The 56,134-nt window shown below is 58.7% G+C and carries 59 protein-coding genes and 3 pseudogenes (1 of these 62 cut by a window edge); 44 read left to right on the top strand and 18 right to left on the bottom strand.

Features of this window, described 5'->3' with window-relative positions; genetic code table 11:
- From HKD28_RS10595 to HKD28_RS10560, 8 genes are all read left to right on the top strand, one after another.
- On the top strand, nt 1-1,640 hold the 3' portion of the coding sequence (locus HKD28_RS10595; RefSeq protein ID WP_194268090.1) for a virulence factor SrfC family protein. 874 nt of this gene lie to the left of the window's left edge; 1,640 of the gene's 2,514 nt are visible here — the last part of the coding sequence; its start codon lies beyond the left edge, outside the window; the stop codon is at nt 1,638-1,640.
- The gene (locus HKD28_RS10590) at nt 1,637-2,590 is read left to right on the top strand and encodes an SEL1-like repeat protein (protein WP_077804110.1); all 954 of its coding nucleotides are present in this window, start codon (nt 1,637-1,639) and stop codon (nt 2,588-2,590) included. Before HKD28_RS10595 ends, HKD28_RS10590 begins: the two co-directional genes overlap by 4 nt.
- Entirely contained in the window at nt 2,587-4,491 is a 1,905-nt protein-coding gene (locus HKD28_RS10585) for a vWA domain-containing protein (protein ID WP_077804111.1), read from the top strand. The genes HKD28_RS10590 and HKD28_RS10585 overlap by 4 nt, the downstream gene beginning before the upstream one ends.
- Nucleotides 4,488-5,183, top strand: coding sequence for an ABC transporter ATP-binding protein (locus HKD28_RS10580; protein WP_077804112.1), 696 nt, complete (start codon nt 4,488-4,490; stop codon nt 5,181-5,183). Before HKD28_RS10585 ends, HKD28_RS10580 begins: the two co-directional genes overlap by 4 nt.
- Complete coding sequence (locus HKD28_RS10575; protein ID WP_194268089.1) at nt 5,180-6,397, top strand: ABC transporter permease family protein; 1,218 nt, start codon at nt 5,180-5,182, stop codon at nt 6,395-6,397. Before HKD28_RS10580 ends, HKD28_RS10575 begins: the two co-directional genes overlap by 4 nt.
- Nucleotides 6,394-7,929: a formylglycine-generating enzyme family protein gene (locus HKD28_RS10570; protein WP_077804114.1), complete on the top strand. Its 1,536-nt coding sequence runs from the start codon at nt 6,394-6,396 to the stop codon at nt 7,927-7,929. Before HKD28_RS10575 ends, HKD28_RS10570 begins: the two co-directional genes overlap by 4 nt.
- Before the next feature lie 81 nt (nt 7,930-8,010).
- Nucleotides 8,011-8,703, top strand: coding sequence for a GAS domain-containing protein (locus HKD28_RS10565; RefSeq protein ID WP_149026837.1), 693 nt, complete (start codon nt 8,011-8,013; stop codon nt 8,701-8,703).
- 29 nt (nt 8,704-8,732) lie between these two features.
- The gene (locus HKD28_RS10560) at nt 8,733-9,218 is read left to right on the top strand and encodes a hypothetical protein (RefSeq protein WP_149026838.1); all 486 of its coding nucleotides are present in this window, start codon (nt 8,733-8,735) and stop codon (nt 9,216-9,218) included.
- A gap of 21 nt (nt 9,219-9,239) precedes the next feature.
- Here HKD28_RS10560 and HKD28_RS10555 read toward each other — a convergent pair.
- Nucleotides 9,240-9,455, bottom strand: a pseudogene (locus HKD28_RS10555) (IS481 family transposase); the annotation flags it as partial.
- A gap of 50 nt (nt 9,456-9,505) precedes the next feature.
- Here HKD28_RS10555 and HKD28_RS10550 point away from each other — a divergent pair.
- Nucleotides 9,506-9,636 (top strand): annotated as a pseudogene (locus HKD28_RS10550) (transposase); the annotation flags it as partial.
- Between the two features lie 35 nt (nt 9,637-9,671).
- On the opposite strand, the gene vapC reads toward HKD28_RS10550, so the two are convergent.
- From vapC to HKD28_RS10535, 3 genes are all read right to left on the bottom strand, one after another.
- Nucleotides 9,672-10,076, bottom strand: coding sequence for a type II toxin-antitoxin system tRNA(fMet)-specific endonuclease VapC (gene vapC, locus HKD28_RS10545; RefSeq protein ID WP_077804116.1), 405 nt, complete (start codon nt 10,074-10,076; stop codon nt 9,672-9,674).
- Nucleotides 10,076-10,312: a type II toxin-antitoxin system VapB family antitoxin gene (gene vapB, locus HKD28_RS10540; protein ID WP_457851965.1), complete on the bottom strand. Its 237-nt coding sequence runs from the start codon at nt 10,310-10,312 to the stop codon at nt 10,076-10,078. The genes vapC and vapB overlap by 1 nt, the downstream gene beginning before the upstream one ends.
- Nucleotides 10,313-10,494: 182 nt before the next feature.
- On the bottom strand, nt 10,495-10,956 hold the full coding sequence (locus HKD28_RS10535; protein WP_077804117.1) for a hypothetical protein: 462 nt from the start codon (nt 10,954-10,956) through the stop codon (nt 10,495-10,497).
- 137 nt (nt 10,957-11,093) lie between these two features.
- Here HKD28_RS10535 and scpB point away from each other — a divergent pair, with 137 nt between their 5' ends.
- The 5 genes from scpB (at nt 11,094) to HKD28_RS10510 (ending at nt 15,792) form a co-directional block, all read left to right on the top strand.
- Entirely contained in the window at nt 11,094-11,618 is a 525-nt protein-coding gene (gene scpB / locus HKD28_RS10530) for an SMC-Scp complex subunit ScpB (RefSeq protein WP_235993414.1), read from the top strand.
- Between the two features lie 149 nt (nt 11,619-11,767).
- Nucleotides 11,768-12,766, top strand: a complete 999-nt coding sequence (locus HKD28_RS10525; protein ID WP_194268087.1) for a site-specific integrase — start codon at nt 11,768-11,770, stop codon at nt 12,764-12,766.
- A gap of 3 nt (nt 12,767-12,769) precedes the next feature.
- On the top strand, nt 12,770-13,555 hold the full coding sequence (locus HKD28_RS10520) for a hypothetical protein (protein WP_194268086.1): 786 nt from the start codon (nt 12,770-12,772) through the stop codon (nt 13,553-13,555).
- A gap of 49 nt (nt 13,556-13,604) precedes the next feature.
- Complete coding sequence (locus HKD28_RS10515) at nt 13,605-14,306, top strand: segregation and condensation protein A (protein WP_235993413.1); 702 nt, start codon at nt 13,605-13,607, stop codon at nt 14,304-14,306.
- Between the two features lie 562 nt (nt 14,307-14,868).
- Entirely contained in the window at nt 14,869-15,792 is a 924-nt protein-coding gene (locus HKD28_RS10510; protein ID WP_194268084.1) for a replication protein RepA, read from the top strand.
- Nucleotides 15,793-15,993: 201 nt separating this feature from the next.
- On the opposite strand, the gene HKD28_RS15760 is transcribed toward HKD28_RS10510, so the two are convergent.
- Nucleotides 15,994-16,410, bottom strand: a complete 417-nt coding sequence (locus tag HKD28_RS15760) for a hypothetical protein (protein ID WP_235993412.1) — start codon at nt 16,408-16,410, stop codon at nt 15,994-15,996.
- Here HKD28_RS15760 and HKD28_RS10500 point away from each other — a divergent pair.
- Both HKD28_RS10500 and mazF read left to right on the top strand, forming a co-directional pair.
- Entirely contained in the window at nt 16,410-16,652 is a 243-nt protein-coding gene (locus HKD28_RS10500; RefSeq protein ID WP_194268083.1) for an AbrB/MazE/SpoVT family DNA-binding domain-containing protein, read from the top strand. The genes HKD28_RS15760 and HKD28_RS10500 overlap by 1 nt on opposite strands.
- The gene (gene mazF / locus HKD28_RS10495; protein WP_194268082.1) at nt 16,653-16,982 is read left to right on the top strand and encodes an endoribonuclease MazF; all 330 of its coding nucleotides are present in this window, start codon (nt 16,653-16,655) and stop codon (nt 16,980-16,982) included.
- Nucleotides 16,983-17,056: 74 nt separating this feature from the next.
- Here mazF and HKD28_RS10490 read toward each other — a convergent pair whose 3' ends face one another.
- A complete protein-coding gene (locus HKD28_RS10490) occupies nt 17,057-17,929 on the bottom strand; it encodes a PhzF family phenazine biosynthesis protein (protein WP_235993411.1) in 873 nt (290 codons plus the stop codon).
- Nucleotides 17,899-18,333, bottom strand: coding sequence for a UrcA family protein (locus HKD28_RS10485; protein WP_194268081.1), 435 nt, complete (start codon nt 18,331-18,333; stop codon nt 17,899-17,901). Before HKD28_RS10485 ends, HKD28_RS10490 begins: the two co-directional genes overlap by 31 nt.
- A gap of 122 nt (nt 18,334-18,455) precedes the next feature.
- Between HKD28_RS10485 and HKD28_RS10480 the strand changes: the two genes are divergently transcribed.
- The 6 genes from HKD28_RS10480 to HKD28_RS10455 all read left to right on the top strand — a co-directional run bounded on the left by HKD28_RS10480 (nt 18,456) and on the right by HKD28_RS10455 (nt 24,642).
- A complete protein-coding gene (locus tag HKD28_RS10480; protein ID WP_194268080.1) occupies nt 18,456-19,859 on the top strand; it encodes an aminotransferase-like domain-containing protein in 1,404 nt (467 codons plus the stop codon).
- Between the two features lie 1,232 nt (nt 19,860-21,091).
- Entirely contained in the window at nt 21,092-21,424 is a 333-nt protein-coding gene (locus HKD28_RS10475; protein ID WP_194268079.1) for an ArsR/SmtB family transcription factor, read from the top strand.
- A gap of 11 nt (nt 21,425-21,435) precedes the next feature.
- Complete coding sequence (gene arsC, locus HKD28_RS10470; RefSeq protein ID WP_194268078.1) at nt 21,436-21,864, top strand: arsenate reductase (glutaredoxin); 429 nt, start codon at nt 21,436-21,438, stop codon at nt 21,862-21,864.
- 2 nt (nt 21,865-21,866) lie between these two features.
- Nucleotides 21,867-23,147 (top strand): arsenic transporter, encoded by a 1,281-nt coding sequence (locus HKD28_RS10465; RefSeq protein ID WP_457851966.1) that lies wholly within the window; start codon nt 21,867-21,869, stop codon nt 23,145-23,147.
- Complete coding sequence (gene arsH, locus HKD28_RS10460; RefSeq protein ID WP_099287201.1) at nt 23,147-23,884, top strand: arsenical resistance protein ArsH; 738 nt, start codon at nt 23,147-23,149, stop codon at nt 23,882-23,884. Before HKD28_RS10465 ends, arsH begins: the two co-directional genes overlap by 1 nt.
- Before the next feature lie 353 nt (nt 23,885-24,237).
- Entirely contained in the window at nt 24,238-24,642 is a 405-nt protein-coding gene (locus HKD28_RS10455) for a hypothetical protein (RefSeq protein WP_235993410.1), read from the top strand.
- A 191-nt stretch (nt 24,643-24,833) separates the two neighbouring features.
- Here the strand turns inward: HKD28_RS10455 and HKD28_RS10450 are convergent, their stop codons facing one another.
- The 6 genes and pseudogenes from HKD28_RS10450 to HKD28_RS16060 all read right to left on the bottom strand — a co-directional run.
- Nucleotides 24,834-27,974 (bottom strand): error-prone DNA polymerase, encoded by a 3,141-nt coding sequence (locus tag HKD28_RS10450; RefSeq protein WP_194268076.1) that lies wholly within the window; start codon nt 27,972-27,974, stop codon nt 24,834-24,836.
- 3 nt (nt 27,975-27,977) lie between these two features.
- The gene (locus tag HKD28_RS10445) at nt 27,978-28,211 is read right to left on the bottom strand and encodes a PDDEXK family nuclease (protein ID WP_194268075.1); all 234 of its coding nucleotides are present in this window, start codon (nt 28,209-28,211) and stop codon (nt 27,978-27,980) included.
- Nucleotides 28,211-29,740: a Y-family DNA polymerase gene (locus HKD28_RS10440; protein ID WP_235993409.1), complete on the bottom strand. Its 1,530-nt coding sequence runs from the start codon at nt 29,738-29,740 to the stop codon at nt 28,211-28,213. The genes HKD28_RS10445 and HKD28_RS10440 overlap by 1 nt, the downstream gene beginning before the upstream one ends.
- Complete coding sequence (locus HKD28_RS10435; protein ID WP_194268074.1) at nt 29,625-30,416, bottom strand: ImuA family protein; 792 nt, start codon at nt 30,414-30,416, stop codon at nt 29,625-29,627. Before HKD28_RS10435 ends, HKD28_RS10440 begins: the two co-directional genes overlap by 116 nt.
- A 503-nt stretch (nt 30,417-30,919) precedes the next feature.
- A complete protein-coding gene (locus HKD28_RS10430; RefSeq protein ID WP_194268073.1) occupies nt 30,920-31,588 on the bottom strand; it encodes a ParA family protein in 669 nt (222 codons plus the stop codon).
- Nucleotides 31,589-31,697: 109 nt separating this feature from the next.
- Nucleotides 31,698-31,991, bottom strand: a pseudogene (locus tag HKD28_RS16060) (hypothetical protein); the annotation flags it as partial.
- A 168-nt stretch (nt 31,992-32,159) separates the two neighbouring features.
- Between HKD28_RS16060 and HKD28_RS10420 the strand changes: the two are divergent.
- From HKD28_RS10420 to HKD28_RS10400, 5 genes are all read left to right on the top strand, one after another.
- Entirely contained in the window at nt 32,160-32,354 is a 195-nt protein-coding gene (locus HKD28_RS10420; RefSeq protein ID WP_194268071.1) for a hypothetical protein, read from the top strand.
- Between the two features lie 54 nt (nt 32,355-32,408).
- The gene (locus HKD28_RS10415; protein WP_149026842.1) at nt 32,409-32,786 is read left to right on the top strand and encodes a hypothetical protein; all 378 of its coding nucleotides are present in this window, start codon (nt 32,409-32,411) and stop codon (nt 32,784-32,786) included.
- Nucleotides 32,783-33,754 (top strand): phosphoadenosine phosphosulfate reductase domain-containing protein, encoded by a 972-nt coding sequence (locus HKD28_RS10410; protein ID WP_194268070.1) that lies wholly within the window; start codon nt 32,783-32,785, stop codon nt 33,752-33,754. Before HKD28_RS10415 ends, HKD28_RS10410 begins: the two co-directional genes overlap by 4 nt.
- A 198-nt stretch (nt 33,755-33,952) precedes the next feature.
- A complete protein-coding gene (locus tag HKD28_RS10405) occupies nt 33,953-34,213 on the top strand; it encodes a hypothetical protein (protein WP_194268069.1) in 261 nt (86 codons plus the stop codon).
- Nucleotides 34,214-34,327: 114 nt separating this feature from the next.
- Nucleotides 34,328-39,442, top strand: coding sequence for a DEAD/DEAH box helicase family protein (locus HKD28_RS10400; protein ID WP_194268068.1), 5,115 nt, complete (start codon nt 34,328-34,330; stop codon nt 39,440-39,442).
- Between the two features lie 91 nt (nt 39,443-39,533).
- Here the strand turns inward: HKD28_RS10400 and HKD28_RS10395 are convergent, their stop codons facing one another.
- Nucleotides 39,534-40,478, bottom strand: coding sequence for an AraC family transcriptional regulator (locus HKD28_RS10395; RefSeq protein WP_194268067.1), 945 nt, complete (start codon nt 40,476-40,478; stop codon nt 39,534-39,536).
- A gap of 110 nt (nt 40,479-40,588) precedes the next feature.
- Between HKD28_RS10395 and HKD28_RS10390 the strand changes: the two genes are divergently transcribed.
- Nucleotides 40,589-41,812, top strand: a complete 1,224-nt coding sequence (locus HKD28_RS10390; protein WP_211570484.1) for an MFS transporter — start codon at nt 40,589-40,591, stop codon at nt 41,810-41,812.
- 94 nt (nt 41,813-41,906) lie between these two features.
- On the opposite strand, the gene HKD28_RS10385 is transcribed toward HKD28_RS10390, so the two are convergent.
- Together HKD28_RS10385 and HKD28_RS10380 are read right to left on the bottom strand one after the other, a co-directional pair.
- Nucleotides 41,907-42,320: a hypothetical protein gene (locus HKD28_RS10385; RefSeq protein WP_235993408.1), complete on the bottom strand. Its 414-nt coding sequence runs from the start codon at nt 42,318-42,320 to the stop codon at nt 41,907-41,909.
- Nucleotides 42,317-42,571 (bottom strand): type II toxin-antitoxin system prevent-host-death family antitoxin, encoded by a 255-nt coding sequence (locus tag HKD28_RS10380; RefSeq protein ID WP_194268066.1) that lies wholly within the window; start codon nt 42,569-42,571, stop codon nt 42,317-42,319. Before HKD28_RS10380 ends, HKD28_RS10385 begins: the two co-directional genes overlap by 4 nt.
- 221 nt (nt 42,572-42,792) lie before the next feature.
- Here HKD28_RS10380 and HKD28_RS10375 point away from each other — a divergent pair, with 221 nt between their 5' ends.
- From HKD28_RS10375 to HKD28_RS10300, 16 genes are all read left to right on the top strand, one after another.
- Nucleotides 42,793-44,661 (top strand): ParB/RepB/Spo0J family partition protein, encoded by a 1,869-nt coding sequence (locus HKD28_RS10375; RefSeq protein WP_194268065.1) that lies wholly within the window; start codon nt 42,793-42,795, stop codon nt 44,659-44,661.
- A 188-nt stretch (nt 44,662-44,849) separates the two neighbouring features.
- A complete protein-coding gene (locus HKD28_RS10370; protein WP_194268064.1) occupies nt 44,850-45,530 on the top strand; it encodes an LPD29 domain-containing protein in 681 nt (226 codons plus the stop codon).
- 72 nt (nt 45,531-45,602) lie between these two features.
- Nucleotides 45,603-46,010 carry a hypothetical protein gene (locus HKD28_RS10365; protein ID WP_194268063.1) on the top strand — a complete coding sequence of 136 codons (408 nt, stop codon included), beginning with the start codon at nt 45,603-45,605 and terminating at the stop codon, nt 46,008-46,010.
- A gap of 195 nt (nt 46,011-46,205) precedes the next feature.
- Nucleotides 46,206-46,334 carry a hypothetical protein gene (locus HKD28_RS15915; RefSeq protein WP_268898554.1) on the top strand — a complete coding sequence of 43 codons (129 nt, stop codon included), beginning with the start codon at nt 46,206-46,208 and terminating at the stop codon, nt 46,332-46,334.
- A gap of 32 nt (nt 46,335-46,366) precedes the next feature.
- Nucleotides 46,367-46,717: a hypothetical protein gene (locus HKD28_RS10355; RefSeq protein WP_194268061.1), complete on the top strand. Its 351-nt coding sequence runs from the start codon at nt 46,367-46,369 to the stop codon at nt 46,715-46,717.
- Nucleotides 46,714-47,235 (top strand): hypothetical protein, encoded by a 522-nt coding sequence (locus HKD28_RS10350; protein ID WP_194268060.1) that lies wholly within the window; start codon nt 46,714-46,716, stop codon nt 47,233-47,235. Before HKD28_RS10355 ends, HKD28_RS10350 begins: the two co-directional genes overlap by 4 nt.
- A gap of 26 nt (nt 47,236-47,261) precedes the next feature.
- Nucleotides 47,262-47,612, top strand: a complete 351-nt coding sequence (gene ssb / locus HKD28_RS10345; protein WP_194268059.1) for a single-stranded DNA-binding protein — start codon at nt 47,262-47,264, stop codon at nt 47,610-47,612.
- A gap of 92 nt (nt 47,613-47,704) precedes the next feature.
- Entirely contained in the window at nt 47,705-47,926 is a 222-nt protein-coding gene (locus tag HKD28_RS10340) for a hypothetical protein (protein WP_099287185.1), read from the top strand.
- Nucleotides 47,923-48,093, top strand: coding sequence for a hypothetical protein (locus tag HKD28_RS10335; protein ID WP_194268058.1), 171 nt, complete (start codon nt 47,923-47,925; stop codon nt 48,091-48,093). Before HKD28_RS10340 ends, HKD28_RS10335 begins: the two co-directional genes overlap by 4 nt.
- 576 nt (nt 48,094-48,669) lie before the next feature.
- Nucleotides 48,670-49,650 (top strand): DUF3991 and TOPRIM domain-containing protein, encoded by a 981-nt coding sequence (locus tag HKD28_RS10330; RefSeq protein ID WP_194268057.1) that lies wholly within the window; start codon nt 48,670-48,672, stop codon nt 49,648-49,650.
- Nucleotides 49,647-50,318 (top strand): hypothetical protein, encoded by a 672-nt coding sequence (locus HKD28_RS10325; protein ID WP_077804162.1) that lies wholly within the window; start codon nt 49,647-49,649, stop codon nt 50,316-50,318. The genes HKD28_RS10330 and HKD28_RS10325 overlap by 4 nt, the downstream gene beginning before the upstream one ends.
- Nucleotides 50,315-52,363, top strand: coding sequence for an ATP-dependent helicase (locus HKD28_RS10320; RefSeq protein ID WP_077804163.1), 2,049 nt, complete (start codon nt 50,315-50,317; stop codon nt 52,361-52,363). The genes HKD28_RS10325 and HKD28_RS10320 overlap by 4 nt, the downstream gene beginning before the upstream one ends.
- A gap of 282 nt (nt 52,364-52,645) precedes the next feature.
- Nucleotides 52,646-53,143 (top strand): MucR family transcriptional regulator, encoded by a 498-nt coding sequence (locus HKD28_RS10315; protein ID WP_077804164.1) that lies wholly within the window; start codon nt 52,646-52,648, stop codon nt 53,141-53,143.
- 60 nt (nt 53,144-53,203) lie between these two features.
- A complete protein-coding gene (locus HKD28_RS10310) occupies nt 53,204-53,575 on the top strand; it encodes an ABC transporter substrate-binding protein (RefSeq protein ID WP_077804165.1) in 372 nt (123 codons plus the stop codon).
- Entirely contained in the window at nt 53,575-53,970 is a 396-nt protein-coding gene (locus HKD28_RS10305; RefSeq protein WP_077804166.1) for a hypothetical protein, read from the top strand. The genes HKD28_RS10310 and HKD28_RS10305 overlap by 1 nt, the downstream gene beginning before the upstream one ends.
- A gap of 67 nt (nt 53,971-54,037) precedes the next feature.
- Nucleotides 54,038-54,403, top strand: a complete 366-nt coding sequence (locus tag HKD28_RS10300) for a hypothetical protein (RefSeq protein ID WP_077804167.1) — start codon at nt 54,038-54,040, stop codon at nt 54,401-54,403.
- Between the two features lie 12 nt (nt 54,404-54,415).
- Here HKD28_RS10300 and HKD28_RS10295 read toward each other — a convergent pair whose 3' ends face one another.
- Together HKD28_RS10295 and HKD28_RS10290 are read right to left on the bottom strand one after the other, a co-directional pair.
- A complete protein-coding gene (locus tag HKD28_RS10295) occupies nt 54,416-55,009 on the bottom strand; it encodes a nuclease-related domain-containing protein (RefSeq protein WP_077804168.1) in 594 nt (197 codons plus the stop codon).
- 247 nt (nt 55,010-55,256) lie between these two features.
- On the bottom strand, nt 55,257-56,051 hold the full coding sequence (locus tag HKD28_RS10290; RefSeq protein ID WP_194268056.1) for an SDR family NAD(P)-dependent oxidoreductase: 795 nt from the start codon (nt 56,049-56,051) through the stop codon (nt 55,257-55,259).
- Nucleotides 56,052-56,134 lie beyond the last annotated feature (83 nt).

Here is a 56,134-nt window from a genome sequence, read left to right as displayed (position 1 = left end):
AAAATGGCTCCACCGTCACGCTGCCACGCAACATCGTCTCGGCCATCGTTTCCGAACTCGTCGTTCCCATGGCGCAGAGCCGCTGGGAGTTTGTGAAAACGACTGATCTGCTCGACTTTCCCGGAGCCCGGTCCCGCTTGGAAATCCGCGAACTATCGGATGTCGCAGGGGTCTGCGGAAAACTGTTCCTGCGCGGCAAGGTCGATTACCTGTTCGAGCTGTATCAGGCCGATATGGAAGTCACGTCCACCCTACTGTGCGTGGCGGATTCAGCTCAGGAGGTGACCGGGCTTCCCGCCATGATCGAGGGGTGGATCAACGACACGATCGGCAAAACGCCCCGAGAACGTAAAAATCAGGCTGATGCGCTGTTCGTGATCCTGACGAAATTCGACCGGCAGTTCGAGGAAAAGGGCGGGGCAGACGAAAACAGCAGCGATGTCTGGGACAAGCGTCTCGAAGCATCCCTCATCAATTTTTTCGATGCCCCCTGGGTAACGGAATGGAAGCCCGGCCAACCGTTCAATAATGTCCAGTGGCTGCGCGCTTCAACTGTTGGGAGCCTGTATCGCCGCGACGCCCAGAAACGCGAAACCGAAATGCTTCCCGAAAATCACCTGCGGGTTGAGAGGCGCCGCAACTCGTATCTGGCCAGCACGACGGTGGATCGGCATATCCAGCATGCCCCCCGCGCGTTCGATGAGGCGATCCGGCCAAATGACGGTGGCGTCAGCTATCTGGCCGAGCGGCTGAAATCGGTTTGCGAAAGCAAAACCAAGAACGAACAGCTCGCCGCCCGCCTCAAGGCCTGCACCAGCAATCTTCTGTCCCTCATGCGGCCTTTCTATCACGATCCGGCCGGAATAGAGTCCGGCGCAGAAGCCCGCAGAGCCGCGTCTGAAATCGCACAGGCCTTGCTGAGCCTGCACCGCAATCGTCTGTTCGGAGCATTCCTGCTGCGACTGGAACTGGACCGCTCTGCAATCATCGAACAGTGGCGCGATTTCAGCAGCACGATCCATCATACCCCGCCGCCCGTGCCCGTAGATGATCTGCTGGGGGACATTCTGGGCGATGCGATCCCAGTTTCCGCCCCTCAGGAAGACCAGCATGACCGGTTCGCCAGCCTGATTATCGAACATTGGATCAACGACCGCCTATTGAGCCTACTGGCGCATCCCGAACAGCTTGCGGTCTTCAATCTGGACCTGTCTGTTGCCCGGCAGTTCATTGAGCGCCTTCAGAAACTGGCCGAAACCCTGAACCTGCGCGAGGCGATCGCCCAAAGGCTGCGCCTTCAGTGCAACCATGTCAGCACGCTGAACCAGTCCGGTGAAAAACAGGCGCTCATCTGTGCGGAGTTGATAGGCCGATTCGTAACCTATCTCGGTTATGCCAATCTGGCGGCGGAGGCCCGCCCCCGTCAGCGTAACAGCGACATCGCCATTTTCAGTGCTCCGCCCACCCCCCGTGATTATCCTGTCCTGAGCGAACAACCTTCCGTCTATCTCGATACCTTCTTTCGTGACTGGGTACTCGCTCTGCGCTCCCGTTTCGAAGAGGGTGGCCCACAGTTTGATGTGGATGCCAATCATGCCCTTGAAGCGCTGCTTTCCAGACTTGAGACCTCACCGCTATGAACACTGAACTACACGTTTCTGCTAGCCACGAAGTTGAGGAAGCCATCCTTCACCTCCCCGGCCGGGCCGCGGATGCCAGCCGGGAGCACGTGACGATCCGTGCGCCGGATTATTTTCCTGAAAGTCGGGCTACAGGCCGTCTCGAAGCCCAGGGGGCAGATCTTCTGGTGCATATCCCCCGGGAATTCGCGACCATGTTCGAGGCCAATGCGAGCTATCAGCTGGAAATCCCTGAACTCCAAATCGTCGGCGATGTCTTCGACTGGCCTGTACTGCGCGCCCGTCCCATCGTAGTCGAACCTCGTCCCGTCATACTTCCAAAAAAAATTACGACGAAACCCACTTCGGAAGAGGATGAAATGATCCATTCCGAAATACCCGTCGGGCCGCCTGAAAAAAAGACCGAACGCAAACACCTCGTTCCTGTTCTGGGTGGGGGGGTGATCGGGCTAGGCATTCTGGGATTTCTGGCATTTTATCTTCTGCATCACCCCACCCTCCCCGGCCAGGATAAGGTCGCCTCTTCTCGCAGTCCGATCGCCGCGCCCCTGAATGCGACCGCACCGGACAGCGACCCCTTCGCCAACAAATCCGTGCCCGATGTGATCCGAGAGGCAGGAACAGCCGTCCAAATCAGGCAAGAAGGTGAAACCCGCCTGAAAAACGGCAAGACGGATGATGGTGTCCTGCTACTGGAAGCCGCCGCTGATCGCGGAGATACTCCTGCCATGAACCATCTGGGACATCTTTACGATCCGACGACCTTCGATCCGAAAGGGCCTATCCCCAGCCCGGATGTGCGTGAATCCGCCCATTATTATCAATCGGCCGCCAAGGCCGGCGACACGAGCAGCGCACAGGACCGTGCCCGCCTCCATACCGCCCTGCAGCAGCAATCTGCCAACGACGACATGACAGCCCAGCTTGCCCTGAAGGATTTTTGGCCATGATCCCGGACGTTCGCCAGATCGCTAGAGCCACTCTATGCAGCCTTTCGCTGCTTGGACTGGCAACCGCCGTACACGCCGCCACCCCGCTCTTGCAGCCGGGGAAACACACGCTCTATCAGCGGATCATTACCCGCCCCGGCGCATCTCTCTTCAGTGATGCGAGTGGAAAAGACGCAAAACCACTGCCGGGCTTCGAAGTCTTCTATGTATTCGGTCGCGCTCAGGGGCGGGTTCAGATCGGAAGTTCGGCCCAGGGCCCGGTTCAGGGATGGATTGATGATGACCACACAATCCCCTGGGCACACACCATGGTGGCAACCTTCACAAATCCCGCGGGCCGCAACCGCGCGCTTTTCCTCGACACAGCTCAACACGAGGAAGATCTCCTGTCCGCTGCGGACTCTGCGGCGCGCGTCGATGCTCTGACCAAGGGTGTTCAGGCTGGTCATTCAGCGCCGGTCGTCGCTATGGAACCGGAAAATTTCGTCGATCCGTCCAAGAATTTCTATTTGCTTCCCGTGCTGGATGCCACGCAGATCGAGCGGGACAGTGGTCCGGCAATCAGAATGCTACATGTCATTTCCGCCTCCACGACTACGGGCAATACCGCCCGGACAGCATCGCCACAGACCCTGAAGCAGTTCAAGGCCGGGTTGGTCTTCGTCATCGACACAACAGCCAGCATGCAGCCTTATATCGACCAGACGCGAGCTGCGATTTCCAGCATCATTCATTCCGTCCAGAATACGGCGGTCTCGCAGAATTTTCGCTTCGGCCTCGTCGCCTACCGCGACAGTCTCGCAGACACGCCTGGGCTGGAGTACGCGACAAAACTCTACGCGTCGCCAGATTTTTCCCAGTCTCTGGATGCAATCCTTCCGGCCATTTCCACGGTTCACGACGCCAGCGTGTCCTCCAGCAGTTTTGATGAAGATGCGATTGCCGGTGTAAAAACCGCAGTCGATCAGGTTCCATGGCAGACGTTCAACGGCCGTTATATCGTTCTCATCACCGATGCCGGGGCACGAAGCAATGACGACCCCCATAGCCTGACGCATCTCAACATCGAGGATATGAACCACCTTGCCGCGTCAAAAGGCATTGCCTTGTTTGTCATTCATCTGCTGACCCCAGCAGGGAATGCGGCGAATGATCACGGCAAAGCCGCAACGCAGTATCGAAATCTTTCGAAGTTCAACAATGCTGGCAGCCTGTATTATCCTGTCCCGGGAGGTAGCCCGGACGCGTTCCGGCCTGTTATCCAAACCATGTCTACCTCCATGCTCCAGCAAGTGGCGGACATGACCGGCCGCCCCGTCGCCGGACTAACCCCGCAGGATGCGAAAGTCGATACGAAACTCTCAGTCGTCAGTCAGGCCATGCGTCTGGCCTATCTTGGCGACACACAGCACACAGCCGCACCGGATATTATCAACGCGTTCACCTCCGATCGTGATCCAGCCGATACGCTGCATAGAACCCTGAACATCCGTGTGCTCCTGACACGCAACCAGCTCTCCGATCTCGCCAACGCCCTTCAGCATATTCTGGATGCCGGGCTAGCCGGTCGAACCGCACCGGAAAATTTCTTCACCCAGCTTCAATCTGCCTTTGCGGCTTCGGCCCGTGATCCAAATGCTTTCTCGCATATCGACACGATCGGCCCGCTGCTTGGCGAATATCTGGATGGCCTGCCGTATAAGTCCGACGTAACATCTATCACACAGGAATCATGGCTCGCCATGGGCGCCGTCGGACAGCGTACCATCCTAAACAATATCGCAAGTCGTCTGCGTCTTTATCAGGAATATGAGTCCGACCCGTCATTGTGGGGGCAGATCGGGCAGTCTCACGATGATGGAGAGCGCGTCTATCCGGTACCCCTGGAAGCGTTACCTTGAACCCCGACCAATCCCTGCTCTTTGCAGAAAACCTATCTTGGCAGGCACCGGGGCAAAATTTCACGCTTAAAGTACCTCATTTTCGCCTGAACCCAGGTGACCGTTATGCGGTCGTAGGGCCATCGGGCTGTGGCAAAAGCTCGCTTTTGGGCCTGCTCTCCCTTTCACTTCGTCCAGACCGTGTCGACGTGCTGGACATTATGGGCAGTCCCACGGCATCCCTCTGGCGCGTACCCGGACAGGGGCGTCTGACCGCCCTCAGGGCGCGACATATCGGGTTCGTTCCGCAGATGAGCGCATTGCTGCCCTTCCTGAACGTCGAAGCCAACATTCATCTACCACTGGATGTTATGAACATTAAAAATCCTCATCACATCAACGATCTTATCGAATGTCTGGGCCTTGTCTCCTTACGGACAAACAGACCCGCTGCACTGTCGGTCGGGCAGCGCCAGCGTGTCGCCATTGCCCGCGCACTTTCGCATCAGCCTGATATCATTCTTGCCGACGAACCCACTGCGTCCCTGCATCCAGAACAGGCAACACATGTCATGACACTCCTGCATCAGCAGGCTGAGCGGCACGCAGCTGTTGTTATGGTGACGCACGACGCCGAACGCGCGGCGGCAGCCGGGTTCACGCTGCTTCCAGTCTCGATGAACGGTTCTACGACCCAGATCGCTACAGCATGACAGACCGGCGCTTCATATTTCATGACATTCGTCTGGCGGCCCGTCTGGCCTGGTACGATCTTCTATCCGAAAAAATTCTGGCACTGTGCCTTATCATCGGTCTAGCAGCGACGGCAGCCCCCCTGATTATCCTGTCAGGCCTGCGAGGCGGACTTGTTGAAGGATTGAGAACCGTCCTTCTGGAAGACCCGCATGTGCGTGAGATTTCCAGCGCCAGCAACCGGGATTTTACAACAGGCTGGCTGGATAGGCTGCGAAAAGAGCCGGATGTCGTTTTTGTCATGCCCCGAACACGCACTCTTGCGGCCAGTGTTCTGCTCGTTCCGCCCGGCCGCCCCTTTGCGGGTCGACGCATCGAACTGATACCGTCCCACGCGGATGATCCCCTGACCACACCCGCGACGATGCCCGCAGACGAAAGCACCATCCTGCTTTCCGCAAGTGCCGCCGCCTCTCTGCATATTCAGGCGGGTGATCTCCTCGAACTGCATGTCACCCGTCTAGGCCTCGGCCCGGAAACAGTTCGGATTCCCCTGCATGTTCAGGCGATTACCCCGCAACGCGCCCTTAACCGGGATGCAGCTTTCGTATCGCTGCGTCTGGCTCAGACCGTAGAACTATATCGAGAGCACTCTCTTTCATGGTCCGATGCGTGGGCACAGGCGGCCACGCCAGCCCCGTCCTATCCCGGCTTCCGTCTCTATACCCGGCAGATCAACACCATCCCCGCCCTTGACACCAGATTGCGTGCAGCAGGCGTGGATATTTCGGATCGGGCGCAGGATGTCTCGGACCTTCTTCTTCTGGACCAGCGATTGACCGTGCTGTTCCGGCTGACAGCCCTGCTTGGAGTGACCGGTTTTTTCGCCAGTCTCACCGCCGCGCTATGGGCCAATGTGGAACGCAAACAACTTTCTCTCGCAACCCTGCGCTTTCTCGGCGTACAGCGTCTAACGATTTTTCCCGTCATCCAGGCACAAATTCTCGCGCTGACCGGTATTTTTCTGGCTCTGACAGGTGCGCTGATCGTAGGCAGCGCCATCAATCATGTCTTTGCAGAGACCCTGCCGCCCGGACATACGCTGTGCAGAATCGGGGCTGGTCTGTGGCTTGAAACCTGCCTCATAACCGCTCTGGGAGCTTTTCTGGCCGCCCTGGCCGCCGCCCGAAGCCTTCGCCGCATTGATCCCTGGGAGGGAGTCAGCACACCATGAAAACCCATCACACAGCCCTGCTTTTGCTGGGTTTCGCACCCGTGTTGTCTCTACAAACGGCTGCCGCACAGAGTTGGGACAAAAAATTCGTCGACCCACATCCCCTGCCGGATGATCTGGTTCTGCCTATGCCCTGCGGTGGCGCAATGACGTTCCGTCCCGTTGACGTTCCGACAGGAGACAATCTACTCGATGACGATGCCATTATTCTGGGCAGAAGCGATCCACAGGATGGCTACAACGAGTTTATGCGCCACGCCTATGTGGCTGCCCCTTTCGCCGTCAGCCAGCATCCGGAATTGCGCCGGTACTATCTCGGCAAATATGATGTAACCCAAAATCAGGCTGAAAGCCTGAGCGGAACCTGCGCGCCCCCTACCCTGGATGGACAGCATCCCAAGACGCATATTTCGTGGGATGAGGCCATTACCTTCTCCACGAAATATTCAACGTGGCTTCACACCCAAAAGATTCCGCTGCCAAACCATGACGGAGCAACCAGCTTTGTGCGTCTACCCACCGACGACGAATGGTCTTATGCTGCCCGTGGCGGCATGCATGTCAGCCCGACCGATTTCATGGCTCCCACATGGCCCATGCCGGAAGGTGCAGACCAGTATATCGCCGCAGGGCCAGACCTTGGCGGCATGCAGCGCGTCGGGCAGATGAAACCAAACCCGCTGGGTCTGTATGATATGCTTGGGGAAGCCAGCCAGATGATGCTGGAGCCGTACCGCCTCAACCGCGTTGGCCGCCTTCAGGGTCTGGCTGGCGGAATTCTGGTCTGCGGTGGAAATTACCTGTCCAACCCCGATGAGATTACGACCAATTCACGCGCCGAAGTTCCGCTTTATAGCCCGCAGACGGGTGAACCAACCCGATTGCCTGAAATGGGATTCCGCCTTGTTCTGGCGACAGATGCTATCGGCTCCCTTCACGGAACGGAACAGGCCCAGAACGCTTTCAACACCCTGATGAACAAAACCCTGCCTGCAAGTGCAGACGCCCAGACCGCGCTTGCAGGCCTTCAGAAAAACACGACTGACCCGGCCACACTCAACGGTCTGAAGCTGATCCAGACCGCCATGGCCAGCGACTCCCGTGCCCGTTTCGATGCAGATCGTCAGGCGCTGGCCGCACAAATTCAGGCACTAGTTGCCCTGGCAGCGGATATCTGGGAGGTCGACCATGCCATACAGCTTATTCAGAAATCGGCCGATATTCTGAAGTCGCAACCAACGCCTCTAACACCGGCCCAGACCGCACAAATCGCAAATCACCTTCAGGCCAGACAGACGGAGCTTGGAGGCGCCATCAATGGTTACATCAGTCTTCTTCAGGCCGTAACGAACAGTCAGGCCCTGCCCGATCTCTCCGCCATCACAGCACAGCAGGCAGATGCTATCAAAGCACTTCAGGATGATCGGGCAATACAGTTCCTGATGGTTACTGCTCAGAACATTCAAAGCAGTCATTCCGGAAAACTCCCTACAGGGCAGACTATAAAATCGCAGATCGAAGCAATTCATTAATTCTTTTCGTGTAAATTTTCACTTCCCAAGAGAATGCTTTTTTCTTATTCACAATGAAACATTATGTAAAAAGGTTGCTCCGTGTCACTTTCGCCCTTTCGTATCTCCGCTGCTTCTGTTGCTATGTGCGTGTTTGTTTCCGGATGCGCTCCTTCTTATGATTCCTCACTCACACCGGAACAGAACCGTCTGCGCCAACGCTCTGCCCAGCAGAACAATATGATTGGAGAGGGCGCCGCAGTGCTCGGTGGCCTTGCTGCTCTTGGTGTTGGCCTGGGAACGGGAAGTGTCAAAAATGCAGCCCTCGCCGGTGCAGCCGGCGCTCTGGTTGGCGGGGCTGTAGGCGCACTTGTTGCTAATCGTGCCCAAGCTCAAGAGCTGAGTGAAGATCAGGTTAAATCGCAGATCGCCACCGAACAAAAAAATATTGCACAAACTCAGACTGACATTCAGGATGCACAGAAAGAACTTCTGGAAACGCAGAACAATCTGAAACAGCTCCGTCAACAGCTAGCTCAGGGACAGATTTCTGCTGAAGCCTATCAAGCCAAGATTGCCGGTTATCAGAAAGATGTGCAGGCTCTGCAAAATCTTGCCAGTATGCGGCAGAAGCAGGCAGACAGTATGAAGTTGATTGCCGATGCACACGGAAATTCTAGTGCAGCCCTTGCCTCCCAGCAGAGCGCGGCTCAGTCAAAGCAGCTCGCAGAAGTTGCGTCCATTATGGCTCAGGACGTCGGACAGGCTGAGCCAATGCCTGCCGCCAAAGCCTGAATTTTCATTCTCCAAAGGGCTGCCTCGTGATGTCGCATCGGAAATTTACGATTCTTCCCCTTTTTGGCGCACTCTGTTTGAGTGCGTGTTCTGCCCAGCAATGTGACCCGACCACCGCCAATCTTTTCTCAGGTATCGGATGTTCGGTCGGGAATGGCTACCAGCAGCGAAACCAGCAACTGCAAACAGCACGTGATGCCTGGCATGAGCGCGCGCAAGCGACCGCTAACGAGAGCGCGGCCCTCAACCAGTCCTTAGCGGAGACACAGAAAAGCGTTGCTCAAACACGAACTGAGCTACAAGCTATGAACAGTCGCATCGGTGGATACAGGAAGCGTTTAGCCAAAGCTTCCAGTTCGAAATCCTCTGCCTATCTTGCCGCACAGAAGAGTCTTGCAAATCTGGAACAGATTAAAAACCAGGCTGCTGCCAATCCGACAGCAGAACAACTTGCCCGGGTTAAGGCCGCCGAGCAGGAAACACAGGATGCCGTTGATCTTGTCGCCACACGCTAGGTATTTAATTCCCGGATTTGATGGATTGATGATGAATCTTTCTGGCCCTGAAGTCCATATTTTGCAGACATATTCGTAAGGTGTGAGGCCACTGAGGGTCTTGAGCCTTCGCCCGGAGTCATAGGCTGCCATGAAGTCGTTAAGGTGTCTCCTCAGCTGCTCATGGCTGTCGTACTGGAAGCGTTTAACGGTTGCTTCCTTTATTGTCCGGTTCATCCGATAGAGGTTGCCCCCCGTTTTTCAGACAGGGGCATACGCTATAGACCGTTGTGAGAAAAGACAGGTTTATAGGCAAGGTCACGCGGAAGAGGTATTCGGGCGAGTTCAAGTCGCGTGTTGCGCTGGAGGCGAGCAGACGCTTTCCAAACTGGCGTCGAAGCACGGTGTGCATCGGGCAATGATTTCCCAGTGGAAGCGCTAGGCTGTCGCCGGCATGGCGGCGACCTTCTCTCGTTAATCCGGCGTCCAATCTTCAGAACGTAATCCATTTACCCGGGTAAATTCTCGTAGATTTCCGGTTATAACGACCAGTCCTTTGCTCCGGGCGTGCCCCGCAATCATTAAGTCGTACGGTCCGATAACACACCCACGGGCTTCCAGATCAGCCCTGATTTCTGCTGTATGTGCTGCCGCATCATCGTCAAATGGCAAAACAGACAAACGTCCAGAAAAATGCTCTACCTCACGTCGGATTTTTGCCGGATTTTGAGATTTTTCCGCCCCATAAAGGAGTTCGTAAAGCACAATATCTGAAATACAGAGGGCCTCGGCGTTATCGTTGAAACGTTCGCGTAAGCCCTTTGGACGGTCACGCAAGACGCGGATACAAAAATTTGTATCCAGAAGATAACGTAGCATCAAAAGCTTTCGCGTTCCTGCATTGCAGGTTGATTGCGTTCGGGTAACTCAGTGCCGGAGGACGAAAAAAAATCATCCCATGCGGCATGCGCGGGCGCAATAATGCGTCGTACGCCATCGGGAATGATCACGACCTCCTTCAGACTAAGGTCAAAGGCAACAGCTTTGGGAAGCCGTACAGCCTGAGAACGATTGGAAAGAAAGAGAGTTGTGCGGGCAAGCATGGCATCCTCCATATGGGATATCCTGAACGTATATCCATAAATTGATCTGATACCAACAACATTCGTTCAGCTTTAAATTGGACTATTTTCCGTCACTATCCTGAAAGGCAACGTCCATAATAAACATCAAAATATACGACGGCTCTTAATCTTTTTCCGCCGAGATCAGACTTCCCCTCTTCCCTCGAAGAAGATCAGTCATAGTGTATTTCATACTCCTTAAGATTCATTCCAATTCGATAGGGCCCTTCGAACAGATCCCCGAGGGCCAGACGCCGTCGCAACGTCAGACGGCGTTGGGCCAGATGATACATCCGGTCATGCAGCAGATGGCAGCGCTGACAGAGCGCGCGCAGATTGCGCCACCGGTTGCTGGTGGGGTCGTGATTCAGATGAGCCGCGGCTAGGGACACTTTCGTCTGTCGCATTTCCAAATGCTCGATCAAGTCTGGAGGGGACACCCGCCTGCCCCGGCCATTGAACCAGTATCCTGTGTCAGGATGCTTCCACCGGCCACCTGGCAGTACCTGAAGGCGATGGCCATGCGGCCGACCGCAGCGCTGGCACACGCCCCCTGCCCGCTCGAACCTGACCTGTCGGCTCAGTTCAGGCCAGTTGGGAGGGTAAAGCGCTTTCAGTTCCGGTCGGATCGGCATTCCCGTTTCCTATCACACAATCATAGTCCGATAGAGACTTCCTGCAGGTCCTGATCCCCGAGGTCGTGGATCAACTCCACTGACAGCGCGTTCCGAACTCTGGCCGACGACACCGAAGAAGCCTTATGCTCTCGACCATGACATCCTCTTCACTCGATCCCGTCCGTCTGACCGAAGCCCTCCTGTTCCAGAGCTGCGGTCCAGTGTCGCGAGCGATGCTGGCGCGGGCTCTGGGAGAGGAGGAGGAGATCGCTCAAATCGTGAGCGAGGTGTCCAGACGCACCAAGGGGCTTGGATTTGAACTGGTCGCGGCCGGAGACGGCTGGATGTTCCGCACCGCCCCCGATCTCGCGGGGGCCCTGAGGGCGGTATTGAAGCGACCGCCAGAACGTCTGCCCCGGGCCGTGCTCGAAGTGCTCCTGCTGATTGCCGCGCGTCAGCCCGTCACACGACCCGAGATCGAAAGCTTCCGGGATGCCATCCTGCCGCAGAAGACCCTCACCCTGCTGCAAGAGAAAGGCCTCATTCGCAGCGTTGGCCGCAAGCCAGTCCCAGGCCAGCCCCAGCTCTGGGCCACGACCGAGACCTTCCTCGTGACCTATGGTCTACGGTCGCTGTCGGAACTGGATCCGCTCCTTGAAGGCCTGAGAGGCCCGCTTTAGGGCCTTTTGAACTCTTTCTGTGGAATTTTGGAGCTCTTTTTTGTCCTTATAACACGTGGTAATGCTCTCTTACCGCGTGTTATATTAAGGTTGCCTTAATTACCGTCCTGCGGCAGATTCCAAGGGACTTTAGAAGGAAGAATAACGGCATGACCGCTTCGACAGAGCCTGCAGAGCGTCTTTCCGAAGTCCCCTCTCCCGCTCTGCAAAGCGCTCTGGACGCTGCAAAAGGCAGTGCCCGGACCGCGGCTTATGCCCCCGAAACCCTGCGCGCCTATGCTCATGACTGGCAGGCCTTCTGTCACTGGTGCGACGAACACGGAACGCCTCCTCTTCGAGCCGCCCCTCCTGTCGTCGCGGCCTGGCTCCACAGTCTGGCACCGCGTTTCAGCCGCTCGGCCCTCAACCGTCGTCTGGCGGCCATTGGCTATCAGCATCGCATGCGGGGACTGGAGTGGAGTTCGGGTCACGCCGCCATTCGTACCACCCTGCGCGCGGCAGGGCGTCTCTATGGCACGCCGCAGAAACAGGCCGCTGCCCTCACCTCCCAGGAACTCCGCAAACTCGTCGCACCCGAACAGAGCAAAACCGTTGAAACGCTGGCGGATCTGCGCGACCGGACTCTTCTGCTGATCGGCTTTGCGGGTGCGCTGCGCCGTTCAGAGCTGGTTGCCCTCACAACAGAGACAGTCAGGATCGTCGGCACAGGACTGAAGCTCCACATCGCCCGCAGCAAGACCGACCCCGAGCATCGCGGTGAAGAGGTTTTCCTTCCCCGGGGCAAGCATCGCGAAACCTGCCCGGTTCTGGCTCTGGAGCGCTGGCTGAAGAAAGCCGAGATTACGGATGGTCCTCTCTTCCGGTCCATCAACCGCTGGGAGCAGGTGGGACGAGATGCCCTGCATCCGGATGCGGTCCGACAGATCCTGCTGCGCCGTGCCAAGGTGGCGGGGCTCAAGGTTCCTTCCGGAGAACGCCTCAGCCCGCATGGGCTGCGCGCCGGCTTTGTCACCGAAGCTTTCCGGGCCAATGCCCGTGACGAACAGATCATGGCACATACCCGCCACCGCGACCTGCGCAGCATGCGCCGCTATGTCCGTCGGGCCCGCCTTGATCTGGACTCTCCCGCCCATCTTCTGGATCTGTAAGTCGTGCCCCAAACGATTGCTGAGATTATCGCAGATGTTGATGCCACGGTCGCACGCCTGGAAGCTTATCGGCTGGAGCTCGAAGCGCGGCCGATTGCTCACCGCTACAGTGAGCAGACCCTGACGGAGCATGAGGAACCAGATGCCGGGTTTCGTCTTCCCACCCGTCTGCCGTTTCCTCGCCATGCCCCCAGACCACCCGCGAGCGGCACGGCGTTTTCAATCTCGGGGTCAGGGCTCGCAGAACCGCGGGTCCTTCCCTCTCCGCCCCTTTTCAATCCCCAGCCAGACTGGCTGGCGCATGTCTTGACTGTCACAGGACCGGAAGCCGGGTTGGCCCGGTTCCGGGCGGCGGCAGCGGGGACTGGCCGTCTCTCCTGGGGGCCAGATGTCACCAACCCCGAAGATCTGAGAGGGATCTTTCTCGTCGGGGACGTCCGGACGACCGCTTTGATCGATCAGATTGTTCAAAGCCAAAAGGGACTTCTTACCCGGGAAGCAGGAACCGGCGCCGTCCCGTTTGACCTCAACGCCCTCTGCCCGCTGCCTCTGGATCTTCTCTCTCTCGGCCCCACCGCCCCCGCGACACAAGCATGGTTGTGGAAACACTGGGGAACCTCACGACCACTACAGCAGGTTGAAGAAATATCTGGGCATCCGAAGAGAAGCTTCACCCATTGGAGTGTTTCTTTCTGGTCCGCGGACTGGACGCCTTGGCCGGCCCTTCAGGCAATCGCAATCCAATGGCCCGACCTCAGCATTTCCATCCGCCCGCTTTACGATGTCTGATGACATCCTTCTGGAGGTTGGCGTCTGGCAGGGGCCGCTGGACGCGTTGTTGCAGGCCGTACGCCGTCGCGCGCTTGATCTTCGGACCCTGCCGCTGCTTGACCTCATCGACCAGTTTCTGATCTGTGTGGAAGAGCAGTTCGACACCCGTCCGCTTGAGCAGACTGCCAACGATCTTGTTCTCGCAGCGACCCTTCTTCAAATGCGCTCAGCTCTTCTACTTCGAGAGGATACTGAAGAGCACCTTGCCGCCCACTCAGCAGCCGAGCAGATCCAACCGGACCTGCTTCGAAAAGAGACGCTTTTGCAAGCCGTGGAGCACTTTGAAACTCGGCCTGTGCTGGGCGAAAGTGTTTTTAGACGCGGGAAACTACCCCTCTCGCGTTCTCCTGCTGAGACAATATCTTCAATCCTCATCCGGGATCTGCTGGACGCGCTTTTATCAATGTCCCGTAGACGGGCAAAGCTGGTGCCTTCAGAGACTATCTTCCAGCCCTCCTTCGAACCCCGACTTTCTGTTCAGAACGCCATGGCGTGGTGGCAGCAAAAGGTTCGAGACCATCCGGAGAGCACGTGGGATATTGTCGAGGGCGTGATTAGTCTTTCTCCCCGAGGAAGTCTTCAAAGCCTCACCCAGCGCAAGGCCGAGTGGGCTGCTCATCTTTCGGCCGTTTTGGAACTTGAAAAACGAGGAGAATTATGTCTTAGACAGTTGCACCTGCCACGAACATTTGCAGTTGATCGTCCCTGACTAGCTATCCCGGCAAGCTTACTGTCGCACTCAGCGGTTTCAGAAATATCTTCGATATCTCACTGAAGTTATGGCTAATTTTATCCTACATTTAGAAATTAGGCCATTAGAATCAATATGTTTGGTTCTCTATTCAAACGGTACGATGAGAAATTTTTGCACCGCCGAACGGCCAGCTTAATGTGCCACTCAGTTGTTTGGACTCTTCTCGCTCTATCCCCCTCGCTGTCCGCATCATCCTCTTTCACACCTTTTGGACTCTTCTCGCGCCCTCTTGGACTTTCCTCGCTCATTGCCGACAGCGGTAATCCACAGCGATTTGAATTTAAAACAGTTATCCCTTGGGATCTCCTCGCTCATTTCTTGGACTTTGCTCGCTATAATGGCGGTTATCCCTTGGACTCTGGTCGCACATATCTAATAGATATATCTAATAATCTTCCTAGATCATGCGAGCAGAGTCCAAACCACGGCGAGTGAAGTCCAAAGGAATGCTGTGGAGAAATGGCCGCGAGCAAAGTCCAAATTGACACCCGATCGCCGGCCATGGAAAGTCACGTTCATGGGTGAAATACACAACCTTCTTGAACGCCATGGACTCCATGAAGCTCGGCGACAGGCGTCTCTCGATGGGCAGCTAAGCCGTGTATGTGTCGATGCTGCTCATGAAGTATTAAGTGATGAAGCTTTACAAATTGGCATCACTCATTCGGGCTTTGCGATGGCTGCTCTGCCTCATAAAAAGACTGAAGAAACCGTATGGGAACGTGAAGGCGGAGGAATCAAGCTTCTTATTGAAAGCGGCTTAAACGACGACAAAACTCCCGTTGGTATTCCATACGGGTCAATGGCTCGTATGATTCTCCTCTATTTACAAACTCAAGCAGTAAAAACACAATCTCGTGAAGTCGAACTTGGCTCTTCGATGAATGCTTGGCTTAAAGTAATGGGAATTACTGTTGGTGGGAAAACTTATAATTCCGTAAGAGACCAAGCAAAAAGAATAAGTCAGTGCAGGCTAACATTTTTTCGTGTCCACAATGGAGCGAAAATGGTTAGTAATGGGGCATTTGTACGGGATGCAATCTTTCCAATTCAAGAGGATGAAAATCAACCTTCGTTTTGGAGAGAAGTTGTTCGTTTAGACGAAAGTTTTTACGAAAGCTTGATTGACCACCCTCTGCCACTTCGGGAAGTAGCGATTCGTCAAATATCCGGAAAATCAAAAGCGATAGATACATATATTTGGTTAGCTTACAGGCTACATATACTCAAAGAACCAGTATCTATCTCGTGGCATGCTTTCAAAGGGCAGTTTGGACCAGAATATGCGCGTATGCGTGACTTCAAACGTGATATTACAGGCCCACTAAAACTAGCCCTCTCTGTTTATCCAGAAGCACACGTAGATGTTGATATGGAAAAAGGGTTGATACTATACCCCTCCCCTCCTCCAGTGCCAGAGAGACGTATACTAGGGCGTTAAATATATACCTATTGATTCGGAAAATAAAGATAAGGCCAAATATTGCTTGTTGGGCGAAACAATAAGGAATTTGGATAATGCCTATATCGCTTTAGAATCATCTGAAGAATTATCGCTTGCCCAGGCAATAAAGCTATCAGGACGAATGAGCGGGGCATAAAGGCCCCAATAGCCCTTCGCATTACAAGCGATGTAAGAAAGCTAATCCTGATAACAATCAGAAAATTTTCGCAAAGAATCGCTCTTACTGAGATCAAGTAGAAGAGTTTTTCCGTTTAAAAGATGTTCCTTCAGGTTCGTCCGGTCACTCAGTTCGAAATCACCAGCGATCAGGAATTTGGTGAGATCGTCATACAGGCCCTCAATGTTTGTCAGCCGAACTATCTGTAAACGTCCGCTTTCGAGAAGCATGTAGCCTGCATCTAACCGGCCGGGAAGTAGGCGACTGCTGCCTGTCTGCTCCTGCATCACGGAGCAGACAGGCAGATCAGGGGGGGCTTGCGGAATGTCCGCTTCGTAGGTCTGATCCGCTAAAAGCGGACATTTGTCCATTTTCGGCTTGAAGCGGAGCTTACTGACATAGTATCTACTATGTAGATACACATAGGAGAGATCCAATGCTTGGAACCGTTCGGAAATGGGGAAACAGCGCCGCCATTCGTTTGCCCGCCAATATCCTTGAAGCTGTTCGCCTGCATGTTAACCAGGCTGTTGATGTCCGGGAAGAAGATGGGCGCATCATCATTCAGCCGGTTCGACCTGATACCCTTTCTCTGGAAGCCCTGACCGCTGCGATTACGGATGATAACCGCCATGGTGAAGTGAATTTTGGATCTGAAGTCGGTGGAGAGATTTGGTAAATGTCGGCGTGGGTGCCAGACTGCGGAGACATTGTCTGGCTGGAGTTTGATCCTCAGGCAGGGCGTGAACAGGCCGGACATCGCCCGGCTGTCGTACTGTCTCCCACAAGCTATAACAAAAAATCCGGGATGATCGTCTGTTGCCCGACAACGACAAAAGTCAAAGGGTATCCTTTTGAAGTCCCCTTGGCAGGAGAACCGACAAGCGTCGTTCTCTCTGATCAGGTTCGCAGTCTTGACTGGCGTGCCAGACGGGCAAAGCATAAAGGCCGGGTTTCTGAAGGCGAACTTGAAGCAGTACGCGAGCGAGTTCGGCTTCTGATCGGGTAAGAACCCGAAACAGGGAATGCTTCCTTTTCGCTTTCCCTGTCACAGTGAACAGGCCCCCCGCTGGTTCCAACTGCTTATACGGTGATCGTCCCGGCAATGCGGGTGACGACATCCCCACCGATCCAGATATCGTCATCGACCTTCTCTACGAAAACGCGCCCGGCTCTTCCTAATGCGGCGCCCTGACTTGCCACATACTGCGCTGGTGCGACGCCGCTTTCGATCAGCCATTGAGCAATCCCGGCATTGAGACTTCCGGTCACCGGATCCTCCCACCCCTGTCCGTCTCCGACAAAGGCTCTTACCTCAAACTGGGCATTTGTTCCGTCACGAACGGGATCCCACGCACCGACAATACCCACGCGCTGCCCCTTCAGCATCTGCCAGTCCGGCTGAACGGCCAGAACGTCCCCGCAGCTGCGCAGTCGCAGGACCATCCAGCCGGGGCCGTTATCCGCCCATTGCGCATCGAGAATATCGTCAGGTGCCAGACGTAAAGCCGTGAAAGCATGCGTCAGATCATCCTGTCCGACAGGGCCGCTCCGGCGCCTTGGCGGAGCGGCAAAGGAAAGTCGCTCGGCCTGTCTGCACACCGGAACAAGACCCGCACCGCATTCCTGTATGATCGCATCGGATTTCGGTGTGCCTCCCAGAGACTGCCAGACGAATGCGCTTCCGAGCGTTGGATGCCCGGCAAAAGGCAGTTCAGTCTGTGGCGTGAAGATCCGCACACGATAATCGGCATCCGGGTGCGTCGGCCTGAGAAGAAAGGTCGTCTCGCTGAGATTGGTCCAGTTCGCGATTTGCTCCATCTGGACATCAGGCAGGCCATCCGCCCCAACGATGACAGCGAGAGGATTACCCCGAAAGGGCTCGGCGGAAAAAACGTCCACCTGCTTGAAAGTGAGGTCCATCGTCAGGGTTCCTGCGTTGTCGGGCCGATCCATGGATCGATTGCGCCGGCCAGATGGGTCAGTGCCGGGCTGTGGAAGGCCGCCACCGTTCGGTTAAAGGTTTCATGATGGCAGTCTGATCGTATGATCAGTTCCTGCGTCGGAATGGAAAGACCATCCATGGCTCCGCAGGCTTTCAGGGCGGCTCTGTCGATCCTGACCAGCAGGCGCCGTGCTCTGGCAGGATCGCTCAGATCCTGACGAACATAGGAAACATAGACCGGATCCGGACTGTCTTCGGCCTCCTGTGCCAAGGCAGGTTTATGGATGGCCATGAGAAGCAACAGCCCTGTGAAGATTGCGTTGAGCACTCCCAACGCTTTCACCATTTCCGGGATCTGTGTGGAGATACTTGCCTCAGGTCGCAGGCGTGCGAGGTCCGTGACTGATTGCAACATGAGAAGGCCTTATTGTTATAGTACAATGAAGACGAATCGATTCGATTGTTCTAGATTGACAACTCCTCAAAAGAGTTCAATCACTATATTGTCCTATTCCAATAACACTAACGGAGCCGGATATGTGGCAACCCGAACTTCAATCCGGCCCCATGCCACTGTACGAGCGGCTTGTCCTGGCCATGGCGCAGGATATCAAGACGGGACAGCTCGTTCCCGGCACAAAGCTGCCCCCCCAACGTGATCTGGCGTTCCGGCTGGGTGTGAGCGTAGGAAGCGTGACGCGAGCCTATGCGGAAGCAGAACGGCGGGGGCTCTTGTCCGCTCACGTCGGGCGTGGATCGTTCGTACGGGGTGCATTACCTGCCGTCCCGGATGTTCCCACGATGGAGCGCGGTTCTGTCGCGGGACAAAGCAGAAGTGGACCGATCGACCTACGGTGCAATACGCCACCACCCGTTCCCCTGATGGCGGACCTGAATGCTGCTTTGGCCGCACTCATGGCGCGTGGAGCGCTCGATCCTGCCCTCCATTACATTCAGGGCGCGGGTTTGGCACATGTCCGGGAAGCCGGGGCGCAATGGATCGTACGGCATTACGGACTGGATTTTGACGCCGGAAATCTGATCCAGTGCAACGGTGGCCAGCACGCTATTGCACTGGTTTTCTCGTCGTTCTGCGCTCCAGGCGATACCGTTCTGTGTGAGTCCTCGACGTTTTACGGCGCACGCATGGCGGCGGACCATCTGGGCCTGAAATTGCGGGGCCTGCCGATGGATGACGAAGGGCTGCTGCCCGAGGCTGTTGACCGGGCAGCAGCGGAAACCGGCAGTCGTCTGCTCTTCACGCTGCCGACGCTTCACAATCCGACGACCCGGACCATGTCGGAGCAGCGCCGGAAGGAGATCGCGGCTGTCGCAAGAGCACGTGATCTGCTGATTCTGGAGGACGATGCCTACTACGCTTACTCCGAACGCCCGCGTCTGATCGTGTCCTACGCGCCCGAACGGACATTGTATCTTGCCAGTCTCTCCAAAGGAATCTGTCCGGGCTTCCGTCTGGCCTTTCTGGCGCTTCCGCCCGATCTGCCACGGGAAAGGCTCATGCGGGGTATCCGGGCTCTGGGGTACTGCCCGCCTGCGTTGGGAGCGCTGGTGTTCAGCCAGTGGGTCGAAGATGGCCGGATTGATGCCATCGCACAGGCCGTTCAGGCAGAAGCAACAGCCCGGTGGAATCAGTCACGTTTCGTACTGGGTGATCTTGTTGCGCGACCGGGCGCCTCGCATTCGCCTCATGCCTGGATGCCCATGTCCGCGCTCAACGCCGAACGGGTGACCGCGCGACTGCTGCGCGCCGGTGTGGAAGTCACGCCCCCTGACGCGTCTGCGGTCTGCTCTCAGGCGGATACCGGCCTGCGCCTCTGTCTCGGTGCCCCGGAAAGCAGGGAAGAACTGGATCGCGCGCTCGCGATCATCAGGGCGGTTGTTACCGGGCACGGAAGTGCCGACCGGGACGGAATCATCTGACCCGGCGTACCCGTTGATGGCGTAGGACAGGCGCTTAGGGAGGGATTACGGTCTGTCCGCTTTTTGCGCAAAGAGCATCAACGCGGACGTCGCCGTCAACCGGATAGATAACTCGTTGGAGCAACTCCGACCCGCCTGAATGAGTCACCTAAACAAAAAATTACTTTAGTATTCCAGAATATATTTCGCCAACTATTTTGCAGGGTTCTTTATACTTAATATAATATGGTTTTTTCTCAATAAATCCAACTACGAAATTCTCGTTCCATTTCCTTAAGGAGGTTACCAATTCTATCATCTCAATCACCTTTACTTTATCATTGTTTATTTTTAGCGCTGGAATCGCCACAAGATCGGAGTAAAGTATAATTTCATTAACCAACTGAATTAAATCATTTGGGTCTGCATCGATATTATTTGAAACCGTAGATTGATCTTGATATACACGTTCAAATTTCGATATGAATTCTATTAGTTTTCTTGAGTAAATAAGATATTCTTTACTAATATCATTCCGATGAAGATTTACTAAATATTTTCTCCTGTTGAAAAAAACATGCCCCCAAAACGGAGCAGGCAGTTCCTAAGTCGACACTAAATTGGAACGGAGATATTTGCACAGGATTTCCCTTATATATTTATGCTGGCAATGCTGAGTTATGTTTTTGTTTTAAGCAATCAAAAATACTCATAGTTTATTGAATTCAATTTTTCAAAATAGAGATCACGCGATTTCCCTCCTTTTTGACAGGCAGAAGCTATCCGGCAGCTTTCGGCAAGAACCTCCAGCCGCGCATGGGAGTGGTAGGACGAACGTTGGCTTCGCATGTTCCACACTCATGTCGGCTTTTCGAAGGTGAATATTGCGTCCGCGATGTCCGACATGTAGGCGGAAGCAGCAGGTCCGTTTACGCCTACTTCTCAGACATACATTTGCTCGAGTCGTTTTCCGCGTAGCGGACATGCATCATCCAACGCTCTTCCCGCAAAGACGGATAGCGGACTTGCACCCGCATTCTACCCAGTCGAGGTTCGAATCTCATCACGCGGGCCACGCCCAATGATGATGAGCACTACGTCTACGCTATAGCCCTCTAATGCCGCACTGTGATGATTACCGGCATCGCCCGTGTTGATCGGTCCCGGATCGTAGGGAACTGCTCTAAAGACGATCAAGGCCCGTCCATCAAAAACAGTTGCACAGAGACCAATATATCCAATATGCTGGATATATGGAATCAGAAGCTGCCATTGCCGCCTTTGGGGCGCTCGCTCAGGGTACGCGCCTCGACGTGTTCCGTCTGCTTGTCCGCCACGAACCAGCCGGCCTGGCTGCTGGCGAAATTGCTCGCCAACTCGACGTGCCGCAGAACACGATGTCTGCGCACCTCGGCATTCTCGCGCGCGCCGGCATTGTGCGCTCCGAACGGCATAGTCGGTCGATCATCTACCGGGCCGATCTGGATGGGCTGCGCGCGCTAACGCTGTTCCTCGTCAAAGACTGCTGCGCCGGCTCGTCTGAACTGTGCGCGCCGCTCCTGGCCGAACTCACCCCCTGCTGCTGAAAGGACGCCCCGTGGCCGTCGATATCGTGATCTATCACAACCCCGAGTGCGGCACGTCGCGCAACACGCTGGCGAAGATCCGCAATGCCGGCCTCGAGCCGCATGTGGTCGAATATCTGAAGACGCCGCCCTCGCGCGCGCTGCTGGTCGAGCTGATCGATCGCGCCGGGATCAGGCCCCGCGATCTGCTGCGTGAGAAGGGCACGCCCTATGCGGAGCTGGGATTGGGCGACACGTCGCTGTCGGACGACGCACTGGTGGACGCGATGATGGCGCATCCGGTCCTCATCAACCGGCCGCTGGTCATCTCACCGCTCGGCGTAAAGCTGTGCCGACCTTCCGAAGCGGTCCTTGATCTGCTGCCCGAGCCGCAACAGGGGGCGTTTACCAAGGAAGACGGCGAAAAGGTCGTGAACGTCTCGGGTCAGCGCATCCCCTGATGCTGCTCGCCCTCGCTACCTTCGTCGTCACGATCGCGCTCGTCATCTGGCAACCCAAGGGCCTCGGCATCGGCTGGAGCGCGCTGGTCGGAGCGGCGATCGCGTTGCTCGTCGGGGTCGTCTCGTTCTCCGACGTGCCGGTGGTGTGGGGTATCGTCTGGAACGCGACCGCAACGTTCGTCGCGATCATCATCGTCAGCCTGTTGCTCGATGAAGCCGGATTTTTCGAATGGGCGGCACTTCATGTCGCGCGCTGGGGCGGGGGGCATGGTCGCCGGCTATTCGTGCTGATCGTGCTGCTCGGTGCGGCGGTGTCCTCGCTGTTCGCCAATGATGGCGCGGCCCTGATCCTGACGCCGATCGTCATCGCGATGCTGCGCGCGCTGGGATACAAGGACAAGACGACGCTGGCGTTCGTGATGGCGGCAGGGTTCATCGCCGATACGACCAGTCTCCCGCTGATCGTCTCCAACCTCGTCAACATCGTGTCGGCCGACGTCTTCCGGATCGGCTTTGCCGATTATGCCTCGGTGATGGTGCCGGTCGATCTCGCGTCGATCGCGGCGACGCTAGTCTCGCTTCTGCTGTTTTTCCGGCGCGACATACCGGCGAGCTACGATGTGGCGCAGCTCCACGCGCCCGGTGATGCGATCCGCGACCATGCCACGTTCAAGGCGGGCTGGGTCGTTCTTGCCCTGCTGCTCGCCGGCTTCTTCCTGCTCGAACCCATCGGCGTGCCGGTTAGTGCCGTAGCCGCTGCCGGCGCAGTCCTCCTGCTCATCATCGCCGCGCGCGGCCACGTCATCCAGACGCGCAAAGTGCTGGCCAGCGCGCCGTGGCAGATCGTGATCTTCTCGCTCGGCATGTACCTGGTCGTCTACGGCCTGCGGAATGCTGGCTTGACCGATCATCTTGCCGGCCTGCTCGATCGCACCACGCAAGGCGGCGTGTGGGGCGCGGCGTTCGGCACCGGCATCATCGCCGCGCTGCTGTCGTCGGTGATGAACAACATGCCGACCGTGCTGGTGGGGGCGCTGTCGATCGACGCGACGCACGCCACGGGCACGATCAAGGAAGCGATGATCTACGCCAACGTGATCGGTTGCGACCTCGGGCCGAAGATCACGCCGATCGGCTCGCTCGCGACGCTGCTGTGGCTGCATGTCCTCGGGCAGAAGGGCATCCGCATTGGCTGGGGCTATTACTTCAAGGTCGGCGCGACGCTGACGATTCCGGTGCTGCTGATGACGCTCGCCGCACTCGCCATAAGACTCAGTCTGTAATGCCGCTCCGCACGCTCTCTGATCCCGATCATCTGCCCGTGCTCGATCGGCGTTATGCGCGCCAACGTCCCGCCCTCGGGCTGGGCTCTGGTGATCCGCCGCCGCGTATCTTGCTGCTCTACGGCTCCTTACGGGAACGATCCTATTCGCGTCTCTGTATCGAGGAAGCGGCCCGCCTGCTGCAATTCTTCGGCTGCGAGACGCGCATTTTTGACCCCGCCACGCTGCCGCTGCCCGATCAAGTGACAAGAGACGATCACCCGGCCGTCCGTGAGCTGCGCGATCTTTCGATGTGGTCTGAGGGGCATGTGTGGTGCAGCCCCGAGCGGCACGGCCAGATTACCGGCATCATGAAGCTGCAAGTCGATCACCTTCCGCTGTCGATGGGCGGGATGCGCCCAACGCAGGGCCGCACGCTCGCCGTTATGCAGGTGTCGGCTGGATCGCAGTCGTTCAACAGCGTCAACACGCTGCGCGTCCTCGGCCGCTGGATGCGGATGGTGACGATTCCCAACCAGTCGTCGGTCCCAAAGGCGTTCAATGAGTTTGACGACGCCGGCCGGATGAAGCCGTCCAGCTATTACGACCGGATCGTGGACGTGATGGAGGAGCTGGTGCGCTTCACCGTGCTGCTTCGTCCGCATGCCGCGCAACTCGTTGATCGATATTCGGAGCGAAAGGAAGCAGGCACACCGATTGATGCTGCTACCGACCTGTCGAGTATAGCACTCACCTGAACGAACCGACGGGAACAACCACTGAAAAATCAGCGTGGCAAATGATACGGTGATTGGCGGTGTTTTGGTCGCTGTAGCGTAGTATAGCGTACAATCGGCGGGGCTGGCGGACCAAGTGGGATTCGAACACGTACACTGAATCAATTAGCTGGCGCTTGGCTGATTCATGAGCAAATGTCGGCTTTCAGAATGTCTCACGGTTTATTTGAACGATCGGAATGGGGTGAAAGCCTTCGCGAGGGTCGTCCGTGTGCATGTCCGGTTTTACCGATCGCCCTACACAAAGCCGACATTCCGCTTTCCCCCTTTTGAGACAGCTCCCCTCCTCCTGTCATCAAACAGGAGGATCAGAAATGACCGATACAGAGATCAGTGGGCGGCGCGTGTTGGAGATCACGATATATGGCGTCGTGCTGCACGTTCTGCTCGATAACGTGGATGCCGTTATGGAGGCTGAGCCTGACGAAAACATGCCAGAGGATCTGTTAGCTCTGCTGTCTCTCCGGAACCAGCCATTCATGATTCATGCGGTGCTGAACAATTATATCCTGAGCAAACTCGGAAAAGAGTTTGGAGCGCCGGTAAGCGCGGACGAGATCCTCTCGATCGCAGAAGAAAACGATCCGTATTTCGGCACGCTGCTTGCCGCCGCTGCGGGTTCAGACATCATCACGCATCCTGATCCGTCCGCTACGCCATACTCGAACGCCCGGGTCTCAGTCGTAAAGTTTGAGGCACCGTCACAACCGCATGAATGATGTCCTGATTTGACTTTCGACGTGCGTAAATCCTGTGGACTTATGGACAGCCGTTTCACGGTCGCTCGCGTCCTGATAGACAGCCCTGCAGGTTGACCACAGGCGCGGTTCTGCCCACAAGTCCACAGGTTCAACACCAACAGAAATTTCTTCATTCTAAAAACAAAGATCGGTCCAACCGATTACGCTTCCTATCGGAAGTCCCGTGCCTTCAGTAGCTCCGATCCCTGAAGCTGAGGCGTTCGGTCTTCCAGACTGAGCACAACGACATGGATCACCTCGCCCTCTTTCTGTAGCCGCCCCTTACAGGCCAGAAGCCGGGACGCAAGAAGAGGACGACGGTATGTCTCCTGCACATTCTTCCAGACAATCAGATTGGCCGTGCCGGTTTCATCTTCGATCGTGACGAACATGGTGCCGTTGGCCGTCCCTGGCCTCTGCCGCATCAGCACAAGACCCGTAAGCTGGATCCGGCGCCCATCCCGCAGGTACGGCAGATCCCCACAACGAACGACCCCCTCTTTTCGTAAGCCGTCTCGAAGGAATGCGACAGGATGCCCGTTCAGACTGAGTCCTGTCGCCCGATAGTCCTCATGCACTGAGGCCCGCTCTGACATCTGCGGCAGGGCAATCTCGGGCTCGATCGCTTCTGGCAGCGGAAAGTTCCGACCCCGGTCCGCCGCTTCGAACAACGGCAGGGCCGTGTCCGCGAGCCCTTTGATCGACCAGAGTGCAGCACGGCGCATCTGTCCAAACACCCGGAAGGCATCTGCTTCCGCCAGACATTCCAGGGCTGAGACCGGCACATCGGCACGGCGCCACACATCGTCAATACTCTCGTAATCCGGCATCCGAGACGCGATTAGGGCGGCCCCATGGCCGTTCGCAAGCCCCCGCACCATGCGAAAGCCAATCCTTACGGCTTTACGTAAAGACGTACCGCTACGTTCCAGCGTGCAATCCCATCGTGAGGCATTGATACAGATCGGCCGGACCTCGACGCCATGGCGTTGCGCGTCCTGAACAATCTGTGACGGCGCATAAAACCCCATGGGCTGGCTGTTCAGCAGGGCTGCACAGAACACATCCGGGTAGTGATGTTTCATCCAGGCGGACGCATAGGCAATCAGGGCAAAGGAGGCGGCATGGCTTTCCGGAAAGCCATAGCTGCCAAAACCTTCGAGCTGCGCGAAGGTCTGCTCGGCGAACCCCTGCTCATACCCATTGGCGAGCATCCCGTTCACCAGCTTGTCCCGAAACGGTGACACCCCGCCTGTCATTTTGAACGTCGCCATCGCACGGCGGAGCTGGTCCGCCTCGCCTGGTGTAAAGCCCGCGCAGTGGATCGCCACCTGCATGGCCTGCTCTTGGAACAGCGGGACACCGAGGGTTTTCCCGAGAATGCCGCGTAGGGTCTCGGACGGATAGGTGACAGGTTCCAGCTTCTCTCTTCGGCGGAGATAAGGATGCACCATGTCGCCCTGGATCGGACCAGGCCGGACAATCGCCACCTGAATCACCAGATCATAGAAAGTCCGGGGCTTCATGCGCGGCAGCATGGACATCTGCGCCCGGCTTTCGATCTGGAATGTCCCGAGTGTGTCCGCTTTCTGGATCATGCGATAGGTCTGCGGATCCTCGGCCGGGATCGAAGCGAGATCCATACGGGTCTGATACACGGTGTGCAGCAGCTCGAACCCTCGCCGCAGACAGCCCAGCATCCCCAGACCCAGGACATCGACTTTCATGAACCGCAAAACGTCGATGTCATCTTTGTCCCAGACGATGATCTGCCGTCCGTCCATGGCCGTCGGCATCAGAGGCACGAGCTCGTCCAGGCGATCCTCGGTCAGCACAAATCCGCCCGGATGCGTCCCAAGCTGGCGCGGGAAGCCGAGAAGCTGGCGGGCAAGATGAAACGTCAGGCTGAGGCGTCTGTCCTTCAGGTTCAGGCCAAGGTCGGCAGCGCGCGCCTTGCAAAGATCCGGATCCGGCAGGGACGAGGCAATATGTTTGGAAAGCTGGCCGGTCAGGTCCTCCGGCAGGCCCAGCACCTTGCCGACCTCGCGCAACGCCCCTTTGGGCTGATAGCGCTGCACGGTCGCACACAGGGCCGCGCGATGGCGACCATAGTGACGATAGATCCACTGGATCACTTCCTCTCGGCGGTCACTCTCGAAATCGACGTCGATGTCGGGCGGTTCCTGCCGTTCGGCTGAGATGAACCGCTCGAACAGCAGGCCCGAGCGAACCGGATCAATACTCGTGATGCCCAAAACATAGCAGACCGCCGAGTTCGCGGCGGATCCGCGCCCCTGACAGACAATCCCGAGTGAGCGGGCATGACGCACGATCGTATTCACGGTCAGGAAATACGGTGCGTAGGACAGAGAGCCGATCAGCCTCAGTTCATGGGCGATCTGCGCCTCGACCTCAGGCGGCGCCCCGGCCGGATAGCGACGCGGCAGTGCGGCTTCGACCAGGCGTGTCAGGGTGTCCTGCGCGCTTTCGCCCGATCTCTCGGCTTCGGTCGGATACTGGTACGTCAGGTCATCCAGACTGAACGTGCAGGCCTCGGCAATTCGCCGTGTGTTGGCCAGAGCGTCAGGAAAGACGGCAAACAGTCGTGCCTGCTCTTCAGGGGCTTTCAGATGGCGATCGGCGTGGACGTGACGGCGGTTGCCGAGAGCATCGACGGTGCAGCCTTCCCGGATCGCCGTGACCACGTCCTGAAGAACGTGCCGGCGTGCATCGTGGTAGAGAACATCCCCCGTCACAACGCAGGCCAGACCTTGTGCCGCACTGAACGCCGCAAGTGCGTGAAGCCGCGCGAGATCTCCCGGCTGCCGGAGCATCGTCAGCGCGAGAAACCGGCTCTCTTCTTCGGCTGCCCTTTGTCCGGGCAGATCCAGCAGGCTCTTAACGTGCCCGGGAAGCGCTGCCAGGTCCTCGGGCGGCAACAGGATCAGGAGGAGGTCCGGGGCCGCGGCGACGAGATCCTCCCAGCCCAGAAGAAACACGTCCCGCTCGCCCCGGTGATGGCCAAGGGTCAGAAGCTGGCACAGACCTGCCCAGCCCGCACGATTGCGCGGATACACCAGGAGCGCGCTGCCATCGCGCAAAGAGAGGCGGCATCCGGGCAAAAGGCGGAGACCCGCCTCCCGCGCCGCCAGATGGGCGCGGATGACCCCGGCCACGGTGTTCCAGTCGGTCAGACCGATCGTGTCATAGCCCAGGGCTTTCGCTTGGAACATCAGCTCATCCGGCTGGCTGCCCGAGCGCAGGAACGAAAACGAGGACGTCACTTGCAATTCGACGTAAGGCACGCTCATGGTCTAGCGCCTGTGGGGATGTGGGTGCCGGCTGCTGTCTGGTACGTTACTCGTGGGAGCGCGCATGACCACGAAGCCGGAGCGTTCGAGATAGGCGACCAGCCGTTCGGCCACCAGACGCGCCATCAACTCGGCAGCATCATGCGTGCGCCTGCGTCCGTCGTAACACAGCGCGTGCATCAGGACTTCGGCCACATCCGAGGTGCTGGCCAGGATCAGATCATCACGGGGGTCCATCAGAAGATCCCCTGAAGAAACCACGCGCCCGAACCGGACCAGCCGTGGACTCCGTCGCCTTTGCGAAACAGCCACAGGCGCAGGCCGGTCGTGGTCTCGACCTGCCAGTAGTCGCGGATTGCGCCGTAGCTTTCGGCGGACTGCCACCATTCCCCCAGCAGTCGTTCGGGGCCATCGGCCGCAGCAATGCGATGCGTCTGTCGTTTCAGGACGAACTGGCGGGGCGCACCGTCCGGAAGCAGGGCAGTCACCTGCACCCGGACGGGCAGATCGAACACAATGTTCGGCCGCGCCCAGAGCATCTGGCTCGCGAAAGGCGGTTTTGCCATGTTGCCTGGAGAAACGCGAGACCGTCCGTCTTCTGGCCAGGCGGAAAACTGGGGCGCGAGCTGGTGAACCGAAACAACGCCCGGACGATTCAGTAACCGGTCGATCAGAGAGGCCGGGAGGCCCGTTTCAGAGGATCCTGCTTCGTCCGGCAGGACAGAGTGCTCAGGTCCGGCTTCCAAAGGCTCGCTTGCGCTGACGGTCAGGATGATGGTTTCAATTCCGAACTCGGGTGCGATCTGCGGGATCTGCTCCTTCAGCAGGCGCGTCAAACGCGTGATGTCAGCCGTCGGATCGGACGTCCCCACGCGGACGGCCTGGATGGATCCGTCCACGCGAACACAGAGAAGGTCGAGCTGCCGCGCCCCCTCCCCGCGTGCCACCAGCTTTTCGCAGACAACCGGCACAAGGGCTGCAATCACTGTGGCAATGGCCCCCGGCGTGCTGATCGGCTCGACCAGAGACCGGGTCAGGGAGATCCGGTCCGCAGGCTGAAAGACGCCGAGCGGGCGGACCTGCCGTCCCAGAGCCTCATCGAGGCAGGTCAGAAGCTCTGCCCCAAAGCGTTTGGCCAGAGGCGCGCGTGGGAGATCTGCAAGGGCGCCAATGGTGGTCAGGCCGAGCCGGGTGAGGCTGGAGAGTGTCTTTTCTGGCAAAGGAAGCGCTGAACAGGGCAACGGGTGCAAGGCCTCTTTCTGCTGCCCGGAAGACACGAGACAGATCCGGTCGATCCCCGAGCGGGCCAGAGCGCGTGAGGCAGCGGCCGTATCGCTCAGCGCCACGGAGCAGGAATGCCCCCTCGCCTTCAGGCGTTCTCTGACGAGATCCAGCATGGCCGCTTCGCCGCCATAAAGATGGGCGCAGCCGGTGGTATCGCTGTAGAGGCCGTCCGGAGCATCAAACGCAGGCAGGGGTGACAGCCAGATCAGCCAGGAGCACAGATCGGTCAGCGCGACCCTCTGTGCTTCGGCGTCTTCTTCTGCGGTCAGAAGATCCGGCATCAGGGAGCGCGCCTGCGCCAGCGACAGTCCCTGTCTCAGCCCCGCCGCGAGGGCGGCCGGACTGAGACCGGTGATGGTCTGACGGTTATGCGCTGGCGCGTGCACGACCAGGGGCCTGTCGGCCGGGAAGTCTTCCGGACGGGAGAGCTGAAGGCGCTCGGTGCGCCAGAAGGGCATCCAGAGAGCGAGAAAGCGGCGCATGATCGGTACAGTCAAGGATCCAGTGAGCGGGGCGGCCTCCCCTCACCCGCAGCAGCGCGGCAGAAAGGCGTCGGGAACCGGGAAGCGGCATGGCCAGTCCCGGAAACATTCGTGGTGCTGAGGGATGAGAGAGGATCCGCCAGCGCGTGGCGCACGCGCAGGGATCTTTCCCGGGAGCGCGCGCAAGGGGTGCCGAACGCAGGAAGAAGCCTGTGTTGCCACTCGCCTCCACAGTCAGATTAAGGCGACGGGTTTCCTTGAGGGTTGGAACGTGGCTGCCAGTAATGACGGCCAGTGCGCGCTCTGGTCCGCGCAACACGTCTTCGGCGACAGCGAGCAGGCCGGTGGTGTCTGTTTCAATGCAGACCAGAGTATCTTGGGACAGACCGGACTGGTGCAGTCCCAAGACATTCAATTCGGCCGGTGTATCGCTGATCCAGAAGACCGGCCCCCTGCCCTCTTTCAGGATGGGCAGCAGCATGGCGAGACTGGCCCCGATCTCCAGAGGATCAGAGATCAGAAAGTCATGCAGGCTGCCGGTCCTGAGGCCGCCGCCGAGATGGGTATCGACGGCAGAGTGCCCTGTGGCGAGTGTGTCACTATGGGAATGGGACAGGTTTCGACGCTCCAGGCGTCGGACCTGCTCGCGCAGTCGCGCCAGGGCGTCCGTTGTCATTCATGTTCTCCTTAACGAGAACAGAAAGAGAACAAAAAAGGACTTAAGGCAAGAAAATTATCGAAGGTACTCTTGCCAAGAGTCTTAGGAGGCTAGGTTAGACCACGACTTTTGGCATTTCAGGAACATCTCTGACAAAACCAGATTTCTAATAAAGGGTATAAAACCGGTATTAGATTAAATTCAGATTATATATTTAATACCGGTAATATAATTAATTCCGGTATTAATAATAATCTTCTTATTTTTGTTTGCTGTAGGAGCGCCACATAATTTCGATCAGCGCGCCTTGCGTGATGCCTAGACGCTCGGCCTCACCGGCTATCGCGTCCCCAATCTCTGGCATGATTTTGGGGTGAATCTGATAGGTTCTAGGGCTGGGCTTCCGACCAGGCTTACGTCGCGGGGTGCGATCTAAGAAGCCATGAGCCTCCCCTACAGCATCCACTATCTTAGTTTGCTGCACGCTTTCGTCTTTCGGACGTGCCCGTAGTCCAGCAAGTCTATTTGAGCCGGTCATATACAGCCTCCGCAAAACCCCTTGCGTTTTCTAGGGCCTTGTCCACTTTTCCGCCTGTCGTCATCTCTTTATTTTCGAGCATTGATGTCAAATCGCCCCCATAGGCAAATAGCTCAGAAAAGGCTGCCCTGGAGACTAATGACGGTTGTATGAGGTCGATGCCTTCCGATTTGAGCTGGCTTTCAAGATCTTTCTGAACGCGACTTTTTATCGCGGCACTTGTTTTTGTAAGCACCACAGCATGACGGATCGTTCTTCCGAGAGCATCCTCTTCTTCTCTTACGAGAGCCAAGGCTTCCGAACCAATCTCAGCGTCCAATGCTGTTGCCTGCATCGGTACAATCACTAGGTCAGCCTGAGATATGGCGCGACTGACAAGTTGTGAAGCAACACCTTCAAGATCAACTATGACGATTTTTCCGTCGCCATCTGCTCTTTTGATTGTCTGAACAATTTCGGATCGGCCCACGTCTGATACGAGGCGAATGCCAGATGGGATGCTTCGAGAAGCCCAACGTGTAAGCGAGTGGTTTGGATCGCAATCCAGAACCGTAACTTCGGCGTGCATTCGCGCAAACTCTGTAGCCAAGAGCACGGCACAGGTTGATTTTCCTACTCCCCCCTTGGGACTAGCCATCACAATTACGGGCATCAATCTCTCCAGATTAATACAATAACCGGTATTAAATAAGTCACCGGAATCGTTTCGGTAATCTGTAATATATGCATTACCAGAAATAAATCAATAACCTAAATTAATTCTATGACCGGAAATATATAACAAACCGGGAAAATACCTGAAAATCTAAAATCGGTAGTTCATAGCGGTTTAGAGGATGGCAGCATGGAAGGATTGAAAGAAAGCGCTGACTGGGAGTCACTCTTTTGATTGTCTGAACAATTTCGGACCGGCCGACGTCTGATACGAGGCGAATGCCAGATAGGATGCTTCGAGAAGCCCAACGTGTAAGCGAGTGGCTTGGGTCGCAATCCAGAACCGTAACTTCGGCGTTCATTCGCGCAAACTCTGTAGCCAAGAGCACGGCACAGGTTGATTTTCCTACCCCCCTTTGGGACGAGCCATCACAATTACAGGCATCAGTCTCTCTAGGTTAATATAATAACCGGTATTGAATGAAATACCGGAATTGTTTCCATAATCTGTAATATATCTATAACCGGCAATATATGACAAACCAGAATAACACCGGAAAAAATTGGTAATGGATCGTAGTTTTGATGGTGGCAGAAATGAAAAGATTGAAGGAAAGCGTAATAGAAGAAAGGGCTGGCTGGAAGCTGCCCAGCCCGCAACAGGTGGGTCAACGCGTGTCCTCGCCATGCTCGCCGGCTGCGCCGTCTGCGCGTGGCTGCGGGCCGCGTTGATCCTGCCGCTGCGCGGCACTGTTGCAGTCTGAACAGCCCCCAGCCGGACGCGACGATGTTCAAAAACCAGAAATGGATCGAGCATCATGCGCCGTCATTATCTTCCTTACGTCCCAACACCACGCGGTCGGCCGCCCATGCGGTGGACCGATACGCAGGAGCCGGTGTCCTGCCGCAAGTGCAATGAGCACTGGGCTGGCGGTGATCCGGCTCTGACGATCCCGTGTACGGGCTGCAACGCGCCAGCCCATGAGCCCTGCCGTCGCAGTGCGGGCGGTAATGAGCGGGTCTGCGCGTGCCGGGATGAGGCAGCGACCCAGCTTGGACTCCTCTCACGCTGCGAAGGCCTGAGCTGGGGCAACCGGCATGTGAAGCCGCTTCTCCTGCGTGACGCTCCGATCGCCAGTGCTCTGATGTGCCGCTCTGTCCGGACAGGTGCCCCGGTCAGCAGGTTCGTGTCATGACACCGGATCTGACGTCGTATGACAGCATCATCGTGGCCGTATCGGGCGGAAAAGACGGCATTGCCTGTCTCCTTGCCCTCCTTGAAGCCGGTGCCTCGAAGGGCCGCCTGGAACTATGGCACCACGAGGTGGACGGGCAGGGGCCATCCTTCATGGACTGGCCCTCCACCTCGCCCTATGTGAGCGCGCTGGCGCGGGACTTTCGCCTGCCGCTCTATCGCTCCTGGCGCGAGGGCGGCTTCGAGCGGGAGATGCTCCGCAAGGATGCACCGACAGCCCCTGTTCTTTTCGAAAGCCCTGAGGGTCTGATCCGCGCAGACGGGCAGGGGCCGAACGGGACGCGCCTGCGATTTCCCCAGGTCTCCGCCAGCCTGACGACGCGCTGGTGCTCCAGTGTCACCAAGATCGACGTCGCCGACCGCGCGCTACGCGGCCAGGACCGCTTCCTGCACCGCCGCACGCTGTTCGTAACGGGCGAGCGTGCCGGGGAAAGCCCAAACCGTGCCCGCTATGCCGTCTTTGAGCCGCACTGCACGGATACGCGGCACGGCACGCGACGTCGCCGTCATGTCGATCACTGGCGGCCGGTCCACCAGTGGAGCGAGGCGCAGGTCTGGAACAGCCTGAAACGCTGGAAGGTGATGCCGGCGCTGCCATACCGCATCGGCTTCTCCAGACTGTCCTGTGCCACCTGTATTTTTGGCGATGTGCGGCAGTTTGCAACGATCCGCTGGCTCGATCCGGCCCGCTTTGACCGTCTCGTGCAGTACGAGCAGCAGTTCGGCTGCACGATCAAGCGCACCGTGTCGCTGGAGCAGCTCGCCGAGCAGGGCAGGCCGTATGCCGCCGCCCTGGCAGCGCCCGAGCTGGCCCGCGTGTGCCTCTCGTCGCGTCCGATCCCGACTGTCTTCACACCAGCCTGGGAGATCCCGGCCGGAGCGTTCGGGCAGGGCGGGGGGCCAGCCTGAAAAAAAGAAGAAAAAACAGAAGGTTGGAAAAAGAAGAAGAGGGGAGGGGGGCAGCACAGGCCAGCCCGCCCCGCAAGAGGTGGGTCCGTCCGTGTCCTCGCTGCGCTGCGGGCCGGGCGGTCCCGACGCTGCGCGTCGCTCTGGCAGGCCGCACTGTCCTGCGCTCGCCGGAGAGGGTCAGGAAAGGAAATAAAGACAATGTCAGACACCCTCGAACGCCCCGCACAGGCGCACGCCTTCGATCTGAAACAGGCCCACGAAGAGGGCTGGACGATCCTCGAAGGCTGCGGACCCGACAATGACGAGACGCATCTGGTGGGTCTGCATTGCAGCGATCCGCAGGCCTGGTGGCGCGTGGCGAGGAAGGCAGGCGAGGGTTCGACCTACCACCGCGAGGCGCTGGCCCGCCTCTCCGAGAACGAGCGCGAGCAGATCCGCCTGCGCTTTGGTCCCCTCTGACGCCGCGCTGATCCGGGAGGCCTGACGCCTCTTTCCCTGAACTGATCCTGTTTTCCGGCCCCCCGGTCTGCCCCTGCGCAGCACCGGGCGCTGCCGCTTGTCCGGAGTTTTCCCATGTCCACGTCCCAACTGAGCTTCTTCGACACCTCAGCACTCGGCGGCAGCCAGTCTAATCTCTACTGGGGCGATCTTCCCGGAGACCGCGCCCTTGAGGAAGCCGCCGCTGCGGTCCTACAGGCGACACAGGCCCCGGCTCCGATCCCCGCCGTCCTGCCGAAGGTGGATTTCGTCCTGAGCGGAACGCGTGGCCTCGCCCAGGGCTGGAAAGAGCGCGCCCGCGACAATCTGGCAGCGATTCGCCTTCTGGCCACACTGGAAGCGGAAGACCGCAACGCCAGCGCGGAAGAGCAGGCCGTGCTTGCCCGCTTTACGGGGTTCGGGGCCGGAGAGCTGGCCAACAGCCTGTTCCCGCGTGCCGGAGAGACCTTTCGTGCCGGGTGGGAAGAGATTGGCAGCCAGCTTGAGGCACTGAGCAGCCAGCAGGAGCGGGCCGGTCTGGCACGGGCCACGCAGTACGCCCACTACACGCCCGAGCTGATTGTTCATGCGATGTGGGATCTGGTGGCTCAGATGGGGTTCCGGGGCGGCCGTGCGCTGGAACCAGGCTGTGGCACCGGACTCTTCATGGCGAGCGTGCCCCCGAAGCTGGCCCCGAAAACCGCTTGGACCGCGATCGAGAACGACCCGCTGACGGCCCGCATCACGCGCAAGCTGTTTCCGAACCAGTGGGTCCGCGCTGAAGATTTCACGACAGCCAAGCTTGCGGAACGCTACGATCTGGTGATCGGCAACCCGCCGTTCAGCAACCGTACGGTCCGGGGCACGGATGAGCTGGGACGCCTTGGCCTGTCCCTGCATGATTATTTCATCGCCCGGTCCATCTCCCGTCTGCGTCCCGGAGCCGTGGTGATGTTCGTGACGTCGCGATGGACGATGGACAAGTCCGATGCCGGCGCGCGGCGGACGATCTTCGAGACGGCCGATTTCGTTGGCGGCGCACGTCTGCCAGCCGGGGCCATGCGCGACGATGCCGGAACCGATGTTGTGGTGGACGTGCTCGTGTTCCGCCGTCGCGCACCGGGAGAGGATGCGGGCGATGCGACCTGGCTGGACGTGGCGGCGCTGGAGGACACCGATCAGGGCGAAGGCCCGTTGCGGATCAACCGCTATTTCGCGGAAAACGGCCAGCAGGTTCTCGGTCGGCACGACTGGACGAGCGGTCAGTTCGGCCCGGAATACACCTGCAGGGCCAACCCGCTCCAGATGCTGGACGAGGCCCTGCCGCTCGCCCTCGGCCGTCTTTCTTCGCTGGCCCGCTTCCCGGCCCCGCAGACGCTCGATGTTGCGACGGTGCAGGATAACCACGCCGCCGAGGTCGGAACGGCCGCTGACGGTGCCCTGCTGAAAGAGGGCAGTTATCTGCTGCACAAAGGCGTGCTGCACCAGATCATCGACGGCGAAACCGTGCTGGTGAAGGTGAAGAAAGGCGAGCAGAAGGAAGGGATCTTCCAGAAGCACGCGGCCATCATCAAGGGCCTGATTCCGGTAAGGGACGCGGCCCGTCTGGTGCTGCGCGCCCAGGTGGAAAACCTGCCCTACAGCGCGCATCAGGCGGATCTGAAGCGCGCGTATCAGGCGTTCAGCCGTCAGTTCGGGCCGATCAACCTCACGAACACCACGACACGGGTGGATGAGGAGACGGGAGAGGAGAAATCCACACAGCGTCGTCCGAACCTTCAGCCGTTCTATGACGATCCGGATGTGTGGCTGGTCAGCTCGATCGAGGAGTATGACGAGAAGAGCCAGACCGGCCGTCCGGGACCGATCTTCAGCGAGCGCGTGATTCAGGCCCCGTCCGAGCCCGAGGTTCACGGCGCTCATGACGCGCTGGCGGTCTCCCTGCACGAGACAGGCGGCGTGGATGTCGAGCGCATGGCGGAGCTTCTGGGCCGTCCCGGTGAAGAAGTGCTCGCCGAACTCGGATCCTCGGTCTTTCTCGACCCGATCCGCAGCACAGGCGACCGTGAGGTCTGGGTGACGGCAGACGAAGCCCTGTCAGGCGCGGTCCGCACCAAGCTGGCGCAGGCCCGGGAGGCTGCCGAGCGCGACCGACGCTATCTGCGCAATGTCGCCGCCCTTGAAGAGGTGCAGCCCGAAGACCTGCGCCCGTCCGACATTACGGCCCGTCTGGGAGCCCCATGGATCCCGGTGCCGGATGTTGAGGCCTTTGTTGCAGAGGTCATGGGGGTTCGCACGACCATTCACCATACGCTGGAGGTGGCGACCTGGAGCGTGGACAAGAGCGGGTTTTCCGGCAAGGTCGAGGCCACCTCGGTCTGGGGGACGCAGCGCCGTCATGCCGGGGATCTGCTGGACGATGCGCTCAATCAGGCCAGCCCGAAAATCTGGGACACCTGGCGCGATGTGAACGGCGAACACCGTGAGCTGAACACGAAGGAGACGGAGGCGGCCAAGGAGAAGTTGGCCGCAATCAAAACCGCGTTCGAGACATGGGTCTGGCAGGACACCGACCGCGCCGAGCGTTTGGTGCGGCTGTATAACGATGCGTTCAACAACCTTGTCCCGCGCACGTTCGACGGCTCTCACCTGAAACTGCCGGGAGCCAGCACGGCGATCAGCCTGCGCGACCATCAGAAGCGGGTGATCTGGCGGATCATCGCCAAGGGCAGCACCTACATGGCTCATGCGGTGGGGTCCGGGAAGACGTTCTCGATGTGCGCGGCAGTGATGGAGCAAAAGCGCCTCGGCCTGATTTCCAAGGGCATGATCGTGGTGCCCGGCCACTGCCTTGCGCAGATGGCGCGTGAGTTCATGATGCTCTACCCGAACGCCCAGATCCTCGTGGCGGACGAGACGAACTTCGTGAAGGACAAGCGCCAGCGGTTCCTGGCCCGGGCGGCCACGGGAAACTGGGACGCCATTGTCATCACGCATGACGCCTTCAAGTTCGTGCCGGTCGAGAGCGCGTTCGAGCAGGAGATGGTCGAGGACCAGATTGCCTCTTACGAAAGCCTTCTGGAGAATGTGAGCCGCGATGATCGACTGTCGCGCAAGCGCATCGAGCGCCTTAAGGAAGGGATGGAAGCCAAGCTGAAAGCCCTGTCCAGCCGCAAGGACGATCTCGTGCATCTCGGCGAGATCGGGGTGGACCAGATCCTCGTGGATGAGGCGCAGCAGTTCCGTAAACTGTCTTTCGGCACAAACCAGTCCGACCTGAAGGGGATCGACCCGAACGGCAGCCAGCGCGCCTGGGATCTGTTCGTCAAAACGCGCTACCTCGCCAGGCGCAATCCAGAGCGCGTGCTGGTCATGGCGTCAGGCTCGCCGATCACCAACACCCTGGGTGAGATGTTCTCGATCCAGCGCTTCATGGATCTGCCAGCCCTTGTCGAGCGTGGCCTGCACGAGTTCGACGCCTGGGCCGCAAGTTTTGGCGAGACCCGCACGGAGCTGGAGCTTCAGCCGAGCGGTCTTTACAAGCCGGTCACGCGCTTCTCGGAGTTCGTGAATGTCGCGGATCTGATGGCGATGTATCGCGACTTTGCCGACGTCGTGCAGCAGGACGACCTGCGACGCTACGTCAAACTGCCCGAGATTGCGGGCGGCAGGCGTGAGATCGTCGTGGCCGATAGCGGGGACGCCTTCCGCGAGTATCAGAAGACGCTCGCCGAGCGGATCAAGAGGATTGAAGAGCGCACGGGCAAGCCCCAGAAGGGCGACGACATCCTGCTGTCCGTCATCACTGATGCCCGGCACGCGGCGATCGACCTGCGTTTCGTGCGGAACTGGGCGGCGAATGACAACAGCAACAAGCTGAACGTCATGATCCGCAGGGTCTTTGAGATCTGGCAGAACACGTCCGCCAATCCCTACACCGACCCTGAGACGGGACGGCAGTACGAGCTGCCCGGTGCCACGCAGATGATCTTCTCGGATCTGGGCACGGAATCCGCGCTGGAGACACGCGGGTTCTCGGCCTATCGCTGGATCCGCGACGAGCTGATCCGCATGGGCGTGCCGCGCGACGAAATCGCCTTCATGCAGCACTACAAGAAGAGCACGGCCAAGCAGGCGCTCTTCCGCGACATGAACTCCGGGCGCAAGCGCATCCTGATCGGATCGTCCGCAACCATGGGAACGGGCGTGAACGCGCAGCAGCGCCTGATCGCCCTGCATCATCTCGACGTGCCCTGGCTGGTCTCGGACATCATCCAGCGCGAGGGGCGGATCGAGCGGCAGGGCAATCAGAACCCGGTGATCCAGCTTTACGCCTACGCCCTGAAAGGATCGGTGGATGCGACGAACTGGCAGATGCTGGAGCGCAAGCAGAAGTTCATCTGCCTTGCCATGTCCGGAGACCGGACGATCCGCCGTCTGGAAGACATGGGAGCAGAAGCCAACCAGTTCGCCATGGCGAAGGCGCTTGCGTCGGGTGATGAACGCCTGATGCAGAAGGCCGGACTGGAAGCCGAACTGGCCCGCCTGGAGCGCTTGCAGGCCGCGCATCACGACGATCAGTATAATGTCCGTCGTGCGATCGACCGTGCCGAGCGTGACCGTGAGACGGCGCAGGCCGTGATCCCGCGTCTTCAGAACGACATCGCACGGCGCGAGCCGACACGCGGTGAAGCGTTCCGTCTGGTGCGCAAGGACCGGGAGATGACCGAGCGTGAGAAGGCCGGTCAGTGGCTTCTCTCGCAGGCCCGTCTCGCCGCGAAGTCCGGGGAGAAAGGCAAGTGGACGCTCGGCACGATCGGCGGCTTCGAGATCCTGTGCGAGACCTGGCGCACCCGCTTTGACGGCGAGGAGACGTGGGACGCGACCCTCGGTCTTGTGCTGGACGGGCGGATCCTCGGCATGGATTTCGACCGCGAGACAAGCCCGGTCGGGCTGGTCAGCCGCATCGAGAACGCGCTGTTGCGGTTCGAGGCGGAACTGGCGGACGCGCGCCGTCAGGTGGAGGAAGCCGAGCGCAAGCTGCCCGGCTATCGCGCCCGCGTGGGTCTGGCGTTTCCGGAGGCGGCGCTGTTGCAGGAGAAGCGCGAAGCCATGGCGGCCCTTGAGGCGGATCTGGCAGCCGATACGCAGCGCCGGGAGGAAGCAGAAAAGGCTGAGGCAAAGGCCGCGCTCGTTCCTGAAACAGCGTGAAAAGAAGGGAGATAGTCAGCAATGGGGGGAGAGCTGAAAGTCTGCTTTCGAAGATCATATGGCGTCACGCGGAGAATCTCCTGCCTGAAAACTATTTTCCCAGTGTCCGACGGCTATAACCAGGCGGCACACCGACGATGCGTTTGTAAGCACGACTGAAAGCCGCCTGAGAGGTGTAACCCAAGCGCTCGGCGACCCTTTCAATAGACATTCTGTCGTAAGCGAGCCAGGTCCGGGCTATGCGCATTCGCAGCTCCCCGGCGTAACGCAAAGGCGCAACGCCGATCATCTCCTGAAATCGCCTTGCAAAAACAGAGCGCGAGAGACCGCTTTCCGCGGCCAGTTCCGCTACGGTCCAGTCGCGTCCGGGGTGACGATGCAGGGCAAGAATGGCGCGCGACAGTTTTGGCTCTCGCAGAGCCATCACAAAGGCGGAACTGTTGCCGCAGCCGCATTCCACCCAGCCCCGGACGATGACGGCCATCACGACATCTGCCAGACGCGCGAGAATGCCCGCATTTCCCATGCGTCCGGTACAGGCTTCCTGTTCCATGGCCGTTAAAATTGGCATGAGTTCGAGATAACGCTGGCTCGTGGCGTCAATCATCATGAGTTCGGGCATCAGGGGAACAAGTCCCTGAAGGCCACCAAGATCGAACTCCATGCAGCCACTGAAGAAAATCGTCTGGGGTGTGCCGCTGGAGCAGGTCACGGCACAGACGGTGTCGCTCAGGGCTATGATATCGCAGTGGTCGATATCCTGAACCAAAACTTGCGGATCGGAAAAAATCTTATGGGCACTTCCTTGCGGAAGGAACACTGCATTGCCCGCTGAGAGCGTCTGAAGCTCACCATTTTCGGTCAGAAATTCTGCCTTACCGGTCGCCAGGAAATGGAAATAGGCGCAACCGGGTTTTGCCTTGAAGGCAAACCCAAAAGAGGATGCGGCATGGATGCGGCGATATTGAATCCCGCGCAGACGCATCCCGAGAAGCAGTTCGTTCATGAGATCAGAGGATGGGGCGATCGGATCCAACAATAAAATATTCCGGGGTTTCGATCAAAGATTACAGATTATTAGACATAGATCGTCCCAGTTGTGCCGTCTAGCCTTGGGTTGTAACGGCAATTCCAAGGACGTTTTTCGTGAGTAAAGCATTATCAGAGCCCGCTGGTCCTGACATCGGCAGTACAACAGATGACAGGGAACCCACGTCTCCAGCATGGATGGCGGTCTTTTCGCTGGCCATGGGTGTTTTCGGGCTTTTGACAGCGGAATATCTACCCGCAAGCCTTTTGACACCCATCGCAGTGGGACTGGGTGTTTCAGAGGCTCTGGCAGGACAGGCCGTCACGGTAACGGCTGTGGTCGCCATGTTTTCCGGACTGCTGACGGCAAGCCTGACGCGGCGAGTCGATCGTCGCATTGTGCTGCTTGTCTTCAGTGTGCTGATGGTCGCGTCCAACCTGTTGGCCGCATTGTCATCCAGCCTCACCGTACTTCTCGCAATGCGGGTGCTGCTGGGCATTGCCCTGGGAGGGTTCTGGAGCATGGCAGCAGCCGTGGCGATGCGCCTTGTTCCAGCAGCACTCCTGCCACGGGCTCTTTCAATCATTTTCAGCGGGATATCGGTAGCGACTGTCGTGGCCGTGCCGCTCGGCAGTTATCTGGGGGGACTATATGGATGGCGAACGGCCTTTTTTGCGGCGGCGGCACTCGGCGTTCTGACACTGGCCTTCCAGTTTTTCACACTTCCGTCTCTGGAACCGACCAGCCCAGCCCGGTTGGGGACCATCCTGGATGTCTTGCGCAGACCCGGTATTGGCGTGGGGATGCTGTGCTGCACCCTTGTCCACACGGGTCAATACGCTCTGTTCACATATATCCGTCCGGTTCTGGAAAGTGTGATGGTGATCAATGTCAGCGGTCTGGCGCTGGTGTTATTGGCCTTTGGCGTAGCCAATTTCGTTGGAACCCTGATTGCAGGATGGGTACTGGAACGTAGTCTGCGCGCCACGCTCATCGTCATGCCAGTTCTGATTGGAGCAGCAGGTCTGGGGCTGATTTTCCTGCCTGCGGGAATAACAGGACAGGTTCTTCTGGTGATCCTGTGGGGGATGGCCTTTGGGGGCGTCCCGGTGGCATGGTCGAACTGGGTTGCGCATGCGGTTCCCGATCAGGCTGAAAGCGCAGGCGGGATGGTGGTTGTCTCTGTGCAGTCCGCCATTGCAGCGGGAGCTGCCGTCGGTGGTCTAATGTTCAGTATTGACGGTGTGGTCGGTGTGTTTGGGGTCGCCAGCGCGCTCCTTCTGTTTTCGGCTTTGCTGATCGCACTTCGAGTCAGGACAAACCCACATTCTGCAATCTGAAAAGAATACAAAAATAGATATTCAAATATCTGTCTGCTTTGCGGGTGCTACGTCAGCGTTTGCAACGTCCGACAAGAGGGCGGAAGCGGTCACTTTACGGATAGCGGGAAATGCGTTGTGCCGTAGGCAGCAGGTCACGGAACTGTGTCAGTACAGGGCGCATAAACGCGTCACTGAACTGACCGATGGATGAGGTTTGCTGCAAGTAGTATGAGCTGGCGATCGGATCTAGATTGTACTCGTCGAGTACGATCCATTGACGCAACGCCTGATCAAGGCCAGCACGCTTCTTTTCGGTCGCTGGCACTTCAACAGCAATGCGGGTTGCAGACGGCTGTTTTGTCGTCAGGGGCAACAGCAGGACATACTGACGATCATCACGACCTATAAAGACTGCGGCCACCGCCGTTGGACGATCCTTGCGTCCTTCTGTTTCGCCATTCCCGTTCTGCCAATGCCATAGATAAGGATACCGCAGCACCATGCCGGGCCGGAAAGTCTGGCTCATGGTTCTGTGCGGGTTTCCAGCAGGTACCCGTCAATCGCATTTGCTATGTCGTGAGCCAAATCCTGAGGCATTTCCGTAGTGGCACCCGCAGTACGCTCTGGTGAGCTTCCCACCAATGCCTCGTATTGTTCGACACTCAGCATGACCAATCGTGGTTTGCCGCGCTGATTAATTGAAATTGGTCCTTGCAGGGCACTGGCGATGATGTCTCCGGATTTGCGGGACAGATCGCTTGTCGAGAATGTGCGCATTGCGTTCTCCTTTATTTGCGTAAAATACAGCAATTACAGATCTGATGCAATTTCTGAAAGAAGAGTGCTTTGAAAGGGTGAAGGACAAGCAGGAAAGGCGGGGCTGTCACGAACCAGCCAGCCGCGCAAGGCTCAGGCCGGGCGCGCTTCGCGCGGCCTTGCGCGGCTGGCTGGCCCGTGACGCGGGAGGGACATCTGAAAAATTATAGAAAGAGCGTCCCATGGCCGAGCTTCGCCGCGTCGATCCGAAAACCCTTGTGCCCAATCCGAACAATCCGCGCTCTTCCATCGGAAGCCTTGAGGAGCTGCGTAAACTCGCTCTGAACATCAAGGCGATTGGCATCCTCCATCCTCCGGCCGTCCGGGAACTGGAGGACGGACGCCTGATGATCGTGGCAGGCCACCGTCGGACGGAAGGCGCCATCTATGCCGGTCTGACCGAGATCGACGTGTATGTTGGCGATCAGAGCGAAGACCTCGATGCCCTGGCTGCCGTCAGCGAGAACTTCGTTCGTCTGGACATGACGGAGCCGGAACAGTGGAACAGCGTCACCCGCCTGCGCGAGCAGCTTGGCTATACAGATCCGCAGGTCTGCGCCGCCCTGATGGTTACGCCGAGCTATCTCAAGCGTCTCAGTCTGCTGGCGAAGCTGCACCCGCCTATTCTGGATGCCATCGCCCTCGGCCGAGGCCCTGACGAGCGGCAGCGCAAAATTATCGCGCAGGCCTCACTGGACGAGCAGCGTGACGCATGGGCGGAAATGTTTTCCGAAAGCGTCGGAGACGACGAGGATCCGGCCGAGTACCGCGTAAAGGCCGAAGACCCGGAAGACACCGTGGCCTGGGGCGCGCTGGCCCGGAACCTCGAACAGAAGGAATGGTACGCCCGCAACGCCCGGTTCGGCGACGAGCTTACCCGCAAGCATAACATCGTCTGGATGGAGGATCTGTTTGCCGAAGCTGATACAGACAGCCGCTATACGCTCGATGCTACGGCTTACGCGGCCGCACAGCAGGACTGGCTGGACAATGAGCGGCCCGAAAACTCCATTGTCCTGACCTCGGACGAATACGGATATGCCCGCGCGCCGGAGGGCTTCATCACCATGGGCACCTGGATGGCGACACAGGAGGGTGAGGTCATCGGTTATGGCCTCAATCCCCGAACCCTGAAGATCGTGGAAGAACGCTGCCGTCCTTACAGCGCCGCGAAGGTTGACCACTCGGGCAGCTCTGCCACGCCAGAGGCACCGAAAGAGCGACCGGACGTCTCCGGGACCGGCCACAAGATGATCGGCGAGATCCGCACCGTCGCTCTGCGTGAGGCGCTTGGTGAGGTGTCCGAGACAGCCGACCCATGGGAACTGATCGCCGCTCTTCTGCTGGCGCTGGAGGCCGAGAACGTCCGGGTGCATGGCGATGCCAGCGGAAATAACTGGTCAGAACCAACCGCGCGCACGCTCGCGATGGCTGACCTCTTTCCCGAAGGCAGCCTTGTTCGCGACGAGAAGCTGATCCGCCGCCATGCCGTCACCGTCCTGCAAAGCATCCTGAACTGCGATGTGTCGATGCACAGCGGCAGCGGTCTGCCCGCGCAGCTCGTGGGCGTTCTGTTCGGTGCCGACCAGAAGATGCCGAGCATGGCCTTTGAGGCGTTCCTCAAATGCTACAGCAAGCCCGGCATTACCAAGGCCGTGCAGGCCGAAGGACTTGCCCCGCAGAATACGGGCAAGGAGATGCGTGCGGCCCTGATGAACCATGTCGGGGAAGGCCACTGGCTGCCCGAGGTCGCATCGTTTGCGCAGGCGCAGGCCGTCTGGACGCAAAAGCAGAAGAAACAACAGGCGAAGATCCGGGAGCTGGAAAGCGTGATGGACGATGAGGACCTGGACGAGATGCCTGAAGATGATTTCGAGGAAGCAGCCGATGATGAGGCTGACCTTTCAAGCGGCCCTGTCGTGTCGGTGACGGAGCCTGATTCGGAAGAGACCTTCTCTCTGCAAGCGCCCGAGAGCGAGCCCGAGCAGACGGAGCACAATGAGGCCATGCAGTTCATGCGGGACCATCTCGAAATCGTGGTCGTGGCCTGAAGCAGGGAGCGGGAAAAGAAAAGGAAAGGAGGAGAGGGGCGCTGCCATCGCGCTCCGTCCGGGTCAAAAGGTGGCTCCTCACCGGCTTCGCCGCTTCCGGTGCCGGCGCACGCGCCGCTTTTGACCCGGCCGTCCCGCGCTGACGCTGGAGAAGACATCACGAAAATCCAAAGGAAAAGGATCAGACGATGTTCGTCCCCTCTCTCGTTCCCGTTCAGGTCGGCACCCGCGTTTACACCCATCTCTACAGCCGGGGAGCCGGGATCGTCATGGCTGTTTACGGCAAGGAAAGTCCGACCACCGTCCGGTCCCTGTCGCGTGGCGGGGCCATCGTGTCGGGCGGCAGCGCCTCCTATGACATCGTCTTTGCCTGTGGCTCGATCTCCCGTCGTCTGCCCGAGGCCATTCTGCGCGGTGTCCAGTGGCGGATCGAAGCCGACAAGGGACTGGCCAGTCCCGAGGAGATTGCTTTCCTCCGTACCCATGCCGAAGAGGTGGAGGCCGAGAAGGTGGCAGCCGAAGCGCGCGCCAAAGCAGAACATGCCGCCGAGGTCGCAGCGCTCCGCGTCAATCCGGACTATGCCGATCTGGAACAGGGCGACGACAGCAGCGGCACGCTGGCCGCCAAAAACATCCGCCGGATGCTGAAAAAGGCGTTCCCGAAGGTCAAGTTCTCCGTCCGCAAACGCGATTACGGGAGTGTGACGGTGCAGACTGAGGAGGATCTGGACGAGACGGCGACCGAGACCCTCCAGGCCATCACCTCGCGGTTCAAGTCCGGATATTACGACCAGCAGTCCGACTGCCACCTGACGAGTAACAGTCCCTGGCAGGACGTGTTCGGCAGCTCCGAATATGTGAGCGACTGAGCCTTTTCTTTTTTCGTCCGCCCTTCAAGGCCGCTCGCTCCGGGGCGGCCTTTTCCATTTCTGGAGCCTGACATGCCTGTTTTTATTGTGACGCTCAGCGAGCGCCAGCTTCTCTCCGACCGCGTCAATTTTCAGGTCGAGGCCGAGACCGCCGAGGCAGCCGGTCAGCTCGTTCTGGACGCGACGGCCGACGAGGCGAACGAGAGCGGGCTGCGCCCGGTTCGCCTGCCAGACGGTCAGAAGGCCGTTCTCGAACCTGAAAACGTGGACGGCAACGAAGTCTCCGTGTCCGTCCGTCCGGTCGATCAGCCGGACGCCGTGGCCACGCAGATCGGTGCGTGCTGGCATCTGGATCTCTCCGCCCCTGAAGCGCGCCGCCTTCTTCCTGTCCTGACCGGGGCCATCGTGGACGAGGACGATCCTGTGACGCGCGCGCTCTGTGCCCGTCTGGCGCGACAGGTCGCCAACCTCGCGCAGTAGGAGGCGGGAAAAGAAAAAGGGGGAAGGGGAAAAAGGGAGGGCAGGCACCACACCGGAGCCTGTCCGGCAAAGGGTGGGTCGGCCGTGTCCTCGCTGCGCTGCGGGTCGTCCGATCCCGCTGCGTTGCAGCGCCTTTGCCAGCCAGTCCCCGCTGCGGTCGCCGGAAAGGGTCATGGAAGAAAAAAGGAGAATGACATGGCCGACCTTTCCGATCTGCGTCCCCGCAACCGCATAGAATGGCTCGAACTGGCCGAGTTCGTGGCAGGCATCGTGCTCTTCGCAATCTTCATCGTTCTGGTGGTGGTGCTCCCCTCCTTCCTTTGAGACCCCCGAGATCAGGCGCTGTGGAGATCACCATGCCGACATACACGCTCGCCGCAATTCCTGCGGCCTCTCACGGGAGCTTAATCTCCTGTTCATCTCCGGCCCGTTACAAAAAGACGCGGATCGAGGTGGCTGACCTTGCAGGGATCCGGGCTGCCGTTGCCGAGTACGGCACGCGCCTGCACGATGATTACCCGGAGGCCTCCTTCCTTGTGTCTGTTACACCCGAGCGCGGGGGCGATCATCCCGAAGGGTTCAGCGAGGCCCGCTGGACAGGATCCCTCGGCACCGAACACTGGATCAGGGTCATCCCTGAAGACACACCGTTCAAAGCCTACCTTACTCAGGTCGAGGCGCTGCTCGCCCATGAGGTGCGCTCATGAACGGGCCGGAGCCCGCGTCCCTCGTGTGTCCCGCGCTGCGACGGCCGCCGATCCAGCCTCAGGGCCTCACCGCAACGCAGTTCAGCGACGCGGCCGAGAAGGCGAAGATCGGAAACGCGCTTTTGTCATTCATCGCACGCGGGTTTCCGCAGAGTGCCTGGAACCGCACGCTCTACAACCGCCTGAGCCAGATGTTCGGGCATATCGCCCATTACGACATCCACGGCTTCTGGGGCGCGCAGTTCTCCACGACACAGGCACGTCTGGGCTTCCTGCGCAGCATCGTCCTGTACGGCTGTTATGGCGATCCCGCCTGGACCTGGTCGGACGTCGAACGCGACATTCGCAACCGCATCATCGGCAGCGGCCTGATCGAGGCCTACACCCGCGCCCTTGCCGCAGAGCAGGAGGCACGCGACCGGGCCGATCTGGCGCGTCTGGCGGACCGCTTCCGGATCGCCCTGCCAACCACACATCAGTCTCCCCCTGCCGCGCCCGTGCAGGCCGAGCTTTTCTGACACGGGCAAGCGAAAAGGACAGGATAATGGCTCAGACCTTCAGCCTTGCCATCGTCATTGGCAATCTCGGTGCGGATCCGGAGATCCGCACAGGGCAGGACGGACACCGCGTGGCCCTCTTTCGTCTGGCAACCGACAGCCAGCGCACGGACATAACGACGGGTCGCCGCGTCCCGCAGACGGTGTGGCACAGGATCGTCTGCCACAACGACTTTCTGACCGATCTTCTCGAACAACGCGCCCGCAAGGGCCAGCTCGTGTTCGTGCGCGGCTCTTACGAAGTCCGCGCACGCACGGATCAGGGGCCGCCCGAGCCCGAGATCGTGGTGAGTGCGCAGGACGGGGATGTGATGATCCTTACCGATCCGGGACGCTGACGTCCTCTTTCTTCGAAACACGCACGCAAACCGGCCCTCGAGCCGGTCTTTTTATACCCGCTTCCTGAAGGAGGCGGGTCTCAGGAGGCTTTATGTTCTATTCGACACCCGCTCCCCTCACGGTTCCCCGCAGTCAGGCGCGCGCCCTGAGCGCCCGCCTGATGGCAGAGGCCGTCTTTCTCGAAGACACGGATCAGTCCCTCATGCTGCCATCGCGTCTGACGGCCGGTTTCCGCCGCAAGGCCGCGACGCTGCGCCGCCGCTCGCAGGAGAAGCTCCTGGACAGCCTCGATCGCCCGGAAGGTGTGGCATGAGAACGGCTGTGATGACCCGTCGTGACTATTCCCGCCGTTTCTGGGAGGGAAAAACCCGGTTCTCGCAGGCTGTGAGACGCACGCTGGCGGAGCTGGAGCGACAGAAGGGGCAGACGAAAGAGGAAGACGGGCAGAGGGATGATGCGCCATCCATGAAAAAAAGCTGAGGCCGAAGGCTTCAGTCGCAGATGGCACGGGCAGACTGGCGATACTTCTTGAAGGATCCGTTCATGCCGTATCATCAGACGTTGCCGCTTCAACCACCCCTTGCGGGGTGGCACGGAGCTGTGTTCCGACCTCGCCGTCATGCGATCAGTGTGACAGTCACGGTCCGAGGGTCTCAAGACAACCCTTCGGGCTCCAGACCGCGTCTTTCGTCAAAAGAGGGCCGCGTTCATCGCAGGACGTTGTCCCGCGCTGCCCGCAACCCGCTTTTGCCGATCCGCAGTCTTCCGGTCCTGACACCCTCGGCCCGCAACTGTAGTGTTCCTGGCAGGACGGGACGAGAAAAACGTCTCCACACATCTCCTTTCAGCGGCAACACCGGGGGCTGCGCTGCCCCCGAACCCCCCGCAGGACGAACAAGAAAAACTGGTTTTTGTCGCTCGGGACGCAAGAACTATTTTACTCAATCAAGTAAATATATTCCGAGATATTCCGTTGTATTAATTGGATATTTTGACGGATATTTACTATACTTTCCACAGATCGAAAGTAACGGACGTTCGGGAGGATATTCCGCCATGGCTTACCAGAACACGCCCCAGCAGATGAACGAGGAACTCCAGAAGTTTCGTGACGAGATCAGTTGCATCGTTGTTCTGGAGCAGGCTGGTTACAGGTTCGTCCGCTCCGAAAGCTCGGCCCGTCACATGCGTTTCCGCCGCGTGAGAGGCGAGAGCATCATCGTGACCCATGGCGGCAAGGGCTGGTGGGATCCGCACAATTCCTCTTCGATCGTCAAAGGCTCGGTCATCGACCTGGTCCGGTTCCTCAATCCCGGGATGTCTCTCGGTAACGCACGCGTCGAACTCCGTGGAATGCTTGGCCTGGCACCCAGTGGGGCCGAGTACGTCGCAGAGCCGAAAGAGCGCAAACCCGCACGCGATCCAAACTATATGTGGAAGAACCGTCAGGCTCCCCAGCCGGGGTCGGCTGCCTGGACCTATCTGACCCGCGACCGGGCTTTGTCGGAACGCATTCTTCATCTCACGAACCAGCAGGGTCTCCTGCGGGAAGGCATGAAGGGCACGGCCTGGTTCGCCCATCACAACAATGCAGGCCGCCTGACGGGCATGGAGATGCGCGGGCCGGAATATCGCGGCTTCTCCTCGGGCGGCGGCGGCAAAATGCTCTTTCGGATGAGGACTGGCGAAAAAGGAGTGAAGCCCGTCCGTCTGGTCATCGGTGAGTCCGCCATCGACGTCCTGTCCTATGCGGCCATGGATCCGTTCTTTGCAGACCCCAGTCTGTATGTCTCGACCGGAGGCGGCATGAGCCCCGAAGCATTGGAGGAGTTCCGCGCTCTTCTTGGCACGATTGAGGCTGGCGGCCGCGTCATGATCGTCGTGGACGGCGATGCCCAGGGCGACCGTTACGAGGAGATCTATGCGCCCATGATCCGCGAAGCCGGGCTCAAGCCCCTGCGGTATTCACCCAAAGGCGAAGACAAGGACTGGAACGCCGTTCTGCAGCGCCGCGCCCGTCAGGACGTGGCGGCATGAAGCAGAGCAAATCCCGTCTGAGCTGGCAGGCCGTCACACTGATCCTGTGGCGGCAGGACGCAGAGGCCATCAAGGTTTGGAAGAGAACTGGTCTGAGAACCTCGGCCCCCGAAGTCTTCTGTGAGGCGCAGACGCCCGAAGGACTGGTGCAGGGGGTCGTCATCGGCGGTGATCGCCTGAACGACGCCTGGGACCGCGACGGTGAGCTGATCGTCTTCACCCGAAAATCAACGATCGTCCGTTTGAACGGACCTGAACTCCCAACGCTCACCCTGTCAGCCTGCCCCAAGGCTTTTGAGGACGTCATGATGTATAAGGACACCCGATCCACGGCCCGCCAGCATATCGACCATATCGTTATCAAGACCGGCCTGACCTTCAACATGCTGGGCCATGAAAAGGCCTCGGCGATCTGGATGGATCATGCGCGCCGTCTTGGCTGTACGGATCCTGAAGCGCCTGAAATGCCGGTCCCGCACCAGCTTGTGTGGCTGGGTAGCGGCCTGAACCGCGCGTTGGCTCTCGTGATTGCCGGACGATGGGATGGTCCTCATGAGGGCTTTAACCTCTATCATCCTCTGACCCTCTTTACCGACAGCAGCAATATCGTTCCCGTCGAGGATCCCGTGGCGTCTGAGGTCTATCCCGTCGAGCAGGTGCCCGCATGACCTCTTATCCGCAGACCCTCGCTCCGGTTCTGGAGCCACTGACCCCTGTGCAGCGTGAGGCCGCCATGGCGCTTGGCCGGGTTCTCGTGCTGGCTGGAGCCGGAACGGGAAAGACCAAGACCCTGACGGCCGGTGTGGCGTGCCGGATCCAGATGTATGGGATGCGGCCGTCCCAGATCCTGTGCGTGACCTTTACCAACAAGGCCGCGCAGGAAATGCGTGAGCGCATCACGAGCGTCCTGGGCGAGGGACAGGCTCCGTTCTGGCTTGGTACGTTTCATGGCCTTGGCGCGCGACAGCTTCGGGCCGAGCCCGAGGTGGCACAGTTACACCCCGGCTTCGATATCCGCGACGCGGACGATGCGACAGCGCTGATCCGCCGTCTCATGAAGGCCATGGATCCCGACACTGTGCCCGAACCGGACACAGGCAAGAAGTGTGACGTCCGGCAGGTCAAGACAATGGGCGAGCGGATCGGGCACATGAAAGAGAACCTTGTCACACCTGAGGCCGCACCGGCCTGGGTGCGCGGGCTGATCGAGCGCCGCCGTGCCGCCCGACAGATGGTCGATGTCGAAGGCTGGGAGTTCGCCGTTCGTCTGTACCAGATCTATCAGGCGACCCTGCGCGAGCAGAATGCCGCCAATTTTTCCGATCTGCTGATGTGGCCAACGCTTGCCCTGATGAACGACCGATCCTATCGTGATAGGTGGTCGCAGCGCTTCACATCCGTGATGGCCGATGAGTTTCAGGACGTGAACCGTGCACAGATGCTGTGGCTCACCTATATGTCTGAATACTCACGGGAACTCTTCGCCGTGGGCGATGATTCGCAATCAATATATTCTTGGCGTGGGGCCAAAATCGGCTTCATCCGGAACTTCGTTCGTGAGTTTGACGGAGCCAGACTTTTCAAGCTCGAAGAGAACTTCCGCTCGACGCATCATATTCTCCAGGCCGCCAATGCCATCATCGCGCGAGACCCGGGCCGGATCCCCAAGACGCTGTTTACCCAGAAGGGCGATGGTCAGAAGATCGAGGTGCTCACCTACGATTATGCGTCAGACGAGGCCGACGCGATCGCGGCCGAGATGGGACGTCGTGCGGCAGAAGGCGTTGCCTGGCACGATATGGCGATGATCTACCGGATCAACCGCCTATCCCGCTCCCTGGAAGAAGCACTGCTCAAAGCGCGTATTCCCTACGAGATCATAGGCGATGTCGGGTTCTATCACCGCGCCGTGGTGAAGGATGCGCTCGCGTTCCTGATGCTGGCGGCCTGTCCGGACAGCCGCCAGTCCGATGAGGCGTTCCGTCGCGTGGCCAACGTGCCCAGGCGCGGCCTTGGCGCCAAGGCGCTTGGCCAGATCGAGCAGGACGCGCACGATCGCGGCCTCAGCCTGTGTGCGGCCGTCACCACGGCAACGCTGCCCGCGAAAGTGCGTGACAGCCTGCTGGCCTTTCGTGAGACGGTCTCCCGGATCGGGCAGATCCCGGACATGCGGCTCTGTGATCGCCTCGATACGCTCCTGAAGGAGACCGGCTACTATACGATGTGGCGGGAGGCCGCGTCTGAAGAAGGGGAGACGGCCTTGCAGAACCTGTCCGAGCTGGTCGGGCTGGCCGAGGGCTTGACCCGGCTTCAGGATCTTCTGGAGCACGCAGCCCTCGCCACGGCCTCACCGAATGAGCGCGGACGCGATCGGGTGCAGCTCATGACCATGCACCGGGCCAAGGGGCTGGAGTTCCCGCATGTGTTCCTGCCCGCCTGGGAAGAGACGGTTTTTCCGGGGATGGGCGAGCGGAACTATGAAGAAGAACGCCGACTGGCCTATGTGTCGCTGACCCGTGCCATGCAGCAGGCCACGATCAGCAGTGTCGGCTATCGTCAGGGTGTTTCAGCGAGGCCGTCAGGCTTTATTGAGGAAATCCCCGCCGAGCATCGCGTGACGGGCTGGCTGCGCCAGCAGGGGCAATCAAAGAGAAGAGAGGCAGGGGGCCGGTTCCGCTACACGGCGGCCGCTCTTGATGCCATGGGGTTTTAAGGGATGTCCGATCATCACAGTCCTGACGACAGGCCTTACACCTCTCAGCGGCCCAGGACGAAGTCTGGCTGGCTTTATGACTGCGAGGTTTGCGGGAAGGGCGCAGCTTTCGGGTACACCGGAACAAAGGGCGATACACACTCTTGTTCCGAACATCGTCATCTGGGACGAGGTGTTGCGCCCGCTCCCATGCCGCGAACCACGCGGCCTCAGTGACTTGTCAGGCTATCTTTTGTATAGAGTGCCATCTTGCACAGTCGAAATTTGAAAAGGGAATTTGCAATGACCTCAAATAGTGAGACAGATTTTCGGCGTCTGACAGCCAATATTGTGGAAAGCTATGTGAGTGCCCATGAACTTCCCGTAGAGCAGATTTCTGATTTGATCCGCAGTGTTCATACAGCCCTTGCGTCGGCCGGCCAGCCGCCGGAGCCAGAGCCAGTTGAGCTGGTCCCGGCCGTCCATCCGAAGCGGTCCGTGTTCGAGGACTACATCATTTGTCTCGAAGACGGAAAGAAGCTGAAGATGCTCAAGCGCCATCTCAAGAGCGTCTATAATCTCACCCCGGATGAGTACCGCTCAAAATGGGGACTGCCGTCCAACTATCCCATGACGGCGCCAGGATATTCACGGCATCGGACCGAACTGGCGCATCAGATCGGTCTTGGGACCGCGAAGGGTGGTCGGAGCCAGCCTGCACCTGAGCCCGAAGAGGCCGAGCCTGAGGTGCTCGTGCGGAAAATCCCACAGAAGCGTCGCGGACGCCCTGCAAAGGGGTGAGTCTCTTCGGGAAGTCGCAGAAGCGATCTTTTCAGATCCAGTGAACCGCAAGGACAGACCGTGACCCGCCTTCTTTCTTCTCTTGCCCTGGCAGCAGGCCTTACGGCCGCTGCCCTTTCGCCCGCCATGGCCCTCGATCCGGCTCTTGGGAGTATGGGGTTTGCATCCCCGACACCGACGGCCAAAGGCCATGCGGCCTCCGTGCCTACGCCCTTCGCAGCCATTCCCGAAAACCTTCAGGCGCTGCTCGATGCCGGCTATTCCATTCGCACGTCGGCTGGTGAAGAAGGCAACATCCTGACCCTTGAAAAATTCGTGGACCGGACCTGCCCGTCAAAATGGGTACGGTGCGAGTTGATCGGTGATCACAATGGCAACACACGCCTGACCTTCAGTCAGCATGTGACCTCCACCTGCTGGAAGCTGAACTGATGAGTGATGTCATGCCGGTCTCAAAGACCGGACCTTTTCGTCCGCAGACCCAGCAAGTTGTGGATGCGCTGAACACGGCGTTTCCTGGCCTGTATGCGGGTGTCTGCAAGGCCTCTGATCTGCCGTCAGATGCCGATGAGGCTGAGGATGACGACGATCTTGAGGATGACGGCCTGCTCAGCGATTTCGTCTTCTTGTCGGATGGATGGGCTGTGCGGGTCGATTACGATCCCGAAGATCCGGATCTCTGCCTGGGCCTGTCGGCTGGCAGCACGGAGGCACCGGCCGACGGTCTGGAAGTCGATCTTGATGACGGTGAGGAAATTCCGGATGGCGTCCTGAAAGACGTCACGGACTTTATTGACGAACAACGCCAGGCCTCGGCAAAACACTGACCTGTCCCGATAAGGGAGGCACCCTTGGCGCTTTCCTTATCCATCTCAGCAAGGAAGGACTGGCCGCGTGACTGGTGAACCGATCTATCCCGCCCCCTGCACATATGAGAGCCTGACCGAGCAGCAGAAAGAGGCTGTTGGTCAGTTCATGTCAGAGCGTCTGAAGCAGAAAACCCGAGGGATTCTCCCGGGAACGCTGCATACCATGGTCGAAAAGGGACGGACGCATGCGTTCGTCTCCTGGGACGAGCATCACGTTTATGAAGTCAGCCCGATCACCAGCCTGCGTCTGGTGCTTGATCCGGATGGGCGCCCCCTGGGCTGTCCGAAGGACGGGCTGCTGTATCTTTCTGATGTTGGCGGTGAGGCGGTTGTCCGGATCCTGACGACAACCCGATATACGGCCGCCGCGATTGGGATTGGCACGGACTAAGGCACTGCGCGCCTATTTTCTTGTATGACGGGCGACGTGCACAATCCTCTGCCACACGCCCATCATCACTCCTGAAGCCTCTCCGCCACTTTGTCTCAGTTCGTTTGCCAGAGCGTCCGGCGATCTGACACTGGACTCTAGGGCCGGGCTGACGCTGGCGCGTCCGGTGAGGACTACGCGGCTCAGGATCTCCACATCCAGACAGGCCTGCGAGGTGATGGCGCGGACGGCCGCGCAATGGCCTGCGTTCTGGCGGACGGGGCTGTAGATCAGCCGGCCTTCTTCCTCCTTCCCAAGACGTTGGCGCCAGTATTCGTCATTCGGATGCCCGCTCAAACGGCCTGCGAAGTGCTTGGTCTCAATGACCATGAGACCACGGGGCAAGAGGACGAGATGATCAATCTGGGTCGTGCCATCACCAGAGGCCTTGGGAAGGTGAACGTCATGGAGGCTGGGCCGTCCCAGTTCGTTCAGGAGGGTGCGGATCCTGTCCTCGCCTTTGGCACCCTTGAGTTCCGCCTGAAGGCTCTTCCATGCTGCGTGCGCGCTGTCGCTACGCTCGATGCGAGAGGGGCCGCCACGCGGCCGAAGTCTCAGGCGGACCATACGAAGGCGCGCCTCCAGGCGAAAGTATGGGGGTTGGTAAAGCGCATGGCATGTCTCTGGTCTAGCAAACGATATCCGGACTCTAGCAACGTACTTTGCGACTTTGCGGTCTGTCTATTTAGCACCCCATCGCGAGAACACCTGTCACACTCTGCCGATGCCAACGCCTAATTAGGGGGGAAAGCGGAAAGTCCGCTATCCCAGCATGATCGCTGGGAAGCGGACATCCCCGCAAATCTAGCGTTCTTCAGGTCCTTTTATAGCGCGGTGCAGGCACCCCTGTTTGAGTTGCACCGAACAAAGTCGAGCGAGCGTTTTCGTAGGCCAACCACAAACCCGCATCATGGACCGACGGCAGTGTTACATCTTCACCTTGATCGAACCCGACCAATGCGGCATCGACCAGATTCTCGGTCGTCATGATTGCGGCCCGATCGAAGGCCGAAAGCGGGATTCCCGCGTGGTCGTAAAACTCGGTTGCGGTGCCGGCCGGAAGTACGGCCTGCACGCGCACGCCGGTTTCGGCAAGCTCGGTCTTCAGGCCTTGGGTGAACGTCAGAAGGTAACTTTTGGTCGCACTATAAAGCGTCGTGATCGGGAGCGCGCAGAAGGCCATCACCGAACCAATATTGATGATCGCGCCAGTGTTACGTTTGACGAAGCCGGGAAGAACCGCGCGAGCCAGCCGGGTCGGGGCGACGATATTAAGTGCGAGCGTCGCATTCGCATCAACATCGCACATATCAACCGTGTTGCTGAGCTTGCCATTTCCCGCATTATTCACAAGCAAGGCAATCCGTTCGTCAGACCGCAGAAGATCCTCGAGCGAAACAAGATCATTTTCAACTGTGAGGTCAGCTTTGAGGGTCCGGATCTCGACCCCATGCTGTCTTGTGAGTTTTTCTGAAATTGCATGCAGTCGGTCGACGCGGCGCGCAACCAGCAGAAGGTCGTAGCCGCGTTCGGCGAGACGATTGGCATAGACGGCTCCGATACCGGAGGAGGCGCCGGTGATAAGAGCTACCGGTTTGCTGGATGACATCAATCGATCTTCCATTCTGTAATGATCGTTTAAGAATGACTTCGTTGATTCCTGCTGTCAAACGATGTTTAATGATCGTTATG

The organism is Gluconobacter cadivus, assembly GCF_015244745.1.
GTDB lineage: Bacteria > Pseudomonadota > Alphaproteobacteria > Acetobacterales > Acetobacteraceae > Gluconobacter > Gluconobacter cadivus.
The sequence above is the reverse complement of the archived record's forward strand: the minus strand, read 5'-3'. Positions and strand labels throughout refer to the sequence as shown.

Bases quoted from the DNA above. Each gene is read 5' to 3' on its own strand.
- HKD28_RS10325 (WP_077804162.1), top strand. From the start codon at position 49,647: ATGAAGCAGAGCAAATCCCGTCTGAGCTGGCAGGCCGTCACACTGATC.
- HKD28_RS10315 (WP_077804164.1), top strand. From the start codon at position 52,646: ATGACCTCAAATAGTGAGACAGATTTTCGGCGTCTGACAGCCAATATT.
- HKD28_RS10415 (WP_149026842.1), top strand. From the start codon at position 32,409: ATGCGCCGTCATTATCTTCCTTACGTCCCAACACCACGCGGTCGGCCG.
- HKD28_RS10385 (WP_235993408.1), bottom strand. From the start codon at position 42,320: ATGAGCCAGACTTTCCGGCCCGGCATGGTGCTGCGGTATCCTTATCTA.
- HKD28_RS10420 (WP_194268071.1), top strand. From the start codon at position 32,160: ATGGATCGTAGTTTTGATGGTGGCAGAAATGAAAAGATTGAAGGAAAG.
- HKD28_RS10490 (WP_235993411.1), bottom strand. From the start codon at position 17,929: ATGGATCGGCCCGACAACGCAGGAACCCTGACGATGGACCTCACTTTC.
- scpB (WP_235993414.1), top strand. From the start codon at position 11,094: ATGACATCCTCTTCACTCGATCCCGTCCGTCTGACCGAAGCCCTCCTG.
- HKD28_RS10290 (WP_194268056.1), bottom strand. From the start codon at position 56,051: ATGTCATCCAGCAAACCGGTAGCTCTTATCACCGGCGCCTCCTCCGGT.
- HKD28_RS10320 (WP_077804163.1), top strand. From the start codon at position 50,315: ATGACCTCTTATCCGCAGACCCTCGCTCCGGTTCTGGAGCCACTGACC.
- HKD28_RS10450 (WP_194268076.1), bottom strand. From the start codon at position 27,974: ATGAGCGTGCCTTACGTCGAATTGCAAGTGACGTCCTCGTTTTCGTTC.
- HKD28_RS10370 (WP_194268064.1), top strand. From the start codon at position 44,850: ATGTTCGTCCCCTCTCTCGTTCCCGTTCAGGTCGGCACCCGCGTTTAC.
- mazF (WP_194268082.1), top strand. From the start codon at position 16,653: ATGTCGGCGTGGGTGCCAGACTGCGGAGACATTGTCTGGCTGGAGTTT.
- arsH (WP_099287201.1), top strand. From the start codon at position 23,147: ATGCCGCTCCGCACGCTCTCTGATCCCGATCATCTGCCCGTGCTCGAT.
- HKD28_RS10570 (WP_077804114.1), top strand. From the start codon at position 6,394: ATGAAAACCCATCACACAGCCCTGCTTTTGCTGGGTTTCGCACCCGTG.
- HKD28_RS10380 (WP_194268066.1), bottom strand. From the start codon at position 42,571: ATGCGCACATTCTCGACAAGCGATCTGTCCCGCAAATCCGGAGACATC.
- HKD28_RS10430 (WP_194268073.1), bottom strand. From the start codon at position 31,588: ATGCCCGTAATTGTGATGGCTAGTCCCAAGGGGGGAGTAGGAAAATCA.
- HKD28_RS10510 (WP_194268084.1), top strand. From the start codon at position 14,869: ATGGGTGAAATACACAACCTTCTTGAACGCCATGGACTCCATGAAGCT.
- HKD28_RS10485 (WP_194268081.1), bottom strand. From the start codon at position 18,333: ATGTTGCAATCAGTCACGGACCTCGCACGCCTGCGACCTGAGGCAAGT.
- HKD28_RS10535 (WP_077804117.1), bottom strand. From the start codon at position 10,956: ATGCCGATCCGACCGGAACTGAAAGCGCTTTACCCTCCCAACTGGCCT.
- HKD28_RS10335 (WP_194268058.1), top strand. From the start codon at position 47,923: ATGAGAACGGCTGTGATGACCCGTCGTGACTATTCCCGCCGTTTCTGG.
- HKD28_RS10480 (WP_194268080.1), top strand. From the start codon at position 18,456: ATGTGGCAACCCGAACTTCAATCCGGCCCCATGCCACTGTACGAGCGG.
- HKD28_RS10455 (WP_235993410.1), top strand. From the start codon at position 24,238: ATGACCGATACAGAGATCAGTGGGCGGCGCGTGTTGGAGATCACGATA.
- HKD28_RS10375 (WP_194268065.1), top strand. From the start codon at position 42,793: ATGGCCGAGCTTCGCCGCGTCGATCCGAAAACCCTTGTGCCCAATCCG.
- HKD28_RS10410 (WP_194268070.1), top strand. From the start codon at position 32,783: ATGACACCGGATCTGACGTCGTATGACAGCATCATCGTGGCCGTATCG.
- HKD28_RS10475 (WP_194268079.1), top strand. From the start codon at position 21,092: ATGGAATCAGAAGCTGCCATTGCCGCCTTTGGGGCGCTCGCTCAGGGT.
- HKD28_RS10500 (WP_194268083.1), top strand. From the start codon at position 16,410: ATGCTTGGAACCGTTCGGAAATGGGGAAACAGCGCCGCCATTCGTTTG.
- HKD28_RS10330 (WP_194268057.1), top strand. From the start codon at position 48,670: ATGGCTTACCAGAACACGCCCCAGCAGATGAACGAGGAACTCCAGAAG.
- HKD28_RS10440 (WP_235993409.1), bottom strand. From the start codon at position 29,740: ATGCGCCGCTTTCTCGCTCTCTGGATGCCCTTCTGGCGCACCGAGCGC.
- HKD28_RS10405 (WP_194268069.1), top strand. From the start codon at position 33,953: ATGTCAGACACCCTCGAACGCCCCGCACAGGCGCACGCCTTCGATCTG.
- HKD28_RS10350 (WP_194268060.1), top strand. From the start codon at position 46,714: ATGAACGGGCCGGAGCCCGCGTCCCTCGTGTGTCCCGCGCTGCGACGG.
- HKD28_RS10400 (WP_194268068.1), top strand. From the start codon at position 34,328: ATGTCCACGTCCCAACTGAGCTTCTTCGACACCTCAGCACTCGGCGGC.
- HKD28_RS10560 (WP_149026838.1), top strand. From the start codon at position 8,733: ATGTCGCATCGGAAATTTACGATTCTTCCCCTTTTTGGCGCACTCTGT.
- HKD28_RS10585 (WP_077804111.1), top strand. From the start codon at position 2,587: ATGATCCCGGACGTTCGCCAGATCGCTAGAGCCACTCTATGCAGCCTT.
- HKD28_RS10590 (WP_077804110.1), top strand. From the start codon at position 1,637: ATGAACACTGAACTACACGTTTCTGCTAGCCACGAAGTTGAGGAAGCC.
- vapC (WP_077804116.1), bottom strand. From the start codon at position 10,076: ATGCTACGTTATCTTCTGGATACAAATTTTTGTATCCGCGTCTTGCGT.
- HKD28_RS10340 (WP_099287185.1), top strand. From the start codon at position 47,705: ATGTTCTATTCGACACCCGCTCCCCTCACGGTTCCCCGCAGTCAGGCG.
- vapB (WP_457851965.1), bottom strand. From the start codon at position 10,312: ATGGAGGATGCCATGCTTGCCCGCACAACTCTCTTTCTTTCCAATCGT.
- HKD28_RS10295 (WP_077804168.1), bottom strand. From the start codon at position 55,009: ATGGTCCGCCTGAGACTTCGGCCGCGTGGCGGCCCCTCTCGCATCGAG.
- HKD28_RS10365 (WP_194268063.1), top strand. From the start codon at position 45,603: ATGCCTGTTTTTATTGTGACGCTCAGCGAGCGCCAGCTTCTCTCCGAC.
- ssb (WP_194268059.1), top strand. From the start codon at position 47,262: ATGGCTCAGACCTTCAGCCTTGCCATCGTCATTGGCAATCTCGGTGCG.
- HKD28_RS10575 (WP_194268089.1), top strand. From the start codon at position 5,180: ATGACAGACCGGCGCTTCATATTTCATGACATTCGTCTGGCGGCCCGT.
- HKD28_RS10305 (WP_077804166.1), top strand. From the start codon at position 53,575: ATGAGTGATGTCATGCCGGTCTCAAAGACCGGACCTTTTCGTCCGCAG.
- HKD28_RS10355 (WP_194268061.1), top strand. From the start codon at position 46,367: ATGCCGACATACACGCTCGCCGCAATTCCTGCGGCCTCTCACGGGAGC.
- HKD28_RS10435 (WP_194268074.1), bottom strand. From the start codon at position 30,416: ATGACAACGGACGCCCTGGCGCGACTGCGCGAGCAGGTCCGACGCCTG.
- HKD28_RS10445 (WP_194268075.1), bottom strand. From the start codon at position 28,211: ATGGACCCCCGTGATGATCTGATCCTGGCCAGCACCTCGGATGTGGCC.
- HKD28_RS10525 (WP_194268087.1), top strand. From the start codon at position 11,768: ATGACCGCTTCGACAGAGCCTGCAGAGCGTCTTTCCGAAGTCCCCTCT.
- HKD28_RS15915 (WP_268898554.1), top strand. From the start codon at position 46,206: ATGGCCGACCTTTCCGATCTGCGTCCCCGCAACCGCATAGAATGGCTC.